We start from the raw sequence: 54,332 nt of genomic DNA, 5'->3' as shown, positions 1-54,332 counted from the left end.
TCGCACCCGTCCGCGCCGGGTCCCGCGTGACGGCCTCCCACACCCGTCCGCCCGGGACCCCACGTGACGTCCGCTCACACCCTCCCCCCGCCCGCCGTCTCCGAGGAGAGCCGCTGTGCCGCGTAGATCGGCACCACCGACAAAAGGACCAGCACGGCGGCCACCACGTTCACCACCGGGGCCTGCTGAGGGCGGGTCATGTTGTTGAAGATCCACACCGGCAGCGTCTCCAGGCCCGGGCCCGCTGTGAACGTCGTCACCACGATCTCGTCGAAGGACAGCGCGAAGGCCAGCAGCCCGCCCGCCAGGAGAGCCGACCGCAGCAGCGGGAACGTGATGTCCCAGAAGGTGCGGAAGGTGTGCGCCCCCAGGTCCATCGCCGCCTCCTCGTACGAGCCGGGGAGCCGCCGCAGCCGGGCCACGACGTTGTTGAAGACCACCACGATGCAGAAGGTCGCGTGGCCCACCACCACCGTGAACATCCCGAGGCCCACCCCGAGCGGCTCCAGGACCGTGCCGAAGGCCGAGTTGAGCGCGATGCCCGTGACGATGCCGGGCAGCGCGATCGGCAGGACCACCGCGAAGGAGACGGCCTCGCGCCCGAAGAAGGTGTACCGCTGGACCGCGAAGGCGATGAGCGTCCCGAGCACGAGGGCCACCGCCGTCGCCGCCAGGCCGGCCCGGACCGAGGTCCAGAGCGCCGCCCGCGCGCCCTCGTTGTCCCAGGCGGCCGCCCACCAGTCGAGGGTGAGGCCGGGCGGCGGCCAGCTCGCCGACCGGTCCGGGTTGAACGAGCCGAGCAGCACGAGCAGCAGCGGCAGGTAGATCGCCGTGAGCACGAGCCCGGCGGCGGTGCGCAGCGCGATCCGCGCGGGACGGGAGAGGTTCATCGGTCGGGGTCCTTCCGGCCGGTCACAGGCTGCGCAGCGCACCGGAGCGCCGCACCGCGAGCAGGTACACCACGATGACGGCGACCGGCACGGTGCCGAGCGCGGCCGCCAGCGGCAGGTTCAGGGTGACGTTGGAGTAGACGAGGTTGCCGAGGAGCTGGGTCTTGCCGCCGACGATCTGCACCGTGATGTAGTCACCGAGGCTCAGCGAGAAGGTGAAGACGGACCCGGCGGCCACCGCAGGCCACACCATCGGCAGCACCACGGAGAGGAAGGTCCGTGCGTTCCTCGCGCCGAGGTCGGCCGAGGCGTGCAGCAGGTTCTCCGGGAGCTGGACGAGCGCCGTGTGGATCGGCAGCACCATGTACGGCAGCCAGAGGTACGTCAGGACGAGCACGGTGGCCGTCAGGCCGTACCCCGGGCCGCTGAGTCCGAAGGGGCGCAGCGCCCAGTCCAGCGGGCCGCCCTCCGAGAGGATCAGCCGCCAGGCGTACACCTTGACCAGGTAGCCGGCCCAGAGCGGGGTGAGCAGCGCCACCACGAGCAGCGGGCGGCGGCGCGGGTGTGCGACGCGGGCGGTGTAGAAGGCGAGCGGGAAGGCGAGGACGGCGCAGAGCGCGGTCACGCCGAGGGCGACGCCGACCGTCCGCAGGGCGACGGTCCGGTACACGGGCGAGGTGACCAGTTCCTCGAAGTTCCGCGAGGTCCAGATCCGTACGACCTCCGAGGTGAAGCTGTCGGTCGTCCAGAACGCGGAGAGGAAGAGGGCGGCGAGCGAGCCGAGATAGGCGAGGACCAGCCAGAGCAGCGGCGCGGTGAGCAGGGCCGCGAGCCGTAGCCGGGGCCGCCGGTGCAGGGCCCCGGCGAACCGCCGGACGGCGCCGGCGGCCCGCTTCGTTCCGGCGGCTCCTGGGGCTCCGGCGGGGGACTCGGGGGAGAGCCCGGGGGAGAGCGGGGAGAGCGCGGTCATGGGACGGTTCAGCCCTTGATCTCGGTCCAGGCCTGGACCCACTTGGCGTACGGCACGCAGCGGGTGTCCGTCCGGCCGTCGAGGCACTGCTCGATCGGCGTCGTCCAGAAGTGGACCTGCTTCCAGTACGACTCGTCGGCGGCGTGGAAGACGGTGCAGTGGTTCTTGTCGGCGGTCTCGGCGCAGGACCTGGCGTTGGCCGGGGCCTCGCCGAAGTACTCGGCGACCTGGGCGTTGGTCTTCGGGGAGACGATCCAGTCGAGCCACTTGTAGGCGCAGGTCGGGTGCTTGGCCTTCGCCGACACCATCCAGGTGTCGGACCAGCCGGTGGAGCCCTCCTTCGGCAGGACCGCCGCGGTCTTCGCCCCCTCCGCCTTCGCGAGGTTGGCGATGACCTGCCAGCTGGTCCCGACGACGGAGTCACCGCTCTTGAAGGCGGAGATCTCCTTGAGGTAGTCGCTCCAGTACTCGCCGATGTGCGCGTTCTGCTCCTTGAGCAGTGCGACGGAGGCGTCGAACTGCTTCTGGTCCAGCGCGTACGGGTTCTCGATGCCCAGTTCCGGCTCGGTCGCCTTGAGGTACAGGGCGGCGTCCGCGAGGTAGATGGGGGAGTCGTACGCGGTGACCTTGCCGCTGTGCGCCGAGGCCTTGTCGAAGACGGCGGACCAGGAGTCGGGGGCCGGCTTCACCTTCTCGGTGTCGTACATGAGGAGGTTGGCGCCCCGGCCGTGCGGGATGCCGTACGGGACTCCCCCGACCGAGTTCCAGTCCTTGTTCTTGAGCCCGGCGAAGACGTCGGCGTAGTTCGGCACGAGCGCGGTGTTGACCGGCGCCGCGTCGCCGGAGGCGATGAGCCGCAGTGAGGCGTCACCGGAGGCGGAGACGGCGTCGTACGCGCCGGTCTTCATCAGCGAGACCATCTCGTCCGAGGTCGCCGCCGTCCTGGCGTTCACCTGGCAGCCGGTCTGCTTCTCGAAGGCGCTGACCCAGTCGACCTTCGGATCGTTGGAGCCGTCCTCGACGTATCCGGCCCAGGCGATCAGATTGACCTCGCCCTCGGCCTTGCCGAGCGCGGTCGGTGCCTTCAGGTCGGGCGGGTTGAGACCGCCGGACTTCCCGGAGCCTGCCGGGTCGGCCGAGCCGCAGGCGGTGAGAAGCAGCAGACCGGAGACGGCGGCTGCGGTCAGGAGGGAACGGTGCGGGCGCACGTGATGCTCCGTGGGGTGAGGGGGACGGGGGGTTCGCGGGGTGTGCTCCGGGGGTGTCCGGCCTGATCGGCGGGACCCCGCCTACGCGTTGTCCGGTACGCGCACGGCGTGGTGCGGCTGCCAGCCGAGGCCCACCCGGGCGCCCCGGAAGGCGGCGAGGTCGGCGGAGGAGGTCTCCAGGTTCTGCTGGAGCGCCGTGAGCCGACCGCCCGCGTCCAGGTCGACCAGGAAGCGGGTGGAGTCGCCGAGGTACACGACCTCGGCGACGGTGCCCGCGGCGGTCGCGAGCCCGGGTTCGCCGGGGGCCCTCGGATCGGTCAGCACGCGGATCTTCTCCGGGCGGATGCTGTACGTCCCCGGCGAGCCGAGGAGGCGCCGGGCGGTGTCGCCGCTCAGCAGGTTGGAGGTGCCGACGAAGCCGGCCACGAAGGGGGTGCCGGGACGCTCGTAGATCTCGGCCGGGGTGGCGACCTGCTCGATCCGGCCCTGGTGGAAGACGGCGATGCGGTCGCTCATCGTCAGGGCCTCCTCCTGGTCGTGGGTGACGAACACGAAGGTGATGCCGACCTCGCGCTGGATCTCCTTGAGTTCGACCTGCATCCGCTCCCGGAGCTTCAGGTCGAGCGCTCCCAGCGGCTCGTCGAGCAGCAGGACGCGGGGGCGGCCGACGAGCGCGCGGGCCAGGGCGACGCGCTGGCGCTGGCCGCCCGACAGCTCGGCGGGTCTGCGCCGGCCGAGGCCGTCGAGTCCCACGCGGGCGAGGGCGGCGCGGGCCCGCACCAGGCGCTCGGCGCGGGCCACTCCCCGCACCTTGAGCCCGTAGGCGACGTTCTGTTCCACCGTCATGTGGGGGAAGAGGGCGTAGTCCTGGAAGACGGTGTGCACGTCCCGTTCGAAGGGGGCGAGCCGGGTGACGTCCCGGCCGGCCAGCTCCACGGTGCCCGCGCTCGGCGCCTCGAAGCCGGCGATCATCCGCAGGACCGTCGTCTTGCCGGAGCCGGAGGGGCCGAGCATCGAGAAGAACTCGCCGTCGGCGATCTCCAGGTCCACACCGGCCACGGCTTCCGTGCGGCCGTAGGTCTTGCGCAGTCCCGTCAGCCGGATCGCCATTCCCTCCATGGGCGGGAACCTTTCTGGTGCGGTGGAGCGTTGCTCGGGCGTGGCCGCAAACATATGAAGTCATAGTTCAAATCTCAAGACCCCTTTAAGGTAAAGGCTGAGTCAACGCTCGACGCGCGAGGTGGTTAACCGTGAGACCAGACGGCAGACCGGACGACGGCGGCGCGGCCGGTAGGGGCGCCGCCCGCAGGGCCGTCTTCGCGCCCGTCGACACCCGGGCACGGGTGGACACCGTCGTCCGCCGCATCGGCGACGCCATCGAACTCGGACTCCTCGCCGACGGGGAGCAGCTGCCCGGCGAGACCGAACTCGCCGGACAGCTCGGCGTCTCCACCGTCACCCTGCGCGAGGCCCTCATGGCCCTGCGGCAGCAAGGACTCGTCACCACCCGCCGGGGCCGCGGCGGCGGCAGCTTCGTCACCCTGCCCGACGACCCGCCGCAGGAGCGGCTCCGCGCCCGCCTCGCCGACTGGTCCACCGAGGAACTGCGCGACCTCGGCGACCACTGGGCCGCCGTCTCCGGCGCCGCCGCCCTGCTGGCCGCGCGCCGCACGCAGCCCGGCGACCTGCGCCCCCTCGCCCGTACGGCGGAGGAACTCGCCACCGCCGAGGACCCGGCGAGCCGCAGCCGGCTCTACGGCCGATTCCACGTCGAACTCGCCGCCGCCGCGCAGTCCGCCCGCCTCACCCGCGAGGAGATCGCCCTCCAGACCGACCTGGGCGCACTGCTCTGCCTGGTCCTCGACGACCCCGGCCATCTGGCGAATGTGTCGGATCGTCACCGCGCCGTGATCTCCGCCGTGCAGGATGAGGCCGACGAGCGAGCCAGAGCGCTCGCCGAGACGTGCGTACGGGAGTCGGTGGGGCGGCTGATCACGCTGCGCCTCGCCGCCCCCGGACGCGCACCCGAGCCTCGTTCCGAGGAGGACACGCATGGGCAGGAGCACCGGGCTCGCGGGCCCCGCGGGGGCCGCCGCTGACACCCCGCGCACGGCCGTGACGGCGCGGCCGGCCGGCCCCGGACAGCCGGCGGCCCGCGCCCGGGACGCGCGCGACGAGCCGGACGTCCCCGCCCGGGACCTCCGGCTCCCCGCACCGGCGGGCCCCGCCCGGGGACACCGGACCCCCGTCGCGTCCGACCCGTACGGGGCCGTCGTCGACCGCGTCGCCGCCGCGCTCGAAGAGGTCTTCCTCGTCGTCGCCGCGACCGGGGACGACACCGGCGCACTCCTCGCCGAGGCCTCGCGCACCGGCCGGACGCCGCTCGCCGGGGACCTCGCCGCCCTGCGGCCCGGACTCCGCGACCGGCTCGACCGCCACCCGCTCGTCTCCGGCGTGGGCTTCGTCGCCGCGCCCGGACTCCTCGGCGACGTACCGGGCTGCCTGGAGTGGTGGCAGCGCGGCCCCGGCGGCGCCGTACGGCCGCTCCTGCTCGACCTGGACCCCGAGCACTCGGCGTACTCCGACTACACGCACTGGGACTGGTACACCCTGCCGCGCGAGACCGGCCGCCGCGCCGTCGCCGGGCCCTACGTCGACTACCTCTGCTCGGACGAGTACAGCCTCACGCTCTCCGAGCCGGTCGCCGTCGACGGCGCGTTCCTCGGAGTCGCCGCCGCCGACGTCTATCTGCGCCACTTCGAGGCGGCCGTACTGCCCGCGCTCCAGGCGCTCCCCGCGCCGGCCCGGCTGGTCAACGCGCGCGGCCGGGTCGCCGCCTCGACCGACCCGGCCCACCTCGTGGGATCCCTGACCAGGGGCCCCGACTTCGGCGCCGTCCTCGCGGGACCACCGGCCGGGCACCATGCCGACGGGCTGCGCCTGCTGCCCTGCGCGGGGACCCCGCTGGTCCTCGTCACCACCGAGGACTGAGCCGAGGACTGAGCCGAGGGCCGAGGCGGCGCCCGGCGTCCCGCGTCCGACGCGCGGTCGGGACCCGCCCGCCGGCCCCGGCCGCCCCCGCCCTACCGGTACTCGACCGTCAGCGTCACCGGCGCGTCCCGGTTCACGAAGAGGTACGCCGTCCCCGTCGGGGCGGCAGCGAAGCCGAGCCGGAACTGGGTGACCCCGCCCCGGTTCAGTGCCGCCAGGGCCTGCGCCGACAGGTCCGTCGACACCGCGCTCCCCGAGGCGAACGCGTCGATCCGGGCCGCGCCCGCCACCGAGGCCGCCGCCGACCAGTCACCGGCCTCGACCGCGCAGCCGCCGAAGCAGCCCGAGCGCAGATCCACCAGGAGCCGGTTGCCGGCCGGCGAGGCCCACGGGTCGCCCGAGCCGCTCGACCGGGTGACGGTCAGCCAGGCCCGGGTGATCTCCTTGCCGGCGGGAATCCGCGAGGTGTCGAAGGAGACCACCAACCGGTTCACCCTGCCGTCCGTGCCCCGGCCCAGCGCCAGCCCGTACAGGTCCTCCAGGGTGCCGACCGAGGCCCCCGAACCGTCGGCGGCGGCCTTCACGTAACCGTCCTCGGCGTCGGTGCTCGACAGCACCGTCCGGCCGGACTCCGGGGGCGTCCCGGTGCCGCGCAGCGCGCGGACCATGCCCATGACGGCCTCGATCTGCTTCCCGCCGTGCTGCGCGTAGGCCGTGTCGCCGAGGTAGCCCCACCAGTTCCAGCAGCCGTTCGGATTCTCCAGGGTCGCGGTGGGCGCCGCCTGCGGATAGAGCACGATCATGTCGTTGGTGTCGGCGTACTCGTTCAGGTACGCGCCTTGCACGAACCGCGTCCCGAACCCCTGGTAGGCGTACCCCTGCTTGCAGCCGTGCAGGGCCACGAGCAGCCGGCACCGCGCCCCCTGCGCACAGGACGCCGGGACGTACGCGAAGCCCTCCCCGCCCATCGAGACGGCCGCCGCCGAACCGCCCGGCGCGTACGCGTTCTGGTCGAAGCGGATCAAGGAGCCTCCGGTGCCCGATCCGGGCGCCGCGACCGCACCGAGGAGGTGCCCGAGCAGCGCCCCCTCCGCGTCGGTTCCGCAGTCGTTCAGATACGGACTCTGCGTCACCGCGCAGGTGTTGGGCCCGAGCGGTGTGATCCAGGCGTGCCCCGCCGCCGTCGACCGGTCGTAGGCGACCCGGGCGCCGAACCGGCCGTAGTAGTCCGCGAGCGCGTCCGCCACCGGACGCTTCACCGTCGAGTCGCCCGAGCCGCTGAACACGTACACGGGATCACCGGCCAGGTTCTCCACCGGGTCGATCCGGCCCTGCGCCGACCGGTCGCGGGTGGACTGCTCCAGGGCCGCGAGCTGAAGGTTCTGCGTCGTGTCCATGCAGGCGTTCAGCGCGGTGGCGAGCTGGCCGCGGGCACAGTCGTAAGGACCCGAGGCGAACATCGCGGAGCCCTCGAACGTACCGGAGTACGCCACGTGCAGCTGGGTGGCCATGTAGCCGCCGGACGAGACGCCCGCGCTGTACACGGACGAGATGTCGTACGCCCCCAGCGTCCCGGGCACGGGCGAGGGAGCGGCGGCCCCGGCGGGGACCGCCGACGGGAGCAGGCCCGCGACGGCGCACAGCAGCAGCGCCGCGAACCTGCGCGGCCTTCGGGTGCGGAGGGGACGGAGGGGACGGGGTGAACGCATGGGGTCTCCCGGGCGGCTCGTACCTGACGGAGGGTCGGCCGGGAGGCTACGGGCGCTCGCGGGCCGTCCTCCATGGGCGGGGACGCCACAATCGGGCCCGCCCGCTATGGCGGCCCGTCACCTGTCGGGCCGCCCCCGGGGCACCTGCCCCGAGCTGCGATGATGCCGCCATGGATCTTCACGGGACGAAGGACGCGCGACTGGCCGAGGCCGTCGCCCTGCGCGGGGCAGGCCACAAGGAGGAGGCCCGCGAGCGGCTCGTCGCGCTCGCCGCCGAGCATCCCGGCGACGCCGGGATCGCCTACCAGACGGCCTGGGCCCACGACGTCCTCGGCCTGGAGGCGGAGGCCGTGCCGTACTACGAGAGCGCCCTCGCGGGCACCGGGCTGACCTCCGACGACCGGCGCGGGGCCCTCCTCGGCCTCGGCAGCACCTACCGGGTCCTCGGGCGGTACGAGGACGCCGTCGCCCTCCTGGCCGGCGCCGTCGGGGAGTTCCCCGAGGACGGCTCCCTGAAGGCCTTCCTCGCCATGGCCCTCTACAACACGGGCGGCCACCACGAGTCGGTCCGGCTGCTGCTCCGGCTGCTCGCCGCCACCAGCGAGGACCCGTCGGTACGGGAGTACCGCGCGGCCATCGAGCACTACGCGGAGGACCTCGACGCGACCGGGTGAACCCGGAGCGGTCCGAGTGCGCCGGTCCCCGGCGCGCGGGCGTTCAGTCGTTGACCGCCGTCAGGATCACCACCGCGTCGTCCAGGGCGGTGAGCCCGTGCCGCTCCTTGGGGATCATCCGCAGCGTGCCCGCGGGGAGCTCCTCCGCCCAGCCCGCGGCGGTCAGCTTCACCCGGCCCCGCAGTACCTGGAGGCTCGCGGCCGGCGGCGCGTTGTGCTCGTCCAGGGACGTTCCCGAGGTCAGGGCGATGACGGTCTGGCGGAGCACCCCGTCGTGCATCATCAGATGGGCGCTGCGCCCGTGCGGCGCGGAGTGGGCCGCGGCCAGGTGCTCGTCGGCGAGGGCGGCGAGGTCCAGGATCATGTCTCTCCCTGCGGGGTGCGCGGCCGGATACCCCCAGCCTCCCGCGTGGCGTCGGGGACGCAACTCGGGACCGCCGGCCGTGCGGACGGGCCCGCGGGGGATCAGCCGCCGGCCCGGGGGACCAGGGCTCCCGTCAGATGGTCGTACGCCACGTGCGCATGGAGCCGGACGGCGGTGACGAGGGTGTCGTCGTCCGCGTAGAAGTGCGGATTGTGGTTGGTCACCAGACCGCGCCCGCCGGGGGTGGGCACCGGCCGCCCCTCGGCGTCCAGGACCGCGTCCTGCACGCCGAGCATCACGTACAGACCGCCGAACCGGTTCACGAGCTCGGAGACGTCGTCGTACCCGAGCGTCGCCCCCGTCTCCACCACGCGCTCCTCGCCGACCACCCGCCGGAAGGTCGGAAGCCCGGCCTCCACCCAGGGCGCGGTGTTGTGCACGGGCGGCACCGGCTGCAGGTACTCCACCGTGGCCGTCGCCCCGTACGCCGCCGCCGAGTGTTCCGCGAGCGTCGTCAGCCGCTGCTGCACCCGTGCCATGTCGGACTCCACGGCGCAGCGGACCGTGCCCCACAGCGTCACCGTCTGCCCGACGATGTTGAAACGGCCGACGTCCTCGACGTGCCCGATCGACACCGTGACCGGGTCGAAGGCCGAGACCTGCCGGTACAGCTGACCGATGCCCGTCAGGACGGCGCCCACCGCCGGCATCGGGTCGACGCCCTCCCAGGGGGTCGACCCGTGGGTCTGCCTGCCGGTGACGACGATGCGGACGAGCGTGGACGCGCCGTACTGATTGCCGATCCGGTACCCCACGTACCCCTTCGGGTGCGGCGTCACGTGCAGCCCGAAGGCCATCGTCGGCACCGGGCCGGTGAACGCGCCCGCCGCGACCATCGCGCGGGCCCCGCCCTCCTCGGTCACCGGAGGGCCCTCCTCGGCGGGCTGGAACACGAAGAGGACGGTGCCGGGCAGCCGGTCGCGCACCCCCGCCAGTACGTGGGCGGCGCCCAGCAGCGCCGCCGTGTGACAGTCGTGTCCGCAGGCGTGCGAGACGGGGAAGGGCCCGCCCGGATAGTCCGCGTCGACCGTCGCGGAGGCGAACTCCGCCCCGCACAGGTCCTTGACGGGCAGGGCGTCCATGTCGGCCCGCAGAGCCACGACCCGCTCACCGGGCGCGCCGCCGCGCAGGACGCCGACGACCCCGTGCCCGGCAATGCCGGTGCGGACCTCGTCGAGGCCGAGGGCGCGCAGCTCGTCCGCGACGAGGCGGGCGGTGTTCACCTCGCGGTTGGACAGCTCGGGATGCCGGTGCAGGTGGTGCCGCCAGGCCACCACCCGGCCGGCGACCGAGGCCGCGTGCTCGTCGAGTGCGTCGTGGATCGTCTCGCCGCCCATGCGGGCATCGTCGCACCGGAGCGCGAACGGCGCACGCCCCCGCCGGAAGGACGGGGGGCGTGCGCCGTTCATGCGGATGCCGGGCGTCAGCCGGTGAAGACCTCGGTCAGGGACCAGATCGCCAGACCGGCCATGCAGACGCCGCCGATGCGCTGCACGGTCTTGAGCGGTACGCGCTTGGCGATGAACCGGCCCGCGACCAGGGCCAGCGCGGAGACGCTCATGAGGGCGGCGAGGGAGCCGATCGCCGTCGACCAGGTGCCGTTCGTGGCGGCGAGGTTGGCGGTGGTGATCTGGGTGAGGTCACCCCACTCGCTGATGAAGACGGCCATGAAGGCGGTGGAGAAGACGGGCAGGAAGCCGGTGACGGTCCTGCCGCCCTCGTCGGCCTCGTCGTCGCCCCCGCCGCGCAGCAGCATGAACGCGCCGAAGCCGAACAACAGGGCCGAGACCAGCTTCACCGACCAGCCCGGGAGCAGCCCGAGCAGGCTGCCGGCGCCCACGGCGATGGCGACGTGCGCGAGGAAGGCGGTCGAGGTGCCGAACCAGACGTAGAGAGGACGCATGCGCGTGCCCATGGCGAGGGACGCGAACATCGTCTTGTCGGGAAGCTCGGCGAGGAAGATCAGCCCGAAGGCGGTGAGGATCGCCAAGGGGTCGAGGTGCATACCGGGGCTCTCTGCTCGGTCCGGGCCGGTGGACTCGGCGCGACACCTCGATGGGCGACGGGAGGACCACTCGGCCCGGCATGACGGACCACGCCCACGGAAACGCGGACGCGGTTGTTGCCTGGCCGAAGGTCTCGCCCGTCCGCGTCGTACGTGCTGTACGCGGACCCGGTCACCGGGAACCCGGGGGTTCCAGTATGTCGACGACCGGTTTGCGGGGCTACTCCCCTTCGCTGTCCCCGAGTGTAACCGACCGGCGCGCGAGAGTGGGTAGACACTGTCTACTCGCTGTTGGTAGACAGTGTCCATGCATGACGAGACGGAAGATCATCAGGCCCGTGGGGGCGACGGCGGCGACGGGCAGGCCGGGGGCGGTGACGCGGCGGACGACGGTCTGCGCGGGCGGCTCGTCCGTGTCGGCGTCGAGCTGGTCAACGCCGAAGGCGCCCAGGCCCTCTCACTGCGCGAGATCACCCGCCGGGCCGGTGTCTCCCACGGCGCCCCCCGCCGCCACTTCCCGACCCATCTCGACCTCCTGTCGGCCATCGCCCGCCAGGGTTTCGCCGAACTGAGCGCGCGCGTCGCCGCCGAGGACCGGGAGACCGCCGCCCCGCGCGAACGGATCGCGCTCCTCGCCCGTACGTACCTCGACTTCGCCGCGGCCCGGACCGGCATGTACGAGCTGATGTTCCGGCACGACCTCCTGGAGAGCGGCCGCCTCGGGCTGCGCGGGACGAGTCTGCCGCTCTTCGCGCACCTCACCGGACTCCTCGCCCGGGTCCGCCCCGGCGGCGACCCCGCCGTCCTCGCCGGCGCCCTCTGGGCCAACCTGCACGGGATCGCCCAGCTCCGGCACTGGGGCAGCCTCCGGCTCGCGACCGGCGAGGACGACCCCGCCCCGTTCCTCGCGGCGATCCTCGACGCCCACCTCGGCCCGGCGGAGCCGACGCCGTGACAGATGATCCCGGCGGAGCCGACGCCGCCGCCGTGACCGGGGCCCGTGACGCCGCCGCCGTGACCGGGGCCCGTGACGCTGCCGCCGTGACCGGGCGCCGCGCCCCCGTCCTCGCGTGCAGCGTCGTCGGCGCGGCCGTCGTCGCCCTCGACGGCACCGTCCTCACCGTCGCCCAGCCCGTCCTCCAGGACGACCTGGGCGCCGACGTCGGCCGGGTCCAGTGGACCAGCACCGGCTACCTCGTGGCCGTCGCGAGCCTTCTCGTCCTCGCCGGCCGGCTCGGCGACCGCTACGGACACCGCCGGGTCTTCGCCCTCGGCGCCCTCGGCTTCGCCGCCGCCTCCACCGGCATCGCGCTCGCCCCCGGCATCGGCACGGTGATCGCCCTGCGTGTGCTCCAGGGAGTGTTCGGGGCGCTCCTCCAGCCCGCGACCCTCGGCATGCTGCGGACCGCCTACCCGCCGGAGCGGCTCGGCACCCCGATCGCCGTCCGCACCGCCGCCATCGGACTCGCCGCCGCGGCCGGCCCGCTGATCGGCGGCGCCCTGGTCTCCGCGTACGGCTGGCGCTCGGTCTTCCTGCTCGGCGTCCCGCCGACCCTGGCCATCGGCGTGCTCGCCCTCGTCACCCGGGAACGGCCCACGGGACCGGGCCGGTCCCGCGAGGCGGGTCCCGCCGCCCTCGACCCCGTCGGCGCGGTGCTCCTCGCCGTCACGCTCGGGCTGCTGGTCCACGGGCTCGTGGAGACGGCCGGGCCCGGCGGCGCGGGGACCGGGGCGCTCGCCTGCGCCGGGGCCCTGACCGCCGGGACCGCCCTCGCCCGGCACGAACGCCGGGTCGCACACCCCCTGCTGCCCCCGGCGCTGCTCCGGAGCGTGCCCGTCCTCGCGGGCCTCGCCGCCCTCCTCGCCGCCTCGGCGGCCCTCTTCGGCTCGCTGTTCGTCGTGACGTACTTCCTCCAGCACGTCCAGCGGCTCGACCCCCTCGGCTGTGCGCTCCGCATGCTGCCGCTCGCCGCCCTGATGGTGCTCGGAGCGCCGCTCTGCCCACCGCTCCAGCGGCGGTTCGGCCCCCGGCGCACGGCCGCCGCGGGCGCGGCACTGCTCACGCTCGGGGTGCTCGGGCTCGCCCGGCTCGACGCCACGGCCGGACCGGTGCCGGTGGGCGCCGCCGCCGCGCTGCTCGGCGCCGGGTTCGTCACGCTGATGGTCATCGCGACCTCGGTCGTCGTGCACCGCGCGCCCGAGGCCCACGCCGGAGTCGCCGGCGGCCTCCAGCAGACCGCGATGAACATCGGCCCGGCGCTCGGTGTCGCCGTCGCGACGCTGCTCGTCGCCCTCGTCCCGCAGGGCGGATTCGTCCCGGCCGGGGGTGTGGCCCTGCCGGTCCTGGCCGTGCTCGCCGGACTCGCCCTCCCCGCGGCCCTCGCGCTCCCCGCCGAGGCCGCGAGCCCCGCGGGGAAGCCGCCGTCGGGAGGGGGGCCGGCGCGGAGGCGGACACGCCCGGGCAGCGCCGCACCGGGGACCCGGCGTCGACCGTGCGTACGATCATGAAATGCCCGCAGGTCACCGGGGCCGACCCGGCACAGCGACGCGCACCCAGTTCAACCTGGGTCGCGCGCTGCCCTTCCTGGTCCTGGTCCTGACGTTCCTCGCGGACGTGGCCACCCCCGACCGGGAGCGCTTCGACCGCCTCCTCGTCGCCGCCCCCGCGCTCGCCGCCGTCACCTGGAGCGTGCGCGGGACGATCGGCATCGGTCTGCTCGCCATGGGCGCCCGCCTGCTGCTCGGCGTCATCCGCGGCGAAGGGCTCGTCCCCGAACTCGTCGCCAGCGAGGTCGTGCTCGCCGCCGTCACCGTCGCGGCGGCCTGGGTCAGCCGCGTCCGGACCCGCTACGAACAGGACCTGCGGGAGCTCACCGCCGTCGCCGAGGTGGTGCAGCGGGTCGTCCTGCGCCCGCTCCCCGCGCACCTCGCCCGCTACGACCTGTACCTGCTGTACGTGGCGGCCGCCGCGAAGGCGCGGATCGGCGGCGACTTCTACGAGGCCGTACGGGTCCCCGGCGCGGTCCGGATCATGCTCGGCGACGTCCAGGGCAAGGGACTCGGCGCGGTGGAGACCGCCTCCGTCCTCCTCGGCTCCTTCCGCGCCGCCGTCAACGACGCCCCCGACCTGGCGGTCCTCGCGGACCGGCTCGACGAGGGCCTCGCCCGCTACGGGGCCTGGGACCCCGACTCCGACGCCGCCGAACGCTTCGCCACCGTCGTCCTCGTGGAGCTCCCCGACGGCGAGGACATCGCGCGGCTGCTCAGCTGCGGCCACCCGGCGCCCCTGGTCCAGCGCGGCTCGCAGGTCGACGCCGTGGAGTTCGCCGATCCCTCGCTGCCCGTGAACCTCGCCGGGCTCGCCGACTCCCGGCACCGCGTCGAGGAGGTGCCGTTCGGTCCCGGCGACCGGCTGCTGCTCTACACCGACGGCGTCAGCGAGACCCGCGACCGGGCCGGCACCTTCTACCCGCTCGAACCGCGGCTGCGCGGGTGGGCCCGGGAACCGGCCCGGAACCTGCCGGACATCCTCCACAAGGACCTCGCCCGCTACGGCACCGGCGGACTCGACGACGACATCGCCGCCCTGATCGTGGTGTATCCGCCCGAGCGCACCACGGTCGGCTCCGTCTCGTCGCGAACCGGATGACCTCGGCCCGTCGGCGGCGCCCCCAAACATCGGGTCAGGGGCGTGTGGTGTCGTTCGCGCCCGGTCGCGCGACACGTGCGCCGTTCGCACGCTCTGGTCGCTCCGTTCCCCATAGGTGAGGCTTGCCTTCGTTCGCGCCGCGGACGGTCACCAGTCAAGGCGAGAGGAACGGGTGCACGTGCCCCAGGACTACCCCTTCACCACCGGCTCGTCCGAACACTTCCCCGGCTTCCCGGACATCAGGGCGGGGCTGACCGCCGCCGAGACCTCCCGGATCACCGGACGCGGCCTCTGGGCGGCCGACGGAACCGTGGACCCCGGTGCCGTCCGTCTCGGCCAGACCCTTGCCAACGCGCTCCTCGGCGGCCCGACCCGGGACGGCGACGAAGGACCCGGAAGCGAGCGAACCGAGGGCGAGGGAACCCGCGGCGCCGGGGACCTGCTCCCCGCCGACCTCGCCGCGTACGTCGAGGAGGTACGCGGCCTCGCGGTGCCCGCGTACCACCGCATCGAGGGCGCGGACGAGGACGTCCGGCTCTCCGCCTTCAGCCTCCGGCAGCGCGGTCCCGGACCGCACCCGCTCGTCGTCGTCCCGGCCGGCTGGACCCCGTTCGGCTGGCCGCTGTTCCTCTGGTCGTACCTCGTCCTCGCCCGCAAGGGCTACCACGTCCTCGCCTACACGCCCCGCGGCCTCGGCATCCCCGGCCTGCCGTCCACCTCCACCGGCTTCGTCGACGTCGCGGGACCCCACGACTGGGCCGACGGCTCCGCCGTCATCGACTTCGCCGTCGACCACTTCGCCCCGGGCACCATCGGCTTCATGGGCGAGTCCTACGGCTCCGGCATCAGCCAGCTCGTCGCCGCCCACGACGACCGGGTCGCCGCCGTCGTCGCCCTCAGCACCTGGGGCAACCTGGCGACCAGCCTGTACGACCACGACACCCGCCACCTCGCCGCGGTCAAGGCCCTCCTCGCCCTCACCGGCGGGCCGGTGGAGTCCACGTTCGACGAGGCGAACCAGCGGATCCTCGCCGACTTCCAGGCCGACCGGAACCTGGAGGGCGTCGTCGCATGGGGCCGGCTGCGAGCCCCCGAGTCGTACCTCGACCTGACCAACGACAAGGGCACGCCGACCTTCTTCTCCCACACCTGGCACGAGAGCCTCTTCCCGGTCAACCAGGTCCTGGAGACCTTCAACGGCCTGGAGGTGCCCAAACGGCTCAACATGTGGATCGGCGACCACGCCGCCCCGGAGGGCCCCGCACTCATCGGCCCGCCCGCCGTGCCCGGGGAGAGCGACCTCCCGATGGCGGAGGCGTACGCCTGGCTCGACCACCACCTCAAGGGCGAGCCCAACGGAGTGCCGGACTGGCCGGAGGTCTGCAACCAGGTGATGTTCACGTACACGACGGAACCGGTCCCGGAGGCGGGGAACGGCGAGAACCGGATCGTCACGCCCGCCCGCCGCGAGACCCGCCCCGACTGGAGCGAGGTCACCACCGCCACCGAGGTCCTCGGACTCACCGGCGACGGCGCGGGCGGCGCCGACGGCCGCCTCCTCTCCGCCGGCGGGGGCGTGCCCGTGGGCGAGGGCACCGGCTGGCGGCGCGCGTTCCTCGCGGGGGTGGACACCGAGGCCACCGCCATGGACGCCCTCCTGAAGACCGGCCAGGCTGAGTGGGCGGGAAACCCCAAGATCTACGACACCCGCAAGATCGACCGCAGGCACGCGCTCGCGTGGACCACCGAACCGCTGCTCCCCTCCGGCGGGGAGGAGACGGCCGGCCGCCGCGTCCGGGGCATCCCGCGCCTGCGCCTCACGGTCCGCTCCACCGCGAGCTCCGCCAGCCTCTACGCCCACCTCCTGGACGTCGCGGAGGACGACACGGCCCGGATCATCTGCCACGAACCGCTCAACGTCCACGGTCTGACGCCCGAGCGGGACACCACGGTCACCTGGCGACTCCAGGCCGCCGCCTACGACATCCCCTCCGGCCACCGGCTGATGCTGGTCGTCGACAGCAAGGACCCGCTGTACGGCGACGCCTCCGTCACCTGGACGCAGACCGTCGTGGGCTCCCCGGAGAGCGAACCGTCGTACCTGGAACTGCCCCTCGGCTGACCTCCGGAAGCCGGGAGCGGGAGACCGGCCGGCGGAGGGGTACGCGGGCGCGTGGGCCCGCGTACCCCTCCGCCGCCGCGTCACACCACCGGGGCGAGCCCCAGATGCTCCCGCAGCGTGGTGCCCGTGTACGCGGTCCGGTACACGCCCCGCTCCTGGAGCTCCGGCACGAGCAGGTCGACGATGTCGTCGAGCCCGTCCGGCACCAGGTACGGCGAGATGTTGAAGCCGTCGACGGCGCCGTGCCGGACGAACCGCGCGAACTTCTCCGCGAGCCCGCCCGGCGTGCCCACGTGGCCCCGCTGCGGCCCCAGCTCGATGACCGTCTCGCGCAACGACCAGCCGTTGGCCTCCGCGCGCGCCCGCCACTCGGCCACCACCGCCCGGGGGTCGTCCACCCAGCGGGTGCCGAACGTCCCCGTGTCCCGGGCGACCACCGGTTCCTCGGCGGGCAGCGGTCCGTCGGCGTCCCGCCCCGCCAGGTCGATGCCCCACAGCCGGCTCGCGATCCCGAGCGCCACCGCCGGAGTGACCTGCGAGAGGCGTACCCAACGCGCCTTCTCCTCGGCCTCCTTAGGGGTCGCCCCGATGACGATCTCGGTCCCCGGCAGGATGCGCAGCGCGTCCTCGGCCCGGCCCGCCGCCCGCAGCCGCCCCCGGACGTCCTCGGCGAAGGCCAGCGCCTCGCCGAAGTCCGTACCGTGCGCGGAGAAGACCACGTCCGCGTTGCGGGCGGCGAACTCCCGGCCCTCCCCGGAGTCACCGGCCTGGAAGATCACCGGATGCCCCTGGGCGCTGCGCGGCAAAGTCGGTGCCAGGTCGACGTCGAACTGGGCGCCCCGCGACCGTACGCGTCCCACCGCCTCCGGCACCGACCAGGAACGGGCCTCGGCCGAACCGGCGACCGCGCCCTCCGCCCAGCCGTTCCACACGGCGCGTGCCACGGACAGGAACTCCTCGGCCCGCCGGTAGCGGTCGGCGTGGGCGAGGAATCCGCCGCGCCGGAAGTTCTCCCCGGTCCAGGCGTTGTGGGTGGTGACCACGTTCCAGCCGGCCCGGCCGCCGGACAGCAGATCGAGCCCGGCGAGGCGCCGGGCGAGGTCGCCGGGCTCGTTGTACGTGGTGTTGGAGGTGGAGACGAGACCGATCCGCTCGGTCACGGCGGCGAGCGCCGACAACTGGGTGATCGAGTCCGGCCGGCCGGCCACGTCGAGCTCGTGGACACCGCCCTCCGACTCGCGCAGCCGCAGACCGTCCCCGAGGAAGAAGGCGTCGAAGAGGCCGCGCTCGGCGGTGCGCGCCACCCTCAGGAACGACGCCGGGTCGATCTGCGAACCGCTCGACGGATCGGACCAGATCGTCCAGTGGTTGACGCCCTGGAAGAAGACCCCGAGATGCAGCCGGGCATCCGGGCGGGGCACGTCGGTGGGATCGGTGCGGGTCATCGGGTCTCCTCCCGGACGGGCGCGGCGGTGCCCTCGGACGTGAAGCGGCTGACGGGCCGGGCGAGGCCCAGGGAGGTGCGCAGGGTGGTGCCCGGCAGCGGCCGGGCGGCGACCCGGCGGACGAACAGCTCCGGCAGGACGAGCCGGGACAGCACCGCCAGGTCCTCGTCGAGGACCAGCGGACGGAGCCGTACGCCGTCGACACCCCGCTCGGCCAGCTCCGCGAGCAGGGACACCAGCCCCTCGGCCGGGCCCGAGTACCGCAGGCGGTCGGGCCGGGCGGTCCAGGGGGCGTGTCGCTCCAGGTCGGCGATCCGCTCCCGGGCCGTCCCCTCCGGGGCGTCCAGGGCCACCTCGATCTCGGCGAAGGCGAGCGGGGTGCCGGCGGACCTGGCGGCCTCGGCGGCTTCGCCCGCCGCGACGGCGTCCGCACCACCGACGAGCGCCACATCGATCAGCCCGGCCGGGACGGGACCGGGACGGGCGAGCACTGCGGGCCTGCCCTGCGGCGGGCGCGGCACGATCGAAGGGCCCCGCACCGTGTACGTGTCGCCCGTGAAGTCGACGGCGTGGAGCCGCGACCGGTCGAGATAGCGGCTGGTGGCCACCGACCGGATCACCGCGTCGTCCTCCCACGAGTCCCACAGATCCCGTACGACCCGGAGCCCGTCACGGGCCTCGCGGGCGAGCGCTCCGGCCCCCTCGACCAGGGGCCTTCCCCAGGCGCGGGCGGCGGCGGGATCGTCCTCGATCCCCACCACCCAGCCCGCCCGCCCCGCCGACACGTGGTCGAGCGAGGCGAGCTGCGAGGAGACGTGGAACGGCTCGGCGTAGGTGGTCGCCACGACCGGCGCGACGCCGAGGACGCTGGTGGACGCGGCCACGAACGCGGCCCGCTCCACCGACCCGATCCGCCCCACCGGATCGGGTCCCGAACCCGGCGGCAGGATCGAGTCGTCCAGGGTGACCAGGGTGAATCCGGCGTTCTCGGCGACGGCCGCGACCCGGGCGAGCCGACGCGGGGTCAGCAGCTCGCCGGGGGAGTGCGCGGCACGGCGCCACGCGGCCGGATGGGCGCCGTCGCCGTCGATCTCGACGGCCAGGCGCAGGGCGGGGCGGGGCATGGGGAAGTCCTTCCGGAAGTCAGGAGCGCGCACCGGACCCGGAGGCGCGCGTAGGCGCGCCGGCCCGGGGCCGGGCGGCGGGACGTCGGGGAACGCGCGGACCCTCGCGGGGCGGGGTCAGGCGCGGACGGAAGGACAGATGGCCGAAGAGGTACGGCAGAAGTCGACGTGCCGACGGCAGACGAGGCACGCGCCCGCCCGGACGGGGGCGTACGGAGCCGTGCGCGCTGCGAGCACGTGCGCCTCCCCCCGGCCTCGGTCCCGTCCGGGTACGGACGGCGACTCCTCACCTTAGGCAGGCGGCGTTCGGGACTGTCAAGGTCGTCCCGCGCCCCGCGCCCCGCGCCCCGTGCGCTCCGGTGCGTCAGGAGGGCGCCGGGGGAGGGGAGTCGGGGCCGCGACCGGCGGTTCGACGGTCGGAACTCAGGGGGTACGGAACCGGAGCCGTGTCCGACCAGGGGCTGACCAGAGGTGGACCCGTGGGTGGACGTGCGGGCGCGTCCTCGGCGCATAGCGTGCCACCCATGTCCCGACTCACCCGGGCGGCGCTGACCGCCCTCCTCACCTGTTCCCTCGCCTTACCCGCCGCTGCCGCCACGGCGGCCCCCGAAGGGCCGCCCCGTGCCCCGGCCCCCACGAGTACCGCGCCCGCGGCGGCGCGGGCCGCCACGCTTCCGGCGCCCACGGGCCCGTACGCCGTCGGCAGCGCGGTCCTGCCCCTGGTCGACCGATCGCGCACCGACCCCTGGGTGCCCACGGCCGACGGACGGGCGCTGATGGTCACCCTCCACTACCCGGCCGCCCGCTCCGGCGGTGGACGCCCCGCCCCGTACGCCACCGGGGAGGAGGCACGACTGCTCGCCGAACAGCTCGACGGCGGCGTCTCCGGCGACGTGCTCGCCCGGACGCGCACCCACAGCAGGACCGACGTACGCCCCGCGCCGGGCCGCCACCCCCTCGTCCTTCTCTCGCCGGGCTTCGGCGTCTCCCGCTGGACGCTCACCACCCTCGCCGAGGACCTCGCCTCGCGCGGCTACGTCGTCGCCTCCGTCGACCACGCCTACGAGTCGTCCGGGATCAGCCTGCCCGGCGGCCGTACCCTCACCTGCGTCGCCTGCACGGCCCTCGACGAGGGCGGGGTGCACGGCAGCGTCGTCACCTCCACCCGCGCCGCCGACATGCGGTACGTCCTCGACCGGCTCACCGGGCCCCGCCCGGTCCGGCGGTTCGCGGACATGATCGACGCCCGTCGCATCGGCATGGCGGGACACTCCATCGGCGGGACGAGCGCGGCCACCGCGATGGTGGCCGATCCGCGCATCGACGCCGGCGTCAACATGGACGGGTCCTTCTGGGAGGACCTGCCGGCGGAGGGCCTGCGCGGCCGCCCGTTCATGATGCTCGGCACCCATGACGCCATGCACCTGCCCGGCGGGACCGACACCTCCTGGGACCGGACCTGGTCCGCGCTCGACGGGTGGAAGCGCTGGATCACGGTGGCCGGATCCGAGCACTTCACCTTCTCCGACGGGCCCGTGATCCAGCGGCACTTCGGCCTGCCGCAGTCCCCCCTGCCCACCGACCGGGCCGTCGCCGTCACCCGGACGTACGTCGCCGCCTTCTTCGACCAGCACCTGCGCGGACTCCCGCGCCCGGTCCTCGACGGCCCGGCACCGGCGAACCCGGAGGTCCACTTCCAGCACCGCTGACCGGTCGGAGGCGGCGCCGCTCAGGAGCGGTACGGGGTGTTCGCCTCCGCCCAGTCGGCGAGGGCCCGCGCGCACTCGGCGACCGATTCGCGCCAGCTGCGCGCGGCCCCGTCCCCGGCCTCGTCGCTGACGTGCTTCACGATGCGCAGCGGCACCCCGGCAAGACCCGCGGCGGCGGCGAGCGCATACCCCTCCATGTCGACCAGCGGAGCCCGCTCCGCGAGCCGGAGACGGGCGGCCTCGTCCGAGATGAACGCGTCACCGGTGGCCAGCACCACGTCGCCGCCGTCCGGCAGCGTCAGCGGGGCCCCGTACGTCTCCCCGGTCAGCGTGGCGAGCAGCTCGCCGTCCAGGTCGTGCTGCACCACGGTGCCGACGACATGGGTCCCGGTCCAGCCCGCCCGCAGCGCCCCGGCCGTCCCCAGGTTCACGATCCCGGACGGCCGCGGGCCGCGCGCCAGGACGGTCGCGAGCGCGGTCGCCGCGTTCACCTTGCCCATGCCGGTCAGCAGCACCGGCAGGTCCGTGTCCAGGTACTGCGCCTCCTCCTTGACGGCGAGGACGAGCAGCGGACGGCCGACGGCGATCTCTCCCAAGAGTTCCATGGAGGTCACGCTAGTTCGCGGGCCCGCCCGCCGTACAACCGGGACCTGCGATCATCCCAGCGAGAGGCCCCGCTCGGCGAGCGTCTCGCCGAGCACGCGCAGCGCCTTCGGGCCCACCCCGTGCAGGGCGGCGAGCTCGGCCGCGGGCACCCCCGCGAGCTGGTCGAGACGGGTGTAGCCGGCGGCGGCCAGCGCGCGGGTGGCGGGCGCGCCGATCGCGCGGGGGAACTCGGTGGCGGGGCGGTCGGACTGGTCGGTCATGGGGCGATCGTGCCACGGTCCGGGGCGCCCGGCCCGCTGTCCCCGGGAGATACGTGGCTTCCGCGTACGTCCGCGCCGCACTGCCGGAGCCACCGCCTCGCACGGGCGTCCCCACCTCACACCGGCAGCAGCCGGCCGATCAGCGTCCCCAGCTGGCGGGCGTTGCGGCACGGCCGCATCTCCACCAGACCGGCGTACGCCGGGGCCACCGAGTCACCCGTGCCCCACAGCGAGGGCTGCTCGGGATTGAGCCAGTGGACTTTGCGGGCCCGGTCCGCGATCCGCTTCAGCGCCGCGAGGTTCGGATCGGAGCCGTTGGTGCGGGCGTCCCCGAGGACGAAGACGACCGTGCGCGGACCGACCGCCTCCGCGTACCGGTCGGCGAACTCCCCGAGAGCGGTCCCGTAGTCGCTCTGCCCGTGCCACCCGGTCAGCTCGGCCTCCGCCAGGATGCGGTCGCCGAGCCCCGCCGGGTCCGCCGCGTCGCGCGCGATCAGCCCCGTCACCTCGTCCACCCGGTTGACGAAGGCGAACACCCGCACCCGGCTGAACTGGTCGTGCAGGGCCTGCACCAGCAACATCGTGAACTGCGCGAACCCCGCCACCGACCCCGACACGTCGCACAGCAGGACCAGCTCGGGCCGCCGGGGACGCCGCCGCCGGAGCACCGGACGCACCGGCACGCCCCCGGTCGACAGCGAGGCCCGCAGGGTCCGCCGCAGGTCGATCTCCCCGCGCGCGGCCCTGCGCCGCCGGGCGGCGAGCCGGGTGGCCAGCTTCCGCGCCAGCGGCCGTACCGTGCGCCGCAGCTCGTCCAGCTGCGCCCGCCCGGCGAGCAGGAAGTCCACGCCGTCCGCCGTGCCCGCCACCGCGCGGCGGGCGACCCGGTCGCGGCCCTGGCGCTCGGCGACACGGCGCCGCGCCTCGGTCCGCACCCGCTCGCGGAAGGCCTCGATGCGGCGCCGGATCTCGTCGTCGAGCAGCCGCTCGGTGAACTCGGGGTCCGCCGCGCCGCGCACCGCTCCGATCCGGTCCCGTACGCGGGCGAGCAGCGTCTCGGGGCGCACCCGGGCGAGCGTCTGGTACGAGGACCAGCCGTCCGAGCCGGGGGTGGAGCCGAAGCCGCCGAACCCGCCCACCGCCTCGGCGGCGAGCCGGTCGAGCGCGGCACCGTCCCCGGCGCCGAGGGCCTCGGCCAGTCGCTCGCGGAGCGCGGCGAGGTCCGCCGGGGTGTTCCCGTACGGCTCCGTCGGCCCGGTGTGCCCGAGCGGGAAGTACAGGTCGAAGACCTGGTCGAACACCGCACGCTGACGTTCCCCGTGGAGCAGTGTCGCCGCCAGCGCCTCCCGTACCCGTTCCCGGTCCGTGAAGCCGACCGCTTCGAGCGCCTGTCCGGCGTCCACGGTCTCGCCCGTCCCGATCCCGAACCCGTGAGCGCGGAGGGCCGCGACGAAGCCGGTGAGCCGACGGGCGGCGGAGGCCGCGGGCACGTCCGCCGGGGGAGTGGGCGGGTCCGCCGGGTTCACACCGTGTCCAGGTCGAGCTTGGCCGCCGCCTTCACGATGTCCTCCTGGTGCTTCAGCAGGACGCCCAGGGTCTCCCGTACGACCCGCTCGTCCAGGCGGTCCGCGCCGAGGGCGAGCAGCGTACGGGCCCAGTCGATCGTCTCCGAGACCGACGGCACCTTCCGCAGGTCCATCGCCCGCAGGGCCCCCACGACCCGCACCACGGAGGCGGCGAGCGCGGCGTCGAGCCCGGGGACCTTGAGCCCGACGATCCGGCGCTCCAGCTCCTCCTCCGGGAAGCCGATGTGCAGGAAGAGACAGCGCCGGCGCAGGGCCTCGGACAGCTCGCGGCTCGCGTTCGAGGTCAGCACGGTGAACGGGCGCCGGGTGGCGGTGATCGTGCCCAGCTCGGGAACGGTGATCTGGAAGTCGCTCAGAACCTCCAGGAGCAGGCCCTCCACCTCGACATCGGCCTTGTCGGTCTCGTCGATGAGCAGCACCGTCGGCTCGTCCGAGCGGATCGCGGTGAGCAGCGGCCGGGGCAGCAGGAACTCCTCGCCGAAGATGTCCGTCCGCGTCTCGTCCCAGGACTCGCCGCGGCCGGCGGTGATCCGCAGCAGCTGCTTGGCGTGGTTCCACTCGTACAGCGCGCGGGACTCGTCGACGCCCTCGTAGCACTGCAGCCGGACCAGACGGGCGCCCGTCACCTCGGTGACCGCCTTGGCGAGCTCCGTCTTGCCGACCCCGGCCGGACCCTCGACGAGCAGCGGCTTGCCGAGCCGGTCCGCGAGGAACACCGTGGTGGCGACGGCCGGCGACGCCAGATAGCCGGTCGTCGCGAGCTTGTCGGCGACGTCGTCGACGGAACTGAAGAATCCGGTCGTCATGGGCTGTCCCCCGGGGAGCGAAATCGCGTACTGACCAGTAGCCTTTGTCGTACTTGATCAGATCACGCACCGCCGCACAACCGCTCCGCGCAAGGTCCGTGCCGCGCGCGGGGCGCCGCCCGCTGGTGCAATGGGGGGACCGGGTGCGCCACACCCGGTGACCGCGCGGCGGTGGAGGTGTCGTGGCGGAACGGGACGCGGAACGGGTCCAGGCGCTCGTGACCAGGGCGCGGGCCATGGAGCAGGCGATCGGCGAGATCGGCACGACGCTCGACGAGACGACCACGTGCCGGGAACTCGTGCGCTTCGCCACCCGGCACCTGCGCGCCTCGGTGAGGGTCGATCTGGCGGCCGGACAACCCCGGACGCCGAGGGCGGACGGGGCGCGGACGACCACGGGGAACCCGCCACCGGACGGACCCGTTCCGTACGGCTCGGCCTCGTACGGCTCCGGTTTCCCTTCCGGGCCCGCCCCCACCGGTCCCGGTACCCACCGCCTCGCCGTTCCCCTCGCCGTGCACGACGAGAGGCCTCTCGGTACCGTCACCGTCACGCGTACCGCCGTCGGGCCCTTCACGGCCGACGACATGGCGCTGCTCCGGCACGCCGCCCGGCTCGCGGCCCGGCACCTCGGGCACGCCCGGCGGCTCGCGGCCACCGAGGACACCGCCCTGCACCTCCAGCGCGCCCTGGTCGCCGAGCCCGGCCGGCCGCACCCGAACCTGGAGATCGCCGGCGGATACCTTCCCGCCGGGCACCGCACCCTCGTGGGCGGGGACTGGTTCGAGACGGTACGGCTCCACTTCGGCCGCAGCCTGCTCGTCGTCGGCGACGTGATGGGGCACGGCCTGGACGCCGCCGTCGACATGAACGCCTACCGCACGGCCCTCCGTGAGGTCGCCGCGACCGATCTGCCGCCGCACCGGGTGCTGCGCCACCTCGACGCGGTGGTCGCGGAGGACGACGCCCGCCGCCCCGCCACCTGTCTGCTCGTCCGGGTCGACCCGGCCCGTGGCACGGCGACCTTCGCGAACGCCGGGCACCTGCCGCCGGCCGTGTTCGGCGCGGACGGCTCCGCCGAGCTCGTCGACCTCCCGGTGGGCCCGCCGCTCGGCACCGGCGTCGGCGGCTACGAACCGACGACCCGCCCGCTCGCCCCGGGCGCCACCCTGCTGATCTTCACCGACGGCCTCGTCGAACGCCGGGGCGAGGACATCGACGTGTCGCTCGCCCGGCTCGCCACCCTTCGGCTGCCCGCCGGTTCCGGTCCCCGCGAGGTCGTCGACGAGGTCCTGCGGCGACTGGAGGCACATGCGGCGGAGGACGACGTGGCCGTGCTCGCGGCCCGGATCCGCGCGCGTTCACCCCAGTGACACCGCGTCACTTCCGCCCCACGGGCGAAGGTGACGCACGGTCACACCGTCCCCGGGCGCGGCGGGATTCACGCCCGAGCGGGATTCTTCCGGCAGGACGCTTGTGCGCGGCCCCGGCGACCGTCACGCTCCTCGTATGAACACGGCCAGGCATGCCAGTGAACGTCTGATGAGCTGGCCCTCGCTGACCCCCGCCCGCGCCCATTGCGGCGCCGCGCTCGGACTGGGCACCGCGACGCAGGAGATCGTGCATTTCCACGGTGAGCACGAGGCCGACGTCCACCTCACCCGCGCCATGGTCGCGAAGCTGCGCCACGCGCTCCTCGGGTCGAGCGCGGTACGCCTCCGAGCCGGTTCCGGGTGGGTGACGGTCCGTCTGGACATGGGCTCGGACATCGACCTGCTCGCCACCCTGGTGAGCGCCGCCCTCCAGGCCAACGGCGTCCCCGACGTCGCCCCGGACGGCTGCACCCGCACCCGGCCGGTCCCCGGCCACCGCTGACCGGTGCGCCCGCCCGGGCGCGTACCGCCGCCCCGCACGCCCAGGCCCCACACACGCGTGCCCGGGGCCCGCCCCACGCGTGCGCGCGCCCGGGTTACGCGCGCGTGCCCCCGGATCCCTCCGCCGGGACCGGGAAGAGCATGCACGTGCTCGTCGCGTGGCCGAGCAGACGGTCCTCCGCGTCGTACAGCCCCGCCTCGGCGAGCGCCGTCCTGCGGCCCCGTGAGATCACCGTGCCGATCGCGCGGACCTTGCCCGTGGCGGTCGTGAGCGGCCGCAGGAAGCGGGTCGACAGATCGAGCGAGGTGTAGGCCATGCCCTGCGGGAGCGTGGAGTGCACCGCGCAGCCGGTGGCCGAGTCCAGCAGGGTCGCGTACACCCCGCCGTGCACGCTCCCGATCGGGTTGTAGTGCTCCTCGCCCGGCTCCAGGACGAACACGGCGCGCCCGTCCTCGACCTCCTCCAGGCTGAAGCCGAGGAGTGAGGCGATCGGGGGTCCGGGCAGCCGGCCCGCCACGATCTCCCGCAGGAAGTCCAGCCCGGCCATCGTCGCGGCGGCGCGCGCGGTGGCTCCGGCGTCCTCCCACTCGACCGTACGCGTCCGTGCCATGACCGCTCTCCGCCCGCCGTGGCCGGCTGGCTCCCAGCTGGCTCTGTACGGCGAAGCTAGCTGTGGCCCGAGCTGACTGTCAACGGCAGAGTCAGGTGGCTAGAGTGTGACGATGAAGTGGCTGGAGACCGACACGGAGAACTGCCCGGTCCGGCGCACCCTGGACCTCGTGGGCGAGAAGTGGACCCTGCTGATCCTGCGGGACGCCTTCAACGGGGTACGCCGTTACGACGAGTTCCGCCGGCACCTCGGACTCTCCGAGGCCGTCCTCGCCGACCGGCTCCGCAAGCTCGTCACCGCGGAGGTCCTGCGCGCCGAGCCCTACCGCGAACCCGGCGCCCGGACCCGGTACGAGTACCGGCTCACCCCGAAGGGCATCGACCTCTGGCCCGTACTCCTCGCCCTCAAACAGTGGGGCGACACGCACGCCGGAGAGCCCGAGGGGCCCGTCCTCGACATCCGGCACGCCGACTGCGACGCCCCCGTCCGCGTCGTCGTCCGGTGCGAGGGCGAGGAACGGGCCACGCTCACCGCCCGCGACGTCACCGTCCGCCCCGGCCCCGGCGCCCGCCCGCTCGGCCACTGACACCCGGCGGACGGCCCCCCGGCCCGTGATCCGAGGGCGCGCGCCCGCCCCGCCCTGCACCCGTTCGGCCGCACCGGGAGATGGCCCGCCGCCCGGCCGGGTACCGAACGAGGCATGCCCTCCACACCCGGTCCGCCGCGCGACGGTGCCCCCACCGACAACGGCCACTGGTTCCAGCGCCTGTACACCCAGGTCAGCGCCTCGCCCCTCGGGCTCGCCTGGAACCGCGGCCGTGCCATGGAACTCATGCACCGCGCCATGGGCTTCGCCGCGCTCAGCCTGCTCACCCTCGTCCCGCTCCTCATCGTGGTCGCCGCGGCCGACCTCGCCCGCGGCCAGGGCTTCGCCCGCTGGCTCGTCCAGGGCCTCGGCGTCTCGGAGGTCTCGCAGGAGCAGGTCGAGCGGCTCTTCGGCCAGCCGGGAGCGGCCCTGCAACGCACCACCGCCTTCGGTCTCGCCGCCCTCGCCGCCTTCGGCGTCACCTTCGGATCCGCCGTACAGACCGGGTACGAGCGGGCCTGGGACCTCCCCACCGCCCGCTGGCACACCATGTGGCGGCACGTCGTCTGGCTCGCCGTCCTCGTCGCCTGCCTCCTCCTCTTCGTCGCCACCCCGGCACCCGCCGAGTCCCCGGCCGCGGTCACCGCCCTGGTCGCCCTCGCCGACCTCGTCGGCACCTTCGTCTTCTTCTGGTGGTCGCAGCGCTTCCTGCTCTGCGGCCGCATCCGCTGGCGCGCCCTCGCCCCCGGAGCCGCCCTCACCGCGCTCGGGCTGCTGGGGCTGCGGATCTTCTCCCAGCTCGTCTTCTCGCCCCTGATCGCCTCGAACGCGGTGACGTACGGCCAGTTCGGCACCGTCCTCGTCCTCCAGTCCTGGCTCGTCGGCGTCGGCTTCGTCGTGTACGGAGGCGCCCTCGCCGGGCGCCTCGTCCACGAACTCCTCATCGCGCGACGGCTCCGCGGCCGTCCGTCCGCCGAGTAGCGGAGCTCACTGGTCCCGGCGGCGCACCGCCAGCACCGTCACCACCGCCGCGCCCACCGCCCACAGCGCGAACACCAGCCACGCGCCCCCCGCCGTCCACGGATACGGCTGCTCGAACGCCCCCGGCGCCGCGAGCCGCTGCCAGGCCTTCAGCGGTGTCGTGTGCGCGAGCACCGCGGTCGCGTGACGCCGCTCGCTCAGCACCATCGGCACGAACAACAGCAGCAGCACCGACCCCACGACGGAGACCGCGCTGCGCCGCAGCAGCGCACCGAGCGCCATCCCCGTCACCGCGCACACCGGCGCGAGCAGCGCCGACGCCACCACGAGCCGGAGCGCCCCCGGATGCGTGATCGGCAGCCCCGCGTCCCGCACCGAAAGGACGGCCTGCGACAGCCAGAACGAAACGCCCGCGACCACCGCCCCGAACCCGGTCTGCACCACCGCGACGACCAGCACCTTCGCCGACATCAGCGCGCTCCGCGCGGGCACCGCCGCGAAGCTCGTACGGATCAGACCGCTCCCGTACTCGCCCACCACCGCCACCGCTCCCATGGCGGCGGCGCACAGGATCAGGACGGTCGAGGCGTTCCCGGTGAACGCGTCGCCCAGGGCCATCTCGTTCGCCACGAAGTCCGCACGGCCCTGGGGACCGTACTGCCACCAGTACCGGTAGTGGTCCCACGCGGTGCCGACGTTGAAGGCGATCACGGCCAGCGCGCTCAGCAGCAGCGAGCAGCCGGTGGACCGCAGCGACCACAGCTTCAGCCACTCCGACGCGAGCAGGTCCCGGAACCGGGCGGCGGGCTCCTCGACACGGGAGCCGACGGTACGGGGCTCCGCGGTGGCAACGGCGATTTCGGTCATCGGGCGTCTCCCGCCAGGTATTCGACACGGTCGGCGGTCAGTTCCATGAACGCCTCCTCCAGGGAGGCGGTGCGCGAGGTCAGCTCGTCGAGCGCCACCCGGTGCGCCAGGGCGAGTTCACCGATCCGGGCGGCGGAGAACCCCGTCACCGTCAGCCGGCCGTGCTCCGTCACCACGTGCGCCCCCTCCGCGAGCAGCGACGGCGTCAGCGCCGAGAGGTCGGGGCCGCCCACCGTCACGCAGGGCCGCGCGCCGCGCGCGGCGAACTCCGACAGGCCTTCGGCCGCGATCAGGGCGCCCCGGCCGATGACGACCAGCTCGTCCGCCGTGTGCTCCATCTCGGTCATCAGATGGCTGGAGACGAAGACCGTCCGGCCCTCCGAGGCCAGCCGCCGGAACAGCCCCCGCACCCACTTCACGCCCTCCGGGTCGAGGCCGTTGAGCGGCTCGTCGAACAGCAGCACCGGCGGATCGCCGAGCAGCGCCCCCGCGATCCCGAGCCGCTGCCGCATCCCGAGCGAGTAGCCGCCGATCCGGCGCCGGGCGACCCCGGAGAGGCCGACCTCCTCCAGGACCGCGTCCACCCGGGCGAGCGGGATGCGGTTGCTCCGCGCCAGCACCGCCAGATGGGCCCGTGCGGTCCGCCCGCCGTGCATGTCCCCGGCGTCGAGGAGCGCGCCGACGTGCCGCAGCCCCCGCGGCCGGTCCGCGAACGGCCGTCCGTCGACCGTCACCGAGCCCCGGGTCGGCGCGTGCAGCCCGAGGACCAGCCGGAGGGTGGTGCTCTTGCCAGAACCGTTCGGCCCGAGGAAACCGGTCACGAGCCCCGGCCGGACGGTGAAGTCGAGCGCGTCCACGGCGGTCGCGGCGCCGTACTTCTTGGTGAGTTCCCTGACTTCGATCATGCCCACCACCATGCCGACCGGCCCCCGTCCCCGGCATCGGACCAGCGCCGACAATCGGCGCCCGCCCTGTCACCCGGGGTCGTACACCCACGGTCCGATGACCGTCCCGGGCCCCGCCCCCTACGATCACCGCATGTCCGCCACCTCGTCAGCCCCGCTCCTCAGAAGGGTCACCCCCGGTGGGTGGGCCGCGGTCGCCTGGTTCGCGGGAATGGTCTTCACCCTCCTCCTCCGCATCCGGCTGCCCGGCCAGGCGTCGGCCGACGTCATGGCGGGCGTGATCATCCCGCGCTGGGACGGCGTCACCGTGCTGCTCCTCGCCACCGGCCTCGCGCTGCGCGGCTGCGCACTCCTGACCCGTCGTCCGACCGCGTCCCTCCGGTACCTGCTCGTGGCCGCGGTGGTCTGCAGTACCCCGCTCGGCGTCGTCGCCATCCCGTTCGCGCAGTACCTCGCCGTGGACGTCGCGCTCTACACCATCGCCGCCGCCCGACCGCCCCGTGAGGCCGGGCAGGCGCTCCTCCTCGCCCTCGGCCTCGTCGCCGGATACCTCGTGGTCCGGCTGCTCTCCGGCTGGACCGTCGGCACCACCGACGGCCTCGCCGTCGCCCTCACCGCCGTCGTCGCCTGGCTGCTCGGCCGTTCGGAGGGCCAGAGCCGGGCCTACGCGGAACGGACCCGCGCCCAGGACGCCGCACGGGCCGTCACCTCCGAACGGCTCCGGATCGCCCGCGAGATGCACGACACGGTCGCCCACAGCATCGGCATAGTGGCCCTCCAGGCCGGTGCCGCCCGGCGGGTCATCGAGACCCAGCCAGCCCAGGCCCGGCAGGCCCTCACCGAGATCGAGACGGCGAGCCGCGAGACGCTCGCCGGACTGCGCAGGATGCTCGGCGCGCTGCGCACCGAGGAGCCGGGCGACCCCGGACCGCGTCCCGCCGGTGATGGACTGCCCGAGATGCCGGGCCTTGCCGCGCTCGACCGGCTCGCCGAGGCGACCGCCTCCGCCGGCGTCCGCGTCCTCGTCAGCCGGATCGGGGAACCCCGGCCGCTGCCGCAGGACATCGACCTGTCCGCCTTCCGCGTCGTCCAGGAGTCCGTCACCAACGTCGTACGGCACTCGGGCGCCGACTGCTGCACGGTCACCGTCGACCGGAGCGACCCCGGCTTCCTCATCATCTGTGTCGAGGACCCGGGCCCGGCACACGCCGCCACCCCAGGAGGCGCCCGTGCCCGGGGCGGCGGGGTCGGCTACGGCCTCGTCGGCATGCGGGAACGCGTCACCCTGCTGCACGGAGAGTTCGACGCGGGTCCCCGCCCCGGCGGCGGCTACCGCGTCACCGCCGGCCTTCCCCTCCCCACAGGAGCCACCACCCGATGAGCGAGACCACCACCGACCGGCCCGTCCGGGTCGTCCTCGCCGATGACCAGCCCCTGGTGCGGACCGCGCTCCGCATGGTCATCACCGACATTCCGGACCTCCTCGTCGTCGGCGAGGCGGCGGACGGGGCCGAGGCCGTCCGCCTCACCGAGGAGACCGGCGCCGATGTCGTGGTCATGGACCTGCGGATGCCCGGCACGGACGGCATCGAGGCGACCCGCCGCATCACCGCGGGCCCCACCGGCGCCCGTGTGGTCGTCCTCACCACCTTCGACGACGACGACCACGTGTACGGGGCGCTGCACGCGGGCGCGTCGGGGTTCCTCGTCAAGGACATGGCGCTGGACGACATCCTCGCCGCCGTCCGCGTCGTCGCCTCCGGGGACGCGCTGATCGCGCCGAGCGTGACCGGCCGTCTCATCAAGGAGTTCACCGGCCGCCCCCGGACGGCCCCGGCCGCGCCGCGCCGCGGCACCGAGGGCATCACCGGCCGTGAGCGCGAGGTCCTCACCCTGGTCGGACGGGGTCTCTCCAACACCGAGGTCGCCGCCGCTCTCCACATCAGCGTCGCCACCGCGAAGACCTATGTCACCCGCCTCCTCGCCAAACTGGAGGCCCGCGACCGGGTGCAGCTGGTGATCATCGCGTACGAGACGGGGCTGGTCTCCACCGCCTGACCTTCCGGCCGGCGCGAGCGGCACCGGGGCCCGGTGGTGATCACACGATCCGGTGATCCACCCGCGAGCGAACGGGCGGCGGGCCCGGGACCGCTTGGATGGGGGGTGATCCCATCGGCCCGTCGAAAGAGAACCGCCCATGGCGAACATCTGGCTGCCGCCCGTCGAGTACGTCGCGACCCTGCCGAGAGCGACGGCGTACGCCTGCCTCTACTTCACCGACACCGGAGGCCGCCCGTTCCAGCTGCGCGCCAGCTACCGCACCGAGATGTGGCAGTGGCCCGGCGGCAACATGGACCCGGGGGAGACCCCCTGGGAGACGGCCGTACGCGAGTGCCACGAGGAGACCGGGATCACCTTCACCGGCGAACCCCGCCTCCTCGGCACCCACTTCGTCGTCGACCGGGGCGAGGAGTGGCCGGCCAACCACATCGGTTTCGTCTTCGACGGCGGTGAGCTGACGGACGAGCAGATCGCCGGTGTCGTGCTCGACCCGGAGGAGCACAGCGAGTACAGCCTGCGCACCCTCGACGAGTGGGAGCGGGAGATGGAGCCGCGGGAGTTCGCCCGGCTCGCGGGCATCGACCGCGCCCGCAGGACCGGTACTCCGGTGTACCTGGAAGGCTGTCCCGAGAGGGACTGAGCGCCGGGAGCACGGGCCCGGGGGCCGCCTCTCGGTACGGGCGGTCCCCGGGCCCGGAGCCCTCAGGCCCGGCAGCCCACCGGGTGGGCGATGTCGACCACGAACCGCTCCGGCGAGTGCAGCCGGAAGGTCTTGTAGGCGGGCTTGGTGTCGAAGGCGGCTCCGATGGTGACCACGCCCTCGAAGTCGCCGGTCAGGGCGACCCCCTTGAGCGCGGGAAGGTGGATCTTCAGCAGCCGGGGGCCCTGGTGGACGGAATGCCCGGCGGCGTCGTGGGCGGCCGCGGGGGAGAGCCTGATCTCCAGGAAGTACTTCCCCGCCAGCGGGACCTTCTGTCCCGAGCCGTCGTGGCGCAGCACGTCGACCGGGCGGACGGTGACCGGGGGCAGGGCGCCCCGCACGTCGATCACGAGCCGGTCGAAGGTCGCGTGGCCGCCCCATCGGGCGTCGACGACCAGGGCGGTGGCCCGGACCGATGTGCTCCGGGCCGGGGTGGTGGTGGCGCCCGCCGGGATCATCGCGCCGATCCCGGCGGTCAACAGGATGCCCGCGGCCGCGAGGGTGTGACGGTGTCGCATGACGTCCCCCGTTTCTCCTGCTCGGGGACAGTGATGTCACTGGAAGAGACATCCACCACAACCGTACGGTTCCCACCGGTATGGGGTAAAAGGGCGCTATGTGCTGGAGTGCGACGGCCGACCTCTGGGCGGGCCTCGGGATCGGCGCCGTCGGCGTGGCCGCCCTCGCCTCCGTACGGCGCCCGGGAGACGCCCCGCTGGCCGCGCTGCCGCTGCTCCTCGGCGCCCACCAGGTCGTCGAGGCCGCCGTCCGGCACGCCGGCGGCGGGTCCGGACCCGCCACCCTGGCGTGGGCCGTGATCGCCCTCCCGCTGCTGCCCCTGTGGGTCCCCCTCGGCGTCCTGAGCGCCGCCCGGCCCCCCGACCGGCCGCGCCTGCTCCTCCCGCTCGCCGCCGGAACCGTGACCGCCGGCTTCCTCGCGTACGCCCTCGCCACCCGCACGGTCGAGGCCGAGATCCGCCCCCACACCGTCGGATACGCCGTGGGCGTCCCGTACGCGCCCCTCCTCCTCGCCGCCTACCTCTTCGCCACCGTCGGCGCCCTGCTCCTCGCCCGCGACCGGCTCCTGAGGCTCCTCGGGCTGGTCACCGGGGTCGGGGCGGGCGTCTGCGCCCTGCTCTGGCGCACGGCGTTCCTCTCCACCTGGTGCGCCCTCGCGGCGGTGGCCTCGCTGGTGATCCTCGTCTGGATCCGGAGACGGCCGTAACTCCTCGGCCGCTCAGCAGTTGACCCGGTCATGAAGAAGCGCAGCATGCTCGCCATCGCCTCCCTCGCCGCAGGCGTCGTCACCGCCCTCATCACCCCGCCGCCGCAGGCGAACGCCGCCGAGAGCCCCCTGGGCAGTGCCACCGGCCTCCTCCAGGAGGACGGCGTGGGGCCCGTGCTCCACCAGACCGTCGAAGGCGCCGAGGGCGCCCTCCAGGCCCCGGAGCCCGGCGGACTGCTCTGACACCCGGCGACCGTGCCGCCACCGGTGCCCCGCGCCCCCGACGGGCCGCGGGGCACCGGCGCGCCGTCACACGGGCGGAGGCGGCCCGTGCGCGCGCCGTGCGCGAGTAATGACAGGATGTCCCCATGAGCGAGAACGTTTACTTCGACATCACCATCAACGACGAGCCCGCGGGCCGCATCACCTTCAAGCTGTTCGACGACGTCGTCCCCGAGACGGCCCGTAACTTCCGTGAGCTCGCCACCGGCGAGCACGGCTTCGGCTACGCCGGTTCCCCGTTCCACCGCGTCATCCCGCAGTTCATGCTGCAGGGCGGCGACTTCACCCGGGGCAACGGCACCGGTGGCAAGAGCATCTACGGCGAGAAGTTCGCGGACGAGAACTTCAAGCTGAAGCACGACCGCCCGTTCCTGCTCTCGATGGCCAACGCCGGCCCGAACAGCAACGGCTCGCAGTTCTTCATCACCACGGTCGTCACCAGCTGGCTCGACGGCAAGCACGTCGTCTTCGGCGAGGTCGTCGAGGGCCAGGACCTGGTCACGAAGATCGAGGGCCTCGGCTCCGCCTCCGGCGCCACCAAGAAGAGCATCAAGGTCGCCGACTCCGGCATCGTGAAGGCCTGATCGCCTTCCCGAGCTGAGCGGGGGGCGCCACGCGAGCCCTCCCTCGACCCACCCGGCCGGGGCGGGGACGCCGTCCGTGCGACGCGCGTCCCCGCCTCCGCCGTGTCCGGGGCCGGTCCCTCAGGCGAAGGCGGGCGCGTTCCGCTCCGCCCACGCCGAGAACGGGCTCGGACCTCGCCCGAGCACCCGCTCCACGTCCGGGCTCACCCGCTGCTCCTCCGCGCTGGGCTCGCCCATCACCGACAGCATCCCGTCGACGGCCTCCGCCGGCAGGAACCGCGTCAGCCGGGACCTGGCCTCGGCCGCGCTCAGCGGTACGAACTCCACCGGCTCGCCGAGCGCACCCGCGAGCGCCCGCACCTGCTCGCGCGGCGACACCGCCACCGGGCCGGTCAGCACATAGGTGCGACCCTCGTGCCCCGGACCGCGCAGCGCCTCCGCCGCGACCCCCGCGATGTCCGCCGGATCCACCAACGGCAGCGGCACATCGGCGAACGGCGCCGCCACCGCACGGCCCGAACGGACCTGATCCGCCCAGAAGAACGCGTTGGACGCGAAACCCCCGGGGCGCAGCACCGTCCAGTCGAGCCCCGACTCCCGTACCGCCTCCTCGAACGCACGGAGAATCGCGTGCGACGCGGAGTCCACGCGGGTACCCACCAGCTGCGAGGACTGGAGCACGATCCGCCGCACCCCGGCGGCCACCGCCGCCGCCACGATCGCGCGCGGCCGCAGTTCGTCCCCCAGACCGGCGACCAGCAGGTACACCGCCTCCGCCCCTTCGAACACACCCTCAAGGCCGTCCACGTCGGCCAGATCACCCCGCCGGTGCGCCACCCCGGCGGGCAGCCCCTCGGCCGGCCGACGGCTCACGGCCGTGACCTTCTCACCGGCCGAGGCCAGCAGCTCCACCAGCGGTCGTCCGACGTTTCCGGTCGCTCCGGTCACCACGATCACAGTTCTTTCCCTCCAGGGAGTCCCCGGCGGAGCACGAACGCCCCGCCGTCTTCGTGACCTCATCCTGGAAGGCGAACTGGCCATCCTCCGGCCAGTTTCACCGGGCTCTTCAGCTCGATCCGGCTGCGCCCTCGCCCTCGCCGTACCGACGCTCGAACTTCGCGATCCGGCCCTCCGAGTCCACCGTCCGCGCCTTGCCCGTGTAGAACGGGTGGCTCTCGGAGGAGATCTCGACGTCGATCACCGGGTACGTCTCGCCGTCGTCCCAGTCGATGGTCCGCTCGCTGGTCGCGGTGGACCGGGTCAGAAAGGCGTACCCGGCCGTGCGGTCACGGAAGACCACCGGGCCGTACTCGGGCTGCTTGTCCTGCTGCACGTGTCCTCCTCGGGCTCACGCCCTGGCTCGGCCGGCCTGATCGGCGCGGCACCCCCAGCCTCGCCGTGCCCACGGCGGCCGACCAGCGCCACAGGTCCGACCGGGTGACCCGCCGCACGGGCCTCCGAGGAGCCGGCGGTATCTTCCGACACGGCCTACGGCCAGCGCGCCGCGAGCAGCAGGGCGATGTCGTCCGGACGGGCCGTCGCCTGCCGGGCCTCCCGGGTCACCCGGTCGGCGGCCTCCGCGAGCGGCAGCGAGGCGGTCGCGGCGAGCGCCTGCCGCAGGGCCTCGATCCCGTCGTCGATGTCCTGGCCCGGCTGCTCGACCAGACCGTCCGTGAACAGCGCGAGCACCGCACCGGGCGCGAGCCGCAGCCGCGTCACCGGATACGAGGCACGGACGTCGATCCCGAGCACCATCCCGCCCGCCAGCTCCACCCGTTCCGTCGTCCCGTCGGGCCGCATCAGCAACGGCGGCGGATGCCCGGCCCGCACCGCCCGCAGGTCCCCCGACTCCGGGTCGAGCAGCACGTAGCAACAACTGGCGAACTGCCCCGGATCCAGGTCGATGAGCAGCCGGTTCGTGCCCCGCATCACGTCCTGCGGCCGATTGCCGGCCAGCGCGAAGGCCCGTACGGCGCTGCGCAGCTGACCCATCGTGGCCGCCGCCGCCACCCCGTGCCCCTGCACGTCGCCGATCACCAGCGCGAGCTGACCCGGCCCGGTCTCGATCACGTCGTACCAGTCCCCGCCGACGTCCATGCCCACCGTCCCCGGCAGATATCGGCCCACCGTGTCCACGCCCTCGCACACCGGCAGCCGGTGCGGCAGCAGCGCGTCCTGGAGGCCCCGCGCCACCGCCGACTCCGTCTCGTACCGCTGCGCCCGTTCGAGCGCCTGCGCGATGAGTCCCGCGAGCGCCGTCAGCACGGTCCGCTCCTCCGCGCTGAACCCGCGCGGCCGGTCGAAGCCCAGGATGCAGGAACCCACCGGCCGGCCCGAGGCGATCAGCGGCAGGAACGCCCGGGCCCCCGAGTGCGCGTCCAGCGGGAGGTCCGGATACGCCCGCCCCAACTGCTCCATCGACTCGAAGAACAGCGCCCGGCCCGTCGTCAGGGTCTCCACCCCCGGCACCCGGGAGTCAAGGGCCACCCCGTCGAAGGGTTCCAGGAATCCCGGCGGGAATCCCGTCTCCCAGGCCAGGTACAGCCGCCGGTCGCTGAGCAGATAGATGGCCAGCTGCCGCCCGCCGAACGCCGGCAGCAGCTCCTCCGTCACCACCGAGGACACCTGGCGCGCCGTCACCGCCTCGGAGAGCGCGATGGCCAGGGCCACCGGCCGGTACAGCGAGGTGATCCGACCGTCCGAGGCGTCGGGCCCTTTCTCCGGCCGCGCCGGTGCGCCGGGCCCCCGCGGGCGCGCCGTCGGGCCGTCCTCGGGGACCAGCACCATCGTCACCCCGTCCCGCCCCGGATGCAGCGACACCGACAGCCACCGGCCCTGCTCGGGGCGGGCCAGGAAGCGCACCGGTTCACCGGAGAGGAGCGCGGCGCGCAGCTGTTCCTCGTGGAACGGGAGACCGAACCAGGGCAGCGCCTCCCACAGCGGCCGCCCCGCGAGGGCTCCGCGCGGACGGCCGAGCAGCCGCTCGGTGCGCTCGTTGACATAGGTGACCCGGCCGAGCCGGTCGATCGCCAGGATCGCCCGGGGGAGCCGGTCGGTGGCGTCGGAGCCGACCAGACCGGTGCCGAGGTCGACGAGGGTGCAGGTCAGCCGCACCCCGGTGGGGCACACGGCGAAGCCGCCGGAGGTGCCGATCCCGGGCGGCGCGCCGTATCTGCCGAACGTGTCGGGCCGTCCGAAAGCCTCGGGGCGCTCTCCGGCCTCCGTCCCCGCCGGGCTCCTGCGCGCCCTCGTGGAGACCTCCAGCAGGTGCAGGCCCCCGTCCGGCCCCTTCAGCCGTATCCGGCGTACCACCGGCCGCCCGCCCGGATCGGTCGCCTGCCGGGCCGCCGCCCACAGCGCGTAACCGTCCTCCGGCTCCAGCAGGGACGTCAGCACCTCGATCGAACAGGGCGAGGTCACCTCCGCGCCGAGGATGTCCAGGAGCCCGGCGTCCATCGTCACCGTGCCCGTGTCCACGTCCCAGTCGAAGGAACCGAACCGGACCGGGGGCGCGCCCGCCGTGGACAGCTGCACGCACACCGGGTCGCCCGGCCACTCGACCGGCGTCCCACGAAGGGACAGGTCGGCCAGGGCCCCGCCGAGCCGGAGCGCCTCGCGCGTCATCCGGTTGCGGTCCCGCGCGTCGACCGGCACCCCCGGGGTCGGCGCCCGCAGCGCCACCAGCACCCCGAAGCGCTCACGGCCCGCGACGACCGGCGCGTACAGCGAGGCGAAGGGGAACGGCAGACTCGCCACCAGCTGGGGGAAGCGGCGCATGGCCTCCTCGACGTCGGCGAGGTGGACCGCCTGGCCCGAGCGATGCACCTCGGCCACCGGGAACGGCCGGTTCTCGTGCATCCGCCACCACGGGCGGAACACAGGCCCCGGCAGACCCACCAGCACGCCGAGCCGCAGCAGCCCCGGTGTTCCCGAACGCAGATAGACCCCGCCCGCGTATCCGCCGACCTCCTCGACGGTCCGCAGCGCCGTCTCCGCGAGGGCCCAGGTCAGGGCGCCGGAAGCCGGCCCGTCGGCAGCGCTGTTCCCGGACGGACGCCCGGTGCCGCCCGCCGGGCCGGGGCCGGACGTGCCGTGCGAGGTCACACAGCCAGGATGCGCCCGGTGCCGCCCGCCCGCCCCCCGGCGCGGTTGACCGCACGCGTCCGTCCCGTCACACTCGGTGGTCGGCCGCCGCCGGAGGAGCGGCGCCGGAACCACCTCGCGAGCAGGGGGCACGATGACGGGCCGGGTTCTTCCGTACGACGTACACGGCGAGGGGCCCGCACGGGCGCTCGTCCTGCACAACTGGTTCGGCGACCGGACCAGTTTCGCCCCGCTGCGGGCCCACCTGGACGGCACCGCCGGCTCGTACGCCTTCGTCGACTGCCGCGGCTACGGCGAGGCCCTCGACCGCAGCGGCGCCTACACGATGGAGGAGGTCGCGGCCGACACGCTGGCGGTCGCCGACGACCTCGGCTGGGACACCTTCTCCGTGATCGGTCACTCGATGGGCGGCAAGGCGGCCCAGCTGATGCTGCTCGACGCCCCCGACCGCGTCCGCTCGATCATCGGCATCTCGCCCGTCTCCGCGGCGGGCTTCCCCCTCGACGGGGAGACCTGGGAACTCTTCGCGGGCGCCGCCGAGGAACCCGCCAACCGGCGGGCCATCATCGACAACACCACCGGCGGCCGCTACGACGAGGCCTGGCTGAACGCCCTCGTGGAGCGCTCCGTCGGCCGCTCCTCCGCCACCGCGTTCCGCAGCTACCTCGACTCCTGGTCCCGCACCGACTTCCACGAGCGGGTCCGCGACAACCCCACCCCGGTGCTGCTCGTCGTCGGCGCCCACGACCCCGCCCTCGGCAGCGAGGCGATGGAGTCGACCTGGCTGCGCTGGTACCCCAACGCACGCCTCGAAGTCCTCAAGGACGCCGGCCACTACGCCCCCGAGGAGACCCCCGAGGCGCTGGCCGACGCCATCGAGGCTTTCCTCGCCGCCTGACGGGACCTTCCGCGCCGTCATCCGGGACCGAAGTCCCGGGTGACGGTCCGGCCGCCGGGCACCCGAAGGATTAGGGTGCGCGAGCGCACCGGCCGGAGGAACGGAAGGGCGGGAGACCGATGACGGAGCGGACCGGTCACGGCGACGACAGGCACGGGCACGCGGGGCAGGAACAGGACCCGCACGGGCCGGGCGGGAACGGCCGGGACGGAGCACGTGGGCAGGTGCTCGTCGGCGTCGACGGCTCCGAGTCCGCGCTGCGCGCGGTGGAGACCGCCGCCCAGGAGGCCCGGTCGCACGGCGCGCGCCTCAGCGTCGTCCACGCCTTCGTATGGCCCCTGCTGCACGTGCCGCTCGGCCCCTCGGCGTACGGTCCGCCCGGCGGCGGGCTCCGGCAGCAGGCCCAGGACGTCGTCGACACGGCCGTCGCCCGCGCCCGCGCCTGCGCGCCGGACGTCGACGTCACGGGGGAGATCATCGAGGGGGAACCCCTCACCGTGCTGGCCACCCGCTCCCGCTCGGCCGCGCTGGTGGTGGTCGGCAGCCGGGGCGCGGGCGCGTTCACGGGCCTCCTCGTCGGCTCGGTCGCGGTCCACCTCGCGGCCCACGCCGCCTGCCCCGTGCTGGTGGTCCGGGGCCGCGAGCGGCCGAGCGGGCCCGTCCTGCTCGCCGTCGACGGCTCCGCCGGCTCCGACGCGGCCGTCGAGTTCGCCTTCGCCGAGGCGGCGGCCCGGGGCGCGGAGCTGCTCGCGGTGCACGCCTGGGCCCCGTCGACCGGGCCGGCCGACCCCACCCCGCTCTTCCACGGCACGGAGGAGATCCGGGGCGAGGAAGGACGCGTCCTCGACGGAGCGCTCGCGGTGGCGGAGGCCCGCCGGCCCGGTGTCCCGGTCGAGCGGCGCCTCGTACGGGGCAGGACCCGGCCGGTCCTGCTCGCGGAGAGCGCCGGGGCCCAGCTCGTGGTGGCGGGCGCCCGGGGGCGCGGCGGTTTCGCGGGGCTGCTGCTCGGCTCGGTCAGCCAGGCCCTGCTGCACCACGCGGAGTGCCCGGTCGCCGTCGTGCGCGGGTGATCCCGCCGGGCGCGCGTCTACCCTGGAGTCACGGGCGGGGGACGGACACACCGTCCCGCCCCGCGCCCGGAGCCGCGTGACGGAAGGGCGGCCGACGATGTTCTTCAGTGATCGCACGGACGCGGGGCGCCGGCTCGCCGCCCGCCTCGACCGGTTCAAGGGCCATGACGTCGTGGTGCTCGGTCTCCCGCGCGGGGGAGTGCCGGTGGCCGCCGAGGTCGCCGACGCCCTCGGCGCACCGCTGGACATCTGCCTCGTACGCAAGCTGGGCGTGCCCCGTCAGCCGGAACTGGCGATGGGCGCGCTCGGCGAGGGCGGCGTACGGGTGCTCAACGAGCGGGTGCTCCGGGACACCGGGGTCGACGAGCGGGAACTCGCCGCCGTCGAGGAGCGCGAGCACCGCGAACTGGAGGAGCGGGGCCGCCGCTACCGGGGCAGCCGACCGGCCGTGCCCCTCGAAGGGCGGACGGTCCTGATCGTCGACGACGGGCTCGCCACCGGCGCCACCGCCCTCGCGGCCTGCCGGGTGGTACGGGCCAGGGGCGCCGCCCGGATCGTGCTCGCGGTCCCGGTCGCACCGCACGGCTGGACGGCCCGGCTCGGCGGCGAGGCCGACGAGACGGTCAGCGTCCGCACGCCGGAACCGTTCTACGCGATCGGTCAGTTCTACCGGGACTTCTCCCAGACCCCGGACGCCGAGGTGGTCGCCTGCCTCGACCGGAGCCGTGCCGCGCACGACCCGGTCGTCCAGGACACCGACGTACGCGTTCCCCTCGCCGGGGTCACCCTTCCGGGACGGCTCGCCGTGCCCGAAGGCGCGACCGGCATCGTCCTGTTCGCCCACGGCAGCGGCAGCGGCCGCCACAGTCCGCGCAACCGGGCCGTCGCCGCCGCACTCAACCGGGCGGGCCTCGGCACGCTGCTGTTCGACCTGCTCACCGAGACCGAGGCGGTCGACCGCGCGCATGTCTTCGACACCCCGCTGCTCGCCGGGCGGCTGGCCGGGGCCACGGAATGGCTGGCCGGGGAGCCCGCGAGCGAAGGCCTGCCGCTCGGGTACTTCGGGGCCAGTACGGGAGCGGCCGCCGCGCTGTGGGCGGCGGGCGATCCGGCCTCGCCGGTGGCCGCCGTCGTCTCGCGCGGCGGCCGGCCGGACCTCGCCGCCGAGCACCTGGGGCGGGTCCGAGCCCCGACCCTGCTCGTGGTGGGAGGCAGGGACCTGCCGGTCCTCGACCTCAACCGGCGGGCCCGGTCGCTGCTGCGCTGCGAGAGCCGGCTCGAGGTCGTGGAGGGCGCCACCCATCTGTTCGAGGAGCCGGGCGCCCTGGAGGAGGTGGCGGAGCTCGCCACCTCCTGGTTCACCGGGCACTTCCGGGATCAGTAGGCCCCGTTGACGTTGTCGATGGAGCCGTAGCGGTCGGCCGCGTAGTTGCAGGCGGCGGTGATGTTGGCGACCGGGTCGAACAGGTCCATGGCCGTGCCGGGCACGTGGTAAGCCTGGAAGGTCGGCTCGATGACCTGGAGCAGGCCCTTGGAGGGCGTCCCGGCCGAGGCGTTGGAGTCCCAGAGGTTGATGGCCTGGGGGTTGCCCGAGGACTCGCGCATCACATTGCGGAGGATGCCGTCGTACGAGCCGGGGATGCCGTGCTGGGCCATGATGTCCAGCGACTCCCGGATCCAGCCGTCGAGGTTGTCGGCGTACTGGGTGGCCGCGACCGGGGCCGCCTGGACGGCGGCCGGGGCGGCGACGGGCACGGCCTGGGCGGCGGAGGCACCGGTGCCGGTGGCCACGGCGGCGGTGACGGGGGCGGTCCGGCGCTCGGAGCGACTCGCCCGGTCGGTGGTGGCGGACGACTTCTTCGCCTGCGTCGGGACGGCCTTCGTGGGGGCGGCCTTCGCGGAATCCCGACGAATCGTCAGTTCAAGCCCGGGATGAATAAGTGACGGATTGTCACCCACCGTGCTCCTGTTGGCCCGGTAAAGGTCCTTCCAGCCGCCCTGAATTCCCTTCTTCTTGGCGATCAGGGAAAGCGAGTCGCCGCTGACGACCGTGTAGGAGCGTGCGGCGGCGGTGGCGGCCGGAGCCTTGGCCGGTGCCGCGAGGGCGGCCGGGGCAGCGGGGGCCGCGACGGCGCGGACGGCGATCTCGGGTGCCGCCGACACGGGCGCGGCACCAGCTGCGGCGGGGGCGATCAGGGGCAGGGCGATGGCGGCCCCACCCGTGCCGACCAGCGCCCATCCACGGGAGACGGCGTTGTGTCGGGGGCGGCGGTGCTTACGGACTGCAGGCATGACGGTGTCCTCTCCGGCGCCTGCGGGGTGAGCTGTCGGGTTCGGACGGGAGATGTCCGGCCGCGCGCACGCGGCTGCACCCCGAGCCGTCCCGGATTCCGGGCCGGCGTATTCGTGGGTCCCCCGCTCCTGCCGTCGGGTGAAAAGGAAGGTATTTCGAGCAGTGGCAGGATTCGGCGATCCGCTCGAATGGAGGTGACCGTAGGCCAGTAATGCGACGGATAACAAGAGGACCGGAGCGACGACCTCCGTAAAGGATCACTGAATTCCCTGAATTCAAGATCGACCGGAACTCGGCGGCGCGGAACTCCCTTGTGAGGCACGGCCCTGGCAGACACCGGCGGGCGAACCGCGCCGGGAAAAGTGAGTCGCGTCACCAGGTGCCCAATGTCCGAATATGCGAAGTAATTCTGTTAATGGGGAATCATGCCGTAAAGCCCGATGGGGAGTGCGGGCAGGCGGGGGTAAAAGTCGCAAACCAGACATTCTTCGTGAAAGATGGGGGCGACCCCGACCGAGGAGCCGCCCGGATGTCGCCCTCCACACCTCTGATCAGCCCCGACGCGCTCGACCGCGAGGCCGCCGCGCTCTACGAGAGTGCGACCTGGCAGCGCATCGTCACCGACTGGACCTCCGCACCCACGGCCGTACCGGAACCCGGGACCACCCCGGCCCCGGATCCGGGCCCGACGCCCGTCGTCCCGGCCGCGCCCGGCGCCGCCCCCGACGCGGAAAGATGGAGACGGCTCCTCACCGTCCCCGTCGACCGTCTCGTCGCCGACGCGCTCGACGCCCTCCCCCCGCCCCTGCCGGTCGAGCGCCGCCTCCCCGGCCGGCTCGGCGCGGTCCTGCCCGACCGGCTGCACACCTGGCGCCGCATCGGGCAGCCCGAGCTGCGCCCCTCGGTCCACCTCGGCTACGCGCGCCTGGTGCTGACGGAGTGGGGCTGGCAGAACGCCCCCTACAAGCTGCGCGACGCCCGGGGCGCCCGGTGCGTCTGCGGCGCCCTGCTCGCCGCCCACCGCCTCGGCTACGGCGGGGCGACGACGATGAACGAGGCGGCCGCCTGGATCATGACCGAGCTGCGCTCGCGCGGCTGGCACGAACTGATCGGGCCGTGGAACCGGGCCCCCGGCCGTACGGCGGCCGACGCGGTGGACCTGCTCGACGCCACGATCCACCGCGCCGCGCTCGCGGGCCGCTGAGGCCGCCCCGGACTCATCCGCTGATGCTCGGCGCCCCGCTCTCGATGTGGCCGGTGTACCGGCGCGACCAGGTCCCGTCGATGTCGGCGAGGACCGTGAAGTCGTACCAGCCGTTGGTGTAGGCCACCGCGTTGAAGAAGTCCTCGCGGGTGGAGTTCGCCGGCACGGTGTACGTCCACGGGCCGTCGGTGCGGTAGGCGTTCGAGCGGATGGTGAAGGTCACCGGCCCGGCCGAGGTGTTGCTCAGCTTGAAGTACAGGGCCGTCCTGCCCGTGCCCGGTTCGGTCGCGAACCGGGCCGCCACCTCGACGGCCTTGCCCGCCTTGGACGCGTCGCCGATGAAGCGGCGCAGGAAGCGGTTGGGGCCCATCATCGAGATGTCGTACTTGCCGGAGCCCGACCCGAGGCCGATGTTGAAGTAGTCGGACGCGGTGGCGCCGGGGTCGACCGTGTACTGCCAGGCGGCCGTGTCGCGGTACTGGTGGGGGTGGATCGAGAAGTGCGCCGCCCGCTGGGCCTCCGCGCCCTGGTTGGTCATCGAGAACCAGGCCAGGATCTTGCCGGCGGCGCCGAACTCGAAGCGGTCGAGATTGCCGTTCACCTGGTAGGGCAGGGCGCGGGCCGGTCGGGTGCCGGACTCCTGCGCGGGCAGCGCGTTGTTCTGCGGGGCAGGGTTCGGCAGCGGGCCGCAGGTGGACTGGCCGATGACCTTCGCCGTGGCGGGCAGCCCGGCCGGCACCCCGTACACCGGATGGGCGAAGTCGAACACGCCGGTCAGGTCGCCCGTCACCTTCCGCCGCCAGGCACTGATGTTGGGGCAGGCGGCCGGGGTGCCGAGGGCCGCCGTCCAGGTCTCCATGAAGCGCAGCACGGAGGTGTGGTCGAAGACCTCGGAGCTCACCCACCCACCCCGGGTCCACGGGGACATGACAACCATGGGGACGCGGAATCCGAGGCCGATCGGGACGCCGTCGAGGTACTCGCCCGGAGTGCCCGGCGGTGCGACCGGCGGCGGCACGTGGTCGAAGAAACCGTCGTTCTCGTCATAGTTGAGGAAGAGCACGGTCGAGTCGAAGACCTCGGCGTCGGCCGCGAGCGCGCGGTAGACCAGATCGACGAAGTGCGCGCCGTCCCCCGGAGGGGCGTACGGGTGCTCCGAGAACGCCTCGCTCGCCACCACCCACGACACCTGCGGCAGCGTCCCCGCGACGACGTCGGCGCGGATCGCCGCCGCGATGTCGTCCGGCGTCGAACCGGTCACCTTGGGGACCGAGCCCATGCCCCGGTCGTACAGCGGGTCGCCGGGGCGCGCGTCGGTGAACTTCTTGAAGTACGCGAGACCGTTGTCGCCGTAGTTGTCCTGCGCGTTCTGGTAGACCTTCCAGCTCACCCCGGCCCGCTGGAGCGCCTCGGCGTACGTCTCCCAGGTGAGGCCCGACTCGTCGCCGCCGTCCTTGCTGGAGCCGTCGATCTTCCCGCTCCACAGGAAGGTGCGGTTGGGGCCGGTGGCGCTCAGCGTGGAGCAGAAGTACGCGTCGCAGACGGTGTAGTTGTCCGCGAGCGCGTGGTGGAAGGGGATGTCGGTGCGGCCGAGGTGGCCCAGGGAGCGGGTGTTGCCCACGCCGGTGACCCAGTTGTCCATGCGCCCCTTGTTCCAGGCGGCGTGCTGCGAGGTCCAGCTGTGCGGCAGGTCGCCGTTGCACTGGGCGAGGGTCTCGCCGTCGACGCCGCCGGCGGGCGGGGTGTCGCTGAGCTTCCAGGGATACTGGCGGCCGCCCCAGTTGGGCTGGTTGAACATGCCCCAGCCGCCGGGCAGGTTCCCCGCGGCCCGGTCGGCGAAGCCCCGTACGCCGCGCAGGGTGCCGAAGTAGTGGTCGAAGCTGCGGTTCTCCTGCATGAGGATCACCACGTGCTTGATGTCGGTGAGGGTGCCGGTGGCCGCCGACGCGGCGGCGGAGGCCCGTACGGGCGGCAGCGCCGCCCCCGCCACGAGCCCCGCGCCGATCCCGACGAACCCTCTGCGGCTGATGGGAAGCATGCCCCGCCCCTCCTGTCACGCTGTGCCCCGGCGGCACGTCGGGGACATCATGGGGGAGGGCGGCTTAAAGGTATACGGCTGCGGGGTAATTACTGGATTAACACACCAGGGCCAAGTCCCATCGGGCTCTGGATTGGTCCGACTTCATACCAATGGCGTCGGTCGGCTCAGACGGTGAGGACCTCCACGCCTGCCTCGGCGAGCTGCGCGGCTGCCTCGGGAGTGATGTCGGTGTCGGTGACGAGCAGGTCGATCCGGTCCAGACCACAGATGCGGGCGAACGCCCGGCGGCCCAGCTTGGAGGAGTCGGTCACCACGACGACCCGGCTCGCGCGCTCCGCGAAGAGCCGGCTGATGCTCGCCTCGTCCTCCTGATGGGCCATCACGCCCAGGTGCGGGTCGACCCCGTCGACCCCCAGGACCACCACGTCGAGGACGACCTCGTTCAGCACGCCGACCGTCAGCGGGCCCACCAACTCGTACGTCTGGGGGCGGGCCACCCCGCCGGTGGTGACGATCTTGATCTGCGGGCGCACCGCCAGCTCACCCGCGATGTTGAGCGCGTTGGTGACCACGGTCAGGGCGGGCCCGGTGGGCGCGGCGGCCCCCGGGCCCTCCGGGCGGCCGCTCGCGAACCGCAGTGCGAGCGCCCGCGCCACCTCGGTCGTCGTCGTCCCGCCGTTGAGCCCCACGACCTCGCCCGGCGCGACCAGGTCCGCCGCCGCCTCCGCGATCCGGCGCTTCTGCGGGGCGTGCCGGGTCGACTTGTACCGCAGGGGCAGCTCGTACGAGACGCCGTGCGCGACCGCCCCGCCCCGCGTCCGTACCAGCAACTGCTGCTCCGCCAGCTCGTCGAGGTCCCGGCGGATCGTGGCGGCGGAGACGTCCAGCGTGGACGCCGCCTCCTCGACCTCCAGCTTCCCCGAGGCTGCGAGGAGTTCAAGGAGCGTGTTCCACCGCTCGTGCTTGGGCATGGGTCCCTCCCTCGGGCTCGTGCGCGCGTCCGATTCTATCCGCCGGCGCGTGCGGGATCTGGAAACGAGATGCATGTTTCTGCTTGAATGAGCCCTACTTCGAACAACTCCAGTCATCACATCGCACTCTTCTTGCAAGGAGACCGGCCATGAGCACCACCCGTACCGCCGTGGAGATCGCTTCCCAGCCGACGACCTGGCGCCAGGCGGCCCGCACCCTGCCCCAGCACACCGCGGCCCTGCCCCGGCGGGGCGAGCGCGTGGCGGTCATCGGCTGCGGCACCTCCTGGTTCATGGCCCTCGCCTACGCGGAGCTGCGCGAGTCCGGCGGCCACGGCGAGACCGACGCCTTCGCCGCCTCGGAGTTCCCCTACGGCCGCCACTACGACCGGGTCGTGGCCATCACCCGCTCCGGCACCACCAGCGAGGTCCTCGCCGTCCTGTCCCGGCTGCGCGGCACCGTCCCCACGGGCGCCGTCACCGCCGACCCCACCACCCCGGTGATGGACCTCGCCGACGAGGTCGCCGTCCTGGACTTCGCGGACGAGGAGTCGGTGGTCCAGACCCGCTTCGCGACCACCGTGCTCGCCCTGTTCCGTGCGCACCTGGAGTCCGAGGACGCCCTGCCCGAGGGCGTCCCCACCGTGGAGGACGCGGCGCGCGACGCCGAGCTGGCCCTCACCTCACCGCTCGACGAGAGCATCCGCACGGCGGAGCAGTTCACCTTCCTCGGCACCGGCTGGACCTACGGACTCGCCCTGGAGGCCGGGCTGAAGATGCGCGAGGCGGCCGGCGCCTGGACCGAGGCCTACCCCGCGATGGAGTACCGCCACGGCCCCATCAGCATCACCGGGCCCGGCCGCGTCACCTGGGGCTTCGGCGCCCTGCCGGCCGGACTCGCGGACGACGTGCGCAAGGTCGGCGGCACCCTCTCCGAGAGCGACCTGGACCCGCTCGCGGACCTGATCAGGGCCCAGCGGCTCGCGGTGGCCGTCGCCGAGGCCCAGGGCCTGAACCCGGACACCCCCCGGAACCTGACCCGTTCGGTCGTCCTCACCGACGCCCCCGCCTGACCGCCGCCGCCCGCACCCGTTCACACCCCGGAGACACACCATGCCGTTGACGCCGACCGATGAGATCGTCCGCCGCGCCCGCGCGGCGGGCACGGGCGTGGGGGCGTTCAACGTCCTCCAGCTCGAACACGCCCAGGCCATCGTGGCCGGCGCCGAGGCCGCCGACCGGCCCGTCGTCCTCCAGATCAGCGAGAACACCGTCCGCTACCACGGAGCCCTGGAACCGGTCGCCCTCGCCTCCCTCGCCGTCGCCCGCGCCGCCAAGACCCCGGTCGCCGTCCACCTCGACCACGCCGAGAACCCCGACCTCGTCCGCGAGGCCGTCGGACTCGGCCTGGGCTCGGTCATGTTCGACGCCTCGAAGCTCCCCTACGCCGAGAACGTCGCCGCCACCCGCGAGGTCGTGGAGCACTGCCACCGGCACGGCGTCTGGGTCGAGGCCGAACTCGGCGAGGTCGGCGGCAAGGGCGGCGCCCACACCCCGGGCGTACGGACGGACCCCGACGAGGCCCGCGCCTTCGTCGAGGCCACCGGCGTCGACGCCCTCGCCGTCGCGGTCGGCAGCTCCCACCAGATGCTGACCCGGGACGCCGTCCTCGACTTCGACCTGATCGCCCGGCTGCGCGCGGCCGTCGACACCCCGCTCGTCCTGCACGGCTCCTCGGGCGTCTCGGACGCGGACCTCACCGCCGCCGTCGCGGCCGGCATGACCAAGGTGAACGTCTCCACCCACCTGAACAAGGCTTTCACCCGGGCCGTCCGCGCCCACCTCACGGAACACCCGGACGCGGTCGACCCCCGCCACTACCTCACCCCGGCCCGCGCCGCCGTGGCCCAGGAGGTGGCCCACCTCCTGACGGTCCTCTCGCCGGCCTGAGCGGCGGCGCGGACGAGGTGCTGCCGGGCCGGGCGGCCCGGTTCACCTCTCCCGGAGCGCCGTGAGAAGGCCGCGTACGGCGGGCAGGGAGAGCGAGGACTCCCGTACCGCCGCGTGGATCGAACGGACCGGCTCAGGGCCCCGGACTTTGCGGACGACCACGTTCGGGTGGCGACTGCCCAGGCCGGTCAACGGGACCAGGGCGAGGCCGAGACCGGCCGCCACGAAGCCCTGCGCGGTGGCGTACTCCTCGCACTCCACCGCGATGTCCGGGGTGAACCCGGCGGCGGCGCACGCCTCCAGCACCGCGTCGAGACAGGGGCCGGGCCGCTCGCTGCCGACCCACGGCTCGGCCGCGAGGCCGGCCAGCTCGACGGCGCCCCGGCGGTCGGCCAGCCGATGCCCCTTGGGGAGCACGACCCGGTAGGGGTCGTCGAGCAGATGCACCAGCCGGAGGCCGTCCCCGGCCCCGTGCGGATCGCCGTCCCGGGGCCGTACGAGCAGAGTCAGGTCCGTGTCCCCGTCGGGCGGGCCGTCGGCGATCCTCAGATCGACCCGCACGCCCGGGTGTTCGGTGCGGAACCGGGCCAGCGCGGGGGCGACGAGATCGGCGCCCGCCGTGGCGAAGTACCGGACCGAGATCTGCCCGGTCCGGCCGGCCCGCAGATCGGCGAGCGCGGTCTCGGCCTCGGCGAGCTGACGCCCGAGGACGGTGGCGTGCTCGGTCAGCAGCCGGCCGGCGGCGGTCGGGCGCACGCCCCGGCCGAACCGTTCGAGCAGTGCGATGCCGGCCTCCCGCTCCAGGACGCCGATCTGCTGGCTCACCGCGGAGGGCGTGTAACCGAGGTTCGCCGCGGCGGCGGTGACGGAGCCACTGGTGACGACCGCCCGGAGCACCTGCAAACGTCTCACATCCAGCATGTAGCAGAGCTTAACGCTCGATGCACAAGTCATCGCTTGTCCTGCACAACGGGGCGCGGGAGCGTGAAGCCCATGACATCGGCGACGCGCATGGGCGTCCTGGCCCTGCTCTGGGGCTCGGGCTTCCTCTGGATCAAGATCTCCCTCAACGAGGGCCTCACCCCCGGCTGGATCACCTTCACCCGCTGCCTGCTCGGCGCGGCGGTGCTCCTCGCGCTCGCCCACGGAGCGGGGCAGCGGCTGCCGAGGGACCGGGGCACCTGGGCGCGGCTCGCCGTCGCCGCCTTCTTCTGCAACGCGCTGCCGTTCCTGCTCTTCTCGATCGGCGAGCGGACGGTGGACAGCGGAGTCGCGGGCGTGCTGAACGCCACCACCCCGCTCTGGTCCCTCGTCATCGGCCTGGCTCTCGGCGCGGAGCGCCCGCTGCGCGCCGCACGGGCGGCGGGCCTCGCCCTCGGCTTCGCCGGAGTCCTGCTGATCTTCGCCCCCTGGAGCCACGGTGCGGGCCTGATGAGCGGGGGCGCCCTCGCGCTGCTCGGCGCCGCCGCGAGCTACGCCGTGGCCTTCGCCTACATGGCCCGCAGGCTCGCCGGCCGGGGCACCGCGCCGCTCGCCCTCTCCGCCGCGCAACTGCTCGCCGCGACCGCTCTGAGCACCCCGCTGACGGCGACCGGCGGACCGACGGCGGTGACCTGGACCGGTGTCCTCGCCGTCCTCGCGCTCGGCGTCCTCGCCACCGGCCTCACCTTCCACCTGAACTACCGGATGATCGCCGAGGAGGGCCCCACCGCCGCCGCGACGGTCGGCTATCTGCTGCCGGTGGTCTCCGTGACGCTCGGCGCGCTGGTCCTCGGCGAACCGCTGACGGCACGGGTCGCCCTGGGGATGGCGGTGGTCCTGGTGGGGGTGGGACTGACACGGGCACGGTTCGGCGCCGGAGCACCGGACGGGGGCTCCGGGACGGACACGGAAGCGACCGCCGGAGCGCCCCGACCCCGACGCGCACGCGACGGCGGAGGGCCCCGGGGCGGGCACGCCCCCGCGCCCCCGCCGACGGCGCCCGCGGCGTCCGCCGGTCGACCAGTCGACCCGCTCCGCTAGTCGACCCGCTCCGCGACGAACACCGGGATCTCCCGGTCGGTCCTGATCTGGTAGTCCGCGTAGTCGGGGAAGGCCGCCACGGCCCGCTCCCACCACGCCGCCCGCTCCTCGCCGGAGACCACACGGGTCCTCATGTCCCAGACCCGCGGGCCGTCACGCACCTCGACCAGCGGGGAGGCGACGAGGTTGTGGAACCAGACGGGGTGCTCCACCGACCCGCCGTTCGACGCGACGAGCGCGTACGCGCCCTCGTGCTCGACCCGCATGAGCGGGGTCTTGCGGAGTCTGCCGCTCCGCACGCCGACGTTGGTCACCAGGACGACCGGCATCCCGCGCATGGTCGTCCCCTCCGTACCGCCGGACGACTCGTACAGCTCGACCTGGTCACGGACCCACTTCGTCGGACTGGGCTCGTACTCGCCTTGCAAGGGCATGGGGGGTCCTTTCGTGTCGTCCGCGGCACCGCTGTCAGTACCGCCTCGTACAGTGACTCATGACGGCGGGAAAGTGGCGCGACACAGGGGAGAACGGGCGACATGCGGGAGTTGTTCCTGACGGGGACCGAGGCGTACATCCGGTGGATCGAGCTGCCCGGGGACGGACCCGTGCGGGTCTTCGTCCACGGGCTCGGGTGCACGGCGGCGTCGGACTTCGCCCACATCGCGGCCCACCCCGCCCTCGGCGGCGGGCGGGCCCTGCTCGTGGACCTGCTCGGCCACGGGCTGAGCGACCGGCCGGCCGACTTCGACTACCGCATGGAATCCCAGGCGGCGGCGGTCGCCGCGCTTCTGGACCACCTCGGCGTCACGGCCGTCGACCTCGTCGGGCACTCCATGGGCGGCGCCGTGGCGATCCACCTCGCGGCCGCCCGCCCCGACCTGGTGGCGCGGCTCGTCGTGGCCGAGCCCAACCTGTACGCCGGGGGAGGCGCGTTCAGCACGCCCGTCGCCGCCCAGGACGAGAGCGCCTTCGTCACGGAGGGCTTCGCCCGCATGGTCGCCGGCACCGACCGCCCCGACTACGCGGCCCGACTCCGCCTCGCCGGCCCGCTCGCCGTCCACCGCAGCGCGGTCGCCCTCGTCGAGGGGAGCACCCCCGCCCCCGGCGACCTCCTCGCCACGCTCGACGCACCCCGGACCTACCTGGTGGGGGAGCTGAGCCTGCCGGACCCCGACGCGGAGAAGGCGGCGGCGCTCGGCGTCCCGGTCGTCGAGATCCCCCGCGCGGGACACAACCTGATGCTCGACAACCCCGAGGGCTTCGCCACGGCCCTGGGCCACGCCCTCACCGAGCCCCCGGCCCGGGCGAACTGAGACCACACACCCCGCCGCCCCCGCTCACCTCTGGAGACCCCGTGCACAGCCTCGCGTACGCCGACGTCAAGACCGCCACCGACCGCGTCCGCGGGCACGTCCGGCCCGTGACGGTCACCCCCGCCGACCCCGGTGCGCGGCCGTACGCACTCCACTTCGCCCTGGAACTCATGCAGCACACCGGTTCCTTCAAGGCCCGCGGCGCACAGAACTTCCTCCTCGCCCACCGCGAGGAGGGAACCCTCCCCGAGGCGGGCGTCACCATCGCCTCCGGTGGCAACGCCGGTCTCGCCTGCGCCTGGGCCGCCCTGCGGCACGGCGTCCCCGCCACCGTCTTCCTGCCGACCACCGCGCCCAGGGTCAAGGTCGACAAACTCGCCGGCTACGGCGCGGACGTACGGCTCGTCGGGACGGAGTACGCCGAAGCGCTCGCCGCCTGCGAGGCCTTCGCCGCCGACACCGGCGCGCTCGCCTCCCACGCCTACGACCACCCCCTGATCGCCGCCGGGGCGGGCACCCTGCTCGACGAGATCCACGAGCGGATCCCGGACCTCGACACCGTCGTCGTCTCGGTCGGCGGCGGCGGACTCCTCACCGGCGTCGCCACCGCCGCCCGCCACCACGGCATCCGGACCGTCGCCGTCGAGCCCGAGAACTGCCGGGCCCTCGACGCCGCCCTCCGGGCCGGGCACCCCGTCGACGTCACCGTCGACTCCGTCGCCGCCGACTCGCTCGGCGCCCGCCGGGTCTCCGCCGCCTCGGTGGCGGCCGCCCGCCAGGACGACGTCCACACCCTGCTCGTCACCGACGCCGAGATCCTCCGCGCCCGCCGCGCCCTCTGGGCCGACCGCCGTCTCGCCGTCGAACACGCCGCCGCCACCGCCCTGGCCGCCCTCACCGCACCGGAGCACGGCGACCCGACGACCCCCGGCTACCGCCCGGCCCCGGGCGAACGGGTCTGCGTCGTCCTCTGCGGAGCCAACACCGACCCCGGCGACCTCGTCCACGCCCCCGCCACCGCCACCGCCACCGCCACCGCATAGCGGTGCACGACCGGGCCCACCTCCACCACCCCGACGTCGAACGGAGCCGTCATACCCCCGCCCGACAGTCGTCCCGCGCGCGACGCCGGCAGCGGCCCGGCGCCGGTGCCCCAGGACGACCCGGCCTTCCTGGCCTGGCTGCGAGACCTCTCCGGAGCGCTCCACACCGACCTCGACGGGCACTTCGGCGCGCCGGACGCCCTCGCGTTCTTCCAGGAGGTCTTCACCGGCCACGGCGCGGCGCCGCCGCCGTACTTCGTCCCGCTCCTGGACGCACACCGCCGGATCCACGCGGAGCGGACCGTCACGGCGCTCCTCGCGCAGGTGCGGCGGGACACCGGCCGGACCCTCGACGTCCCGGTCGTCCACGAGTGGCCCCGGAACGACCACGAGTACGGCGAACCGGTCGGGCAGGTGTCCGTCGGCCACGAGCAGATCTGGGGCGTCGCCCCCGCCGACATCGCCGTCGGCGCGGCCGAGGGAGTGCAGTGCCTCCTCGCGGACCGCGACCGACTGGTCTGGCCGCTCTGCCCCGACCACCGCACCGGTCCGCACGCCACCCGCACCCC

General features: G+C 74.1%; 54 protein-coding genes and 1 riboswitch (1 of these 55 running past the window's edge). Of the genes, 28 read left to right on the top strand and 26 right to left on the bottom strand.

What is annotated here, in order from left to right; translation table 11 throughout:
- Window positions 1–74 precede the first annotated feature (74 nt).
- From ASD33_RS31620 to ASD33_RS31605, 4 genes are all read right to left on the bottom strand, one after another.
- A complete protein-coding gene (locus tag ASD33_RS31620; RefSeq protein WP_056568471.1) occupies window positions 75–890 on the bottom strand; it encodes an ABC transporter permease in 816 nt (271 codons plus the stop codon).
- Window positions 891–912: 22 nt separating this feature from the next.
- Window positions 913–1,860, bottom strand: a complete 948-nt coding sequence (locus tag ASD33_RS31615) for an ABC transporter permease (protein WP_242427199.1) — start codon at window positions 1,858–1,860, stop codon at window positions 913–915.
- Between the two features lie 8 nt (window positions 1,861–1,868).
- Window positions 1,869–3,068 carry an ABC transporter substrate-binding protein gene (locus ASD33_RS31610; protein WP_056568468.1) on the bottom strand — a complete coding sequence of 400 codons (1,200 nt, stop codon included), beginning with the start codon at window positions 3,066–3,068 and terminating at the stop codon, window positions 1,869–1,871.
- 81 nt (window positions 3,069–3,149) lie between these two features.
- The gene (locus tag ASD33_RS31605) at window positions 3,150–4,187 is read right to left on the bottom strand and encodes an ABC transporter ATP-binding protein (protein WP_056568465.1); all 1,038 of its coding nucleotides are present in this window, start codon (window positions 4,185–4,187) and stop codon (window positions 3,150–3,152) included.
- A gap of 131 nt (window positions 4,188–4,318) precedes the next feature.
- On the opposite strand from ASD33_RS31605, the gene ASD33_RS31600 reads away from it, so the two are divergent.
- Together ASD33_RS31600 and ASD33_RS31595 are read left to right on the top strand one after the other, a co-directional pair.
- On the top strand, window positions 4,319–5,167 hold the full coding sequence (locus tag ASD33_RS31600; protein WP_056568462.1) for a GntR family transcriptional regulator: 849 nt from the start codon (window positions 4,319–4,321) through the stop codon (window positions 5,165–5,167).
- Complete coding sequence (locus ASD33_RS31595) at window positions 5,121–6,059, top strand: cache domain-containing protein (RefSeq protein WP_056568459.1); 939 nt, start codon at window positions 5,121–5,123, stop codon at window positions 6,057–6,059. Before ASD33_RS31600 ends, ASD33_RS31595 begins: the two co-directional genes overlap by 47 nt.
- A 92-nt stretch (window positions 6,060–6,151) precedes the next feature.
- Here the strand turns inward: ASD33_RS31595 and ASD33_RS31590 are convergent, their stop codons facing one another.
- Window positions 6,152–7,768 (bottom strand): PHB depolymerase family esterase, encoded by a 1,617-nt coding sequence (locus tag ASD33_RS31590; RefSeq protein WP_056568456.1) that lies wholly within the window; start codon window positions 7,766–7,768, stop codon window positions 6,152–6,154.
- 170 nt (window positions 7,769–7,938) lie between these two features.
- Between ASD33_RS31590 and ASD33_RS31585 the strand changes: the two genes are divergently transcribed.
- Window positions 7,939–8,442, top strand: coding sequence for a tetratricopeptide repeat protein (locus tag ASD33_RS31585; protein ID WP_056568454.1), 504 nt, complete (start codon window positions 7,939–7,941; stop codon window positions 8,440–8,442).
- Window positions 8,443–8,485: 43 nt separating this feature from the next.
- On the opposite strand, the gene ASD33_RS31580 is transcribed toward ASD33_RS31585, so the two are convergent.
- From ASD33_RS31580 to ASD33_RS31570, 3 genes are all read right to left on the bottom strand, one after another.
- Window positions 8,486–8,806 carry a hypothetical protein gene (locus ASD33_RS31580; RefSeq protein ID WP_056568452.1) on the bottom strand — a complete coding sequence of 107 codons (321 nt, stop codon included), beginning with the start codon at window positions 8,804–8,806 and terminating at the stop codon, window positions 8,486–8,488.
- Between the two features lie 101 nt (window positions 8,807–8,907).
- On the bottom strand, window positions 8,908–10,203 hold the full coding sequence (locus tag ASD33_RS31575; protein WP_056568449.1) for an amidohydrolase: 1,296 nt from the start codon (window positions 10,201–10,203) through the stop codon (window positions 8,908–8,910).
- Between the two features lie 86 nt (window positions 10,204–10,289).
- On the bottom strand, window positions 10,290–10,871 hold the full coding sequence (locus ASD33_RS31570; RefSeq protein ID WP_056568446.1) for a TMEM165/GDT1 family protein: 582 nt from the start codon (window positions 10,869–10,871) through the stop codon (window positions 10,290–10,292).
- A 307-nt stretch (window positions 10,872–11,178) separates the two neighbouring features.
- Here ASD33_RS31570 and ASD33_RS31565 point away from each other — a divergent pair, with 307 nt between their 5' ends.
- The 4 genes from ASD33_RS31565 (at window position 11,179) to ASD33_RS31550 (ending at window position 16,642) form a co-directional block, all read left to right on the top strand.
- Window positions 11,179–11,826, top strand: a complete 648-nt coding sequence (locus tag ASD33_RS31565; RefSeq protein ID WP_079045119.1) for a TetR/AcrR family transcriptional regulator — start codon at window positions 11,179–11,181, stop codon at window positions 11,824–11,826.
- An 86-nt stretch (window positions 11,827–11,912) separates the two neighbouring features.
- On the top strand, window positions 11,913–13,379 hold the full coding sequence (locus tag ASD33_RS31560) for an MFS transporter (protein ID WP_079045131.1): 1,467 nt from the start codon (window positions 11,913–11,915) through the stop codon (window positions 13,377–13,379).
- A 1-nt stretch (window position 13,380) separates the two neighbouring features.
- On the top strand, window positions 13,381–14,520 hold the full coding sequence (locus tag ASD33_RS31555) for a PP2C family protein-serine/threonine phosphatase (RefSeq protein WP_056568442.1): 1,140 nt from the start codon (window positions 13,381–13,383) through the stop codon (window positions 14,518–14,520).
- A gap of 178 nt (window positions 14,521–14,698) precedes the next feature.
- Complete coding sequence (locus ASD33_RS31550; RefSeq protein ID WP_199863625.1) at window positions 14,699–16,642, top strand: alpha/beta fold hydrolase; 1,944 nt, start codon at window positions 14,699–14,701, stop codon at window positions 16,640–16,642.
- An 80-nt stretch (window positions 16,643–16,722) separates the two neighbouring features.
- Here ASD33_RS31550 and ASD33_RS31545 read toward each other — a convergent pair whose 3' ends face one another.
- Together ASD33_RS31545 and ASD33_RS31540 are read right to left on the bottom strand one after the other, a co-directional pair.
- The gene (locus ASD33_RS31545) at window positions 16,723–18,087 is read right to left on the bottom strand and encodes an NtaA/DmoA family FMN-dependent monooxygenase (protein WP_056568438.1); all 1,365 of its coding nucleotides are present in this window, start codon (window positions 18,085–18,087) and stop codon (window positions 16,723–16,725) included.
- Window positions 18,084–19,211 (bottom strand): LLM class flavin-dependent oxidoreductase, encoded by a 1,128-nt coding sequence (locus ASD33_RS31540; protein ID WP_056568435.1) that lies wholly within the window; start codon window positions 19,209–19,211, stop codon window positions 18,084–18,086. The genes ASD33_RS31545 and ASD33_RS31540 overlap by 4 nt, the downstream gene beginning before the upstream one ends.
- Window positions 19,212–19,735: 524 nt before the next feature.
- Here ASD33_RS31540 and ASD33_RS31535 point away from each other — a divergent pair.
- Window positions 19,736–20,920, top strand: a complete 1,185-nt coding sequence (locus tag ASD33_RS31535; protein WP_056568431.1) for an acetylhydrolase — start codon at window positions 19,736–19,738, stop codon at window positions 20,918–20,920.
- Window positions 20,921–20,940: 20 nt separating this feature from the next.
- Here the strand turns inward: ASD33_RS31535 and ASD33_RS31530 are convergent, their stop codons facing one another.
- The 4 genes from ASD33_RS31530 to ASD33_RS31515 form a co-directional block, all read right to left on the bottom strand.
- Entirely contained in the window at window positions 20,941–21,525 is a 585-nt protein-coding gene (locus ASD33_RS31530; protein WP_242427198.1) for a nucleosidase, read from the bottom strand.
- Between the two features lie 51 nt (window positions 21,526–21,576).
- Window positions 21,577–21,786 (bottom strand): DNA-binding protein, encoded by a 210-nt coding sequence (locus ASD33_RS31525; protein ID WP_056568425.1) that lies wholly within the window; start codon window positions 21,784–21,786, stop codon window positions 21,577–21,579.
- Window positions 21,787–21,902: 116 nt separating this feature from the next.
- Window positions 21,903–23,312 carry a VWA domain-containing protein gene (locus tag ASD33_RS31520; protein ID WP_242427197.1) on the bottom strand — a complete coding sequence of 470 codons (1,410 nt, stop codon included), beginning with the start codon at window positions 23,310–23,312 and terminating at the stop codon, window positions 21,903–21,905.
- A complete protein-coding gene (locus ASD33_RS31515; RefSeq protein ID WP_056568422.1) occupies window positions 23,309–24,178 on the bottom strand; it encodes a MoxR family ATPase in 870 nt (289 codons plus the stop codon). The genes ASD33_RS31520 and ASD33_RS31515 overlap by 4 nt, the downstream gene beginning before the upstream one ends.
- Window positions 24,179–24,360: 182 nt before the next feature.
- On the opposite strand from ASD33_RS31515, the gene ASD33_RS31510 reads away from it, so the two are divergent.
- Window positions 24,361–25,551, top strand: coding sequence for a SpoIIE family protein phosphatase (locus ASD33_RS31510; protein ID WP_056568419.1), 1,191 nt, complete (start codon window positions 24,361–24,363; stop codon window positions 25,549–25,551).
- Between the two features lie 136 nt (window positions 25,552–25,687).
- Window positions 25,688–26,053 (top strand): luciferase family protein, encoded by a 366-nt coding sequence (locus ASD33_RS31505; RefSeq protein WP_242427196.1) that lies wholly within the window; start codon window positions 25,688–25,690, stop codon window positions 26,051–26,053.
- 94 nt (window positions 26,054–26,147) lie between these two features.
- On the opposite strand, the gene ASD33_RS31500 is transcribed toward ASD33_RS31505, so the two are convergent.
- Window positions 26,148–26,663, bottom strand: a complete 516-nt coding sequence (locus ASD33_RS31500; protein ID WP_056568415.1) for a PaaI family thioesterase — start codon at window positions 26,661–26,663, stop codon at window positions 26,148–26,150.
- A gap of 112 nt (window positions 26,664–26,775) precedes the next feature.
- Between ASD33_RS31500 and ASD33_RS31495 the strand changes: the two genes are divergently transcribed.
- Both ASD33_RS31495 and ASD33_RS31490 read left to right on the top strand, forming a co-directional pair.
- Complete coding sequence (locus ASD33_RS31495; protein WP_056568920.1) at window positions 26,776–27,249, top strand: helix-turn-helix domain-containing protein; 474 nt, start codon at window positions 26,776–26,778, stop codon at window positions 27,247–27,249.
- Window positions 27,250–27,363: 114 nt separating this feature from the next.
- Window positions 27,364–28,230, top strand: a complete 867-nt coding sequence (locus ASD33_RS31490) for a YhjD/YihY/BrkB family envelope integrity protein (protein WP_056568411.1) — start codon at window positions 27,364–27,366, stop codon at window positions 28,228–28,230.
- A 6-nt stretch (window positions 28,231–28,236) separates the two neighbouring features.
- Here the strand turns inward: ASD33_RS31490 and ASD33_RS31485 are convergent, their stop codons facing one another.
- Both ASD33_RS31485 and ASD33_RS31480 read right to left on the bottom strand, forming a co-directional pair.
- Window positions 28,237–29,097, bottom strand: coding sequence for an ABC transporter permease (locus ASD33_RS31485; protein WP_056568408.1), 861 nt, complete (start codon window positions 29,095–29,097; stop codon window positions 28,237–28,239).
- Window positions 29,094–30,002: an ATP-binding cassette domain-containing protein gene (locus ASD33_RS31480; RefSeq protein WP_056568918.1), complete on the bottom strand. Its 909-nt coding sequence runs from the start codon at window positions 30,000–30,002 to the stop codon at window positions 29,094–29,096. Before ASD33_RS31480 ends, ASD33_RS31485 begins: the two co-directional genes overlap by 4 nt.
- A 133-nt stretch (window positions 30,003–30,135) precedes the next feature.
- Here ASD33_RS31480 and ASD33_RS31475 point away from each other — a divergent pair, with 133 nt between their 5' ends.
- From ASD33_RS31475 to ASD33_RS31465, 3 genes are all read left to right on the top strand, one after another.
- Window positions 30,136–31,383 carry a histidine kinase gene (locus ASD33_RS31475; protein WP_063992009.1) on the top strand — a complete coding sequence of 416 codons (1,248 nt, stop codon included), beginning with the start codon at window positions 30,136–30,138 and terminating at the stop codon, window positions 31,381–31,383.
- On the top strand, window positions 31,380–32,060 hold the full coding sequence (locus ASD33_RS31470) for a response regulator transcription factor (RefSeq protein ID WP_056568402.1): 681 nt from the start codon (window positions 31,380–31,382) through the stop codon (window positions 32,058–32,060). Before ASD33_RS31475 ends, ASD33_RS31470 begins: the two co-directional genes overlap by 4 nt.
- Window positions 32,061–32,199: 139 nt before the next feature.
- Window positions 32,200–32,703 carry an NUDIX hydrolase gene (locus ASD33_RS31465; protein WP_056568399.1) on the top strand — a complete coding sequence of 168 codons (504 nt, stop codon included), beginning with the start codon at window positions 32,200–32,202 and terminating at the stop codon, window positions 32,701–32,703.
- Between the two features lie 62 nt (window positions 32,704–32,765).
- Here the strand turns inward: ASD33_RS31465 and ASD33_RS31460 are convergent, their stop codons facing one another.
- Window positions 32,766–33,281 carry a hypothetical protein gene (locus tag ASD33_RS31460; protein ID WP_056568396.1) on the bottom strand — a complete coding sequence of 172 codons (516 nt, stop codon included), beginning with the start codon at window positions 33,279–33,281 and terminating at the stop codon, window positions 32,766–32,768.
- Window positions 33,282–33,379: 98 nt separating this feature from the next.
- On the opposite strand from ASD33_RS31460, the gene ASD33_RS31455 reads away from it, so the two are divergent.
- From ASD33_RS31455 to ASD33_RS31445, 3 genes are all read left to right on the top strand, one after another.
- Window positions 33,380–33,988 (top strand): DUF6629 family protein, encoded by a 609-nt coding sequence (locus tag ASD33_RS31455; protein ID WP_056568392.1) that lies wholly within the window; start codon window positions 33,380–33,382, stop codon window positions 33,986–33,988.
- Window positions 33,989–34,018: 30 nt separating this feature from the next.
- Complete coding sequence (locus ASD33_RS31450; protein WP_242427195.1) at window positions 34,019–34,231, top strand: hypothetical protein; 213 nt, start codon at window positions 34,019–34,021, stop codon at window positions 34,229–34,231.
- Between the two features lie 125 nt (window positions 34,232–34,356).
- Window positions 34,357–34,854: a peptidylprolyl isomerase gene (locus ASD33_RS31445; RefSeq protein WP_056568389.1), complete on the top strand. Its 498-nt coding sequence runs from the start codon at window positions 34,357–34,359 to the stop codon at window positions 34,852–34,854.
- 120 nt (window positions 34,855–34,974) lie between these two features.
- Here the strand turns inward: ASD33_RS31445 and ASD33_RS31440 are convergent, their stop codons facing one another.
- The 3 genes from ASD33_RS31440 to ASD33_RS31430 form a co-directional block, all read right to left on the bottom strand.
- Complete coding sequence (locus ASD33_RS31440) at window positions 34,975–35,811, bottom strand: NAD(P)H-binding protein (protein WP_056568386.1); 837 nt, start codon at window positions 35,809–35,811, stop codon at window positions 34,975–34,977.
- A 109-nt stretch (window positions 35,812–35,920) separates the two neighbouring features.
- Window positions 35,921–36,187 (bottom strand): type B 50S ribosomal protein L31, encoded by a 267-nt coding sequence (locus tag ASD33_RS31435; protein ID WP_056568383.1) that lies wholly within the window; start codon window positions 36,185–36,187, stop codon window positions 35,921–35,923.
- A gap of 155 nt (window positions 36,188–36,342) precedes the next feature.
- The gene (locus ASD33_RS31430) at window positions 36,343–38,958 is read right to left on the bottom strand and encodes a SpoIIE family protein phosphatase (RefSeq protein ID WP_056568381.1); all 2,616 of its coding nucleotides are present in this window, start codon (window positions 38,956–38,958) and stop codon (window positions 36,343–36,345) included.
- Between the two features lie 133 nt (window positions 38,959–39,091).
- On the opposite strand from ASD33_RS31430, the gene ASD33_RS31425 reads away from it, so the two are divergent.
- The 3 genes from ASD33_RS31425 (at window position 39,092) to ASD33_RS31415 (ending at window position 42,310) form a co-directional block, all read left to right on the top strand.
- On the top strand, window positions 39,092–39,856 hold the full coding sequence (locus ASD33_RS31425; protein WP_056568377.1) for an alpha/beta hydrolase: 765 nt from the start codon (window positions 39,092–39,094) through the stop codon (window positions 39,854–39,856).
- Window positions 39,857–39,975: 119 nt separating this feature from the next.
- Window positions 39,976–40,926 (top strand): universal stress protein, encoded by a 951-nt coding sequence (locus tag ASD33_RS31420; protein ID WP_079045118.1) that lies wholly within the window; start codon window positions 39,976–39,978, stop codon window positions 40,924–40,926.
- Between the two features lie 97 nt (window positions 40,927–41,023).
- The gene (locus ASD33_RS31415) at window positions 41,024–42,310 is read left to right on the top strand and encodes a phosphoribosyltransferase family protein (protein WP_056568374.1); all 1,287 of its coding nucleotides are present in this window, start codon (window positions 41,024–41,026) and stop codon (window positions 42,308–42,310) included.
- Here ASD33_RS31415 and ASD33_RS31410 read toward each other — a convergent pair.
- Window positions 42,304–43,218 (bottom strand): LysM peptidoglycan-binding domain-containing protein, encoded by a 915-nt coding sequence (locus tag ASD33_RS31410; protein WP_056568370.1) that lies wholly within the window; start codon window positions 43,216–43,218, stop codon window positions 42,304–42,306. The two genes, ASD33_RS31415 and ASD33_RS31410, sit on opposite strands and share 7 nt — an antisense overlap.
- 4 nt (window positions 43,219–43,222) lie before the next feature.
- A riboswitch (cyclic di-AMP (ydaO/yuaA leader) is annotated at window positions 43,223–43,407 on the bottom strand.
- Window positions 43,408–43,748: 341 nt separating this feature from the next.
- Between ASD33_RS31410 and ASD33_RS31405 the strand changes: the two genes are divergently transcribed.
- Window positions 43,749–44,423 carry a hypothetical protein gene (locus ASD33_RS31405; protein ID WP_056568367.1) on the top strand — a complete coding sequence of 225 codons (675 nt, stop codon included), beginning with the start codon at window positions 43,749–43,751 and terminating at the stop codon, window positions 44,421–44,423.
- 13 nt (window positions 44,424–44,436) lie between these two features.
- Here ASD33_RS31405 and ASD33_RS31400 read toward each other — a convergent pair whose 3' ends face one another.
- Window positions 44,437–46,461, bottom strand: a complete 2,025-nt coding sequence (locus tag ASD33_RS31400; protein WP_056568365.1) for a phospholipase C, phosphocholine-specific — start codon at window positions 46,459–46,461, stop codon at window positions 44,437–44,439.
- 167 nt (window positions 46,462–46,628) lie between these two features.
- Window positions 46,629–47,435, bottom strand: coding sequence for a DeoR/GlpR family DNA-binding transcription regulator (locus ASD33_RS31395; protein ID WP_056568362.1), 807 nt, complete (start codon window positions 47,433–47,435; stop codon window positions 46,629–46,631).
- Window positions 47,436–47,584: 149 nt separating this feature from the next.
- On the opposite strand from ASD33_RS31395, the gene ASD33_RS31390 reads away from it, so the two are divergent.
- Entirely contained in the window at window positions 47,585–48,508 is a 924-nt protein-coding gene (locus ASD33_RS31390; RefSeq protein WP_056568360.1) for a sugar isomerase, read from the top strand.
- Between the two features lie 40 nt (window positions 48,509–48,548).
- Entirely contained in the window at window positions 48,549–49,385 is an 837-nt protein-coding gene (locus tag ASD33_RS31385; RefSeq protein ID WP_056568358.1) for a class II fructose-bisphosphate aldolase, read from the top strand.
- A gap of 42 nt (window positions 49,386–49,427) precedes the next feature.
- Here ASD33_RS31385 and ASD33_RS31380 read toward each other — a convergent pair whose 3' ends face one another.
- The gene (locus ASD33_RS31380; protein ID WP_056568356.1) at window positions 49,428–50,306 is read right to left on the bottom strand and encodes a LysR family transcriptional regulator; all 879 of its coding nucleotides are present in this window, start codon (window positions 50,304–50,306) and stop codon (window positions 49,428–49,430) included.
- Window positions 50,307–50,396: 90 nt separating this feature from the next.
- On the opposite strand from ASD33_RS31380, the gene ASD33_RS31375 reads away from it, so the two are divergent.
- Window positions 50,397–51,407, top strand: a complete 1,011-nt coding sequence (locus ASD33_RS31375) for a DMT family transporter (RefSeq protein ID WP_079045117.1) — start codon at window positions 50,397–50,399, stop codon at window positions 51,405–51,407.
- Here ASD33_RS31375 and ASD33_RS31370 read toward each other — a convergent pair.
- The gene (locus tag ASD33_RS31370) at window positions 51,404–51,841 is read right to left on the bottom strand and encodes a nitroreductase family deazaflavin-dependent oxidoreductase (protein WP_056568354.1); all 438 of its coding nucleotides are present in this window, start codon (window positions 51,839–51,841) and stop codon (window positions 51,404–51,406) included. The genes ASD33_RS31375 and ASD33_RS31370 overlap by 4 nt on opposite strands.
- Window positions 51,842–51,943: 102 nt before the next feature.
- Here ASD33_RS31370 and ASD33_RS31365 point away from each other — a divergent pair, with 102 nt between their 5' ends.
- The 3 genes from ASD33_RS31365 to ASD33_RS31355 form a co-directional block, all read left to right on the top strand.
- Window positions 51,944–52,720 (top strand): alpha/beta hydrolase, encoded by a 777-nt coding sequence (locus ASD33_RS31365; RefSeq protein ID WP_056568351.1) that lies wholly within the window; start codon window positions 51,944–51,946, stop codon window positions 52,718–52,720.
- 41 nt (window positions 52,721–52,761) lie between these two features.
- On the top strand, window positions 52,762–53,763 hold the full coding sequence (locus ASD33_RS31360; protein ID WP_056568348.1) for a serine/threonine dehydratase: 1,002 nt from the start codon (window positions 52,762–52,764) through the stop codon (window positions 53,761–53,763).
- Between the two features lie 105 nt (window positions 53,764–53,868).
- Window positions 53,869–54,332, top strand: the 5' portion of a protein-coding gene (locus ASD33_RS31355) for a hypothetical protein (protein WP_056568344.1). The gene runs 61 nt beyond the window's last position; only the first 464 of its 525 coding nucleotides appear in the window; its start codon is at window positions 53,869–53,871; the stop codon falls past the right edge of the window.

Source organism: Streptomyces sp. Root1304 (assembly GCF_001426405.1).
Lineage (GTDB): Bacteria > Actinomycetota > Actinomycetes > Streptomycetales > Streptomycetaceae > Streptomyces.
Note: the sequence above shows the minus strand (reverse complement) of the source record. Positions and strands in the feature narration are given on the sequence as shown.

Excerpts from the sequence above, each read along its gene's own strand:
- ASD33_RS31620 (WP_056568471.1), bottom strand. The coding sequence starts at position 890 with ATGAACCTCTCCCGTCCCGCGCGGATCGCGCTGCGCACCGCCGCCGGG.
- ASD33_RS31615 (WP_242427199.1), bottom strand. The coding sequence starts at position 1,860 with ATGACCGCGCTCTCCCCGCTCTCCCCCGGGCTCTCCCCCGAGTCCCCC.
- ASD33_RS31605 (WP_056568465.1), bottom strand. The coding sequence starts at position 4,187 with ATGGAGGGAATGGCGATCCGGCTGACGGGACTGCGCAAGACCTACGGC.
- ASD33_RS31595 (WP_056568459.1), top strand. The coding sequence starts at position 5,121 with ATGGGCAGGAGCACCGGGCTCGCGGGCCCCGCGGGGGCCGCCGCTGAC.
- ASD33_RS31590 (WP_056568456.1), bottom strand. The coding sequence starts at position 7,768 with ATGCGTTCACCCCGTCCCCTCCGTCCCCTCCGCACCCGAAGGCCGCGC.
- ASD33_RS31585 (WP_056568454.1), top strand. The coding sequence starts at position 7,939 with ATGGATCTTCACGGGACGAAGGACGCGCGACTGGCCGAGGCCGTCGCC.
- ASD33_RS31580 (WP_056568452.1), bottom strand. The coding sequence starts at position 8,806 with ATGATCCTGGACCTCGCCGCCCTCGCCGACGAGCACCTGGCCGCGGCC.
- ASD33_RS31575 (WP_056568449.1), bottom strand. The coding sequence starts at position 10,203 with ATGGGCGGCGAGACGATCCACGACGCACTCGACGAGCACGCGGCCTCG.
- ASD33_RS31570 (WP_056568446.1), bottom strand. The coding sequence starts at position 10,871 with ATGCACCTCGACCCCTTGGCGATCCTCACCGCCTTCGGGCTGATCTTC.
- ASD33_RS31565 (WP_079045119.1), top strand. The coding sequence starts at position 11,179 with ATGCATGACGAGACGGAAGATCATCAGGCCCGTGGGGGCGACGGCGGC.
- ASD33_RS31555 (WP_056568442.1), top strand. The coding sequence starts at position 13,381 with ATGCCCGCAGGTCACCGGGGCCGACCCGGCACAGCGACGCGCACCCAG.
- ASD33_RS31545 (WP_056568438.1), bottom strand. The coding sequence starts at position 18,087 with ATGACCCGCACCGATCCCACCGACGTGCCCCGCCCGGATGCCCGGCTG.
- ASD33_RS31540 (WP_056568435.1), bottom strand. The coding sequence starts at position 19,211 with ATGCCCCGCCCCGCCCTGCGCCTGGCCGTCGAGATCGACGGCGACGGC.
- ASD33_RS31535 (WP_056568431.1), top strand. The coding sequence starts at position 19,736 with ATGTCCCGACTCACCCGGGCGGCGCTGACCGCCCTCCTCACCTGTTCC.
- ASD33_RS31530 (WP_242427198.1), bottom strand. The coding sequence starts at position 21,525 with ATGGAACTCTTGGGAGAGATCGCCGTCGGCCGTCCGCTGCTCGTCCTC.
- ASD33_RS31525 (WP_056568425.1), bottom strand. The coding sequence starts at position 21,786 with ATGACCGACCAGTCCGACCGCCCCGCCACCGAGTTCCCCCGCGCGATC.
- ASD33_RS31515 (WP_056568422.1), bottom strand. The coding sequence starts at position 24,178 with ATGACGACCGGATTCTTCAGTTCCGTCGACGACGTCGCCGACAAGCTC.
- ASD33_RS31505 (WP_242427196.1), top strand. The coding sequence starts at position 25,688 with ATGAACACGGCCAGGCATGCCAGTGAACGTCTGATGAGCTGGCCCTCG.
- ASD33_RS31500 (WP_056568415.1), bottom strand. The coding sequence starts at position 26,663 with ATGGCACGGACGCGTACGGTCGAGTGGGAGGACGCCGGAGCCACCGCG.
- ASD33_RS31495 (WP_056568920.1), top strand. The coding sequence starts at position 26,776 with ATGAAGTGGCTGGAGACCGACACGGAGAACTGCCCGGTCCGGCGCACC.
- ASD33_RS31490 (WP_056568411.1), top strand. The coding sequence starts at position 27,364 with ATGCCCTCCACACCCGGTCCGCCGCGCGACGGTGCCCCCACCGACAAC.
- ASD33_RS31485 (WP_056568408.1), bottom strand. The coding sequence starts at position 29,097 with ATGACCGAAATCGCCGTTGCCACCGCGGAGCCCCGTACCGTCGGCTCC.
- ASD33_RS31480 (WP_056568918.1), bottom strand. The coding sequence starts at position 30,002 with ATGATCGAAGTCAGGGAACTCACCAAGAAGTACGGCGCCGCGACCGCC.
- ASD33_RS31475 (WP_063992009.1), top strand. The coding sequence starts at position 30,136 with ATGTCCGCCACCTCGTCAGCCCCGCTCCTCAGAAGGGTCACCCCCGGT.
- ASD33_RS31470 (WP_056568402.1), top strand. The coding sequence starts at position 31,380 with ATGAGCGAGACCACCACCGACCGGCCCGTCCGGGTCGTCCTCGCCGAT.
- ASD33_RS31465 (WP_056568399.1), top strand. The coding sequence starts at position 32,200 with ATGGCGAACATCTGGCTGCCGCCCGTCGAGTACGTCGCGACCCTGCCG.
- ASD33_RS31460 (WP_056568396.1), bottom strand. The coding sequence starts at position 33,281 with ATGCGACACCGTCACACCCTCGCGGCCGCGGGCATCCTGTTGACCGCC.
- ASD33_RS31455 (WP_056568392.1), top strand. The coding sequence starts at position 33,380 with ATGTGCTGGAGTGCGACGGCCGACCTCTGGGCGGGCCTCGGGATCGGC.
- ASD33_RS31450 (WP_242427195.1), top strand. The coding sequence starts at position 34,019 with ATGAAGAAGCGCAGCATGCTCGCCATCGCCTCCCTCGCCGCAGGCGTC.
- ASD33_RS31445 (WP_056568389.1), top strand. The coding sequence starts at position 34,357 with ATGAGCGAGAACGTTTACTTCGACATCACCATCAACGACGAGCCCGCG.
- ASD33_RS31425 (WP_056568377.1), top strand. The coding sequence starts at position 39,092 with ATGACGGGCCGGGTTCTTCCGTACGACGTACACGGCGAGGGGCCCGCA.
- ASD33_RS31420 (WP_079045118.1), top strand. The coding sequence starts at position 39,976 with ATGACGGAGCGGACCGGTCACGGCGACGACAGGCACGGGCACGCGGGG.
- ASD33_RS31415 (WP_056568374.1), top strand. The coding sequence starts at position 41,024 with ATGTTCTTCAGTGATCGCACGGACGCGGGGCGCCGGCTCGCCGCCCGC.
- ASD33_RS31410 (WP_056568370.1), bottom strand. The coding sequence starts at position 43,218 with ATGCCTGCAGTCCGTAAGCACCGCCGCCCCCGACACAACGCCGTCTCC.
- ASD33_RS31405 (WP_056568367.1), top strand. The coding sequence starts at position 43,749 with ATGTCGCCCTCCACACCTCTGATCAGCCCCGACGCGCTCGACCGCGAG.
- ASD33_RS31400 (WP_056568365.1), bottom strand. The coding sequence starts at position 46,461 with ATGCTTCCCATCAGCCGCAGAGGGTTCGTCGGGATCGGCGCGGGGCTC.
- ASD33_RS31395 (WP_056568362.1), bottom strand. The coding sequence starts at position 47,435 with ATGCCCAAGCACGAGCGGTGGAACACGCTCCTTGAACTCCTCGCAGCC.
- ASD33_RS31390 (WP_056568360.1), top strand. The coding sequence starts at position 47,585 with ATGAGCACCACCCGTACCGCCGTGGAGATCGCTTCCCAGCCGACGACC.
- ASD33_RS31385 (WP_056568358.1), top strand. The coding sequence starts at position 48,549 with ATGCCGTTGACGCCGACCGATGAGATCGTCCGCCGCGCCCGCGCGGCG.
- ASD33_RS31380 (WP_056568356.1), bottom strand. The coding sequence starts at position 50,306 with ATGCTGGATGTGAGACGTTTGCAGGTGCTCCGGGCGGTCGTCACCAGT.
- ASD33_RS31375 (WP_079045117.1), top strand. The coding sequence starts at position 50,397 with ATGGGCGTCCTGGCCCTGCTCTGGGGCTCGGGCTTCCTCTGGATCAAG.
- ASD33_RS31370 (WP_056568354.1), bottom strand. The coding sequence starts at position 51,841 with ATGCCCTTGCAAGGCGAGTACGAGCCCAGTCCGACGAAGTGGGTCCGT.
- ASD33_RS31365 (WP_056568351.1), top strand. The coding sequence starts at position 51,944 with ATGCGGGAGTTGTTCCTGACGGGGACCGAGGCGTACATCCGGTGGATC.